Genomic DNA, 57671 nt, shown 5'->3' on the forward strand with positions numbered 1-57671 from the left:
CAGGAGTTGGAGGAATAAATGCATGCGTAATTGCCAAACCTGCTAATAGAGGAATAGCATACAACAATAATGATTTTTTAGTTTTACGCTGTAAAGAATAAATCAATGGTACTAAAATGATAAAAGCAACATCAAAAAAAACAGGAATTGCCACAAAAAAACCAGTAATTACCAATGCCCAAGAAGCATTTTTCTCTCCAAATTTATGCAATAGATAATTAGCCAAAGCTTCTGCACCTCCAGAATGTTCTAAAATTGCACCAAACATTGCTCCCAAACCAACCACAGTTGCCACAAACCCCAAAGTATTACCCATACCATCTTTTATGGTATTAATAATTTCTAAAGGATGCATTCCAGAAAAAACACCTACAGCTATACTAGCAATTAATAAGGCTATAAAAGCAGGGATTTTTAATTTTAAAATAAGTACCAATAATATTACAATACCAAAAAACACAGAGGCAAGCAACCAAAAACCTAACATAAATACCTCTATTTTTTAAGAGAAAACGATGTTTTTAAACCTTCTGCTGAATTGGGACCAACCCAAAGGTTAAATTTACCTTCTTCTGCTGCTTTCACTAATTTATGATTGACAAACTCTAAATCTTTAGCTGAAATTTGAAAAGAAATTTCTTTAGTTTCTCCACTTTTTAAGAATACCTGTTGATACCTTTTTAACTCTTTTACGGGTCTTGTAATACTACCTACTACGTCTTGTATATATAATTGTACTGTTTCTTTTCCGGCAGTTTTACCTGTATTTGTAATAGATACTTTTACCTCTAAATTTTCACTAAAGTTAATTGTCTCTTTAGAGATTGAAATATCAGCATATTTAAAAGTTGTGTAAGATAATCCATATCCAAAAGGAAAATGTGGAGTAAAACCAGCATCTAAATAATGAGAATCGTTACCTAAAGAACTTTGCCAAGCACCAATTGGTATTTTATCTATAGATACAAAATTAACACTATCTGCAGGTCTACCTGTGTTTTTATGATTATAAAAATAAGGCAACTGTCCTGCTGTTTTTGGCCAAGAAACAGGCAATCTTCCTTCTGGGGATTCTATCCCATTAATAATTTCATACAAAGCTTCACCACCCATTGTTCCTGGGTGCCAAGACATAAGTACAGCATCAGTTTTATCAATAATATTTGTAATTGTAATTGGCCTACCAGCCATAATTACTAAAACAATTGGTTTGCCTGTTTTGGCCAGTTCATTAATTAATGCTTCTTGTGCACCAGGCAAATCAATATTTGCTCTACTGTGTGCTTCTCCAGATAAAATGGCTTCTTCTCCTCCAAAAAATAAAATTACATCCGATTTTTTTGCAACATCAATTGCTTCTTTGAAACCTTTTTTAGATTTATCTCTACTATGCCCTAATCCTTTAGCAAACATAAAATTGGTACTTGCTTTTTGGTATGCGTGTAAAGGTGTATTTGTATGCTCTTTTTCTCCGTCAAAAGCCCAAGTACCTAATTGTTCATGAGGTGCATTTGCTAAAGGTCCAATAATTGCCACTTTTGTTTTTTCTGAAAGTGGTAAAATTGATTGTTTATTTTTTAATAAAACAGTACTTTCAATCGCTGCTTTTTTGGCTTCTTTTAAATGATTTTCTGCATAAAAATTCCCTTTGTGTTCTTTATTTCTATACGGATTTTCAAATAAACCTAACCTAAATTTTATTCTTAAAATATTACGTACAAATTCGTTTAATTCTTCTATGGTTACTTTATTTTCTTTGATTAATTCTTTTAGATGGTTCTCATAAGCAGTACTTGTCATTTCCATATCTAATCCTGCTTTAGCAGCTAATTCTCCTGCGTGTTTTTCATCACTTGCATAGCCATGATATACCATTTCTGTCACAGAATCCCAATCACTTACCACAAAACCATCAAACTGTAATTCACCTCTTAAAACGTCTTTTAATAAGAACTCATTTCCTGTTGCTGGTACTCCATTTATTTCATTAAAAGAGCTCATAACTGTAGCAGAACCAGCATCTATAGCAGATTTAAAAGGTGGTAAATACACATTTCTTAACAATTGCTCGCTCATATCTACTGTGTTATAATCTCTACCTCCAATTGCTGCTCCATAAGCAATGTAGTGTTTTGCAGAAGCTGCCATTGAATAAGGATTACTTAAATCATCACTTTGAAAACCTTTTACATAAGCTGCACCTAAAACGGTTGCTAAATACGGATCTTCTCCTGGAGATTCTGCAATTCTTCCCCACCTGCTGTCTCTGGCAATATCTAACATTGGCGCAAACGTCCATCTTATTCCATAAGCAGAAGCTTCAAAAGCGGCTATTTCAGAAGATTTTTCTACAATTTGAGCATCCCAAGTTGCTGCTAATCCCAATGGAATTGGAAACATTGTTTTAAAACCATGTATTACATCTCTACCAAAAATCAATGGAATTCCGTTCGGACTTTCTTCAACTGCAATTCTTTGTAATTCATCTACATAATCTAGATTCATAATATTTAAAAAAGCTCCCACATTTCCTTTTCTAACAGATTCTTTTAAATCTGTTGGCAAAGAAGTTGCTCTACTAGAAACGCCTCTTAAATTAGTTTGCCCTATTTTTTCTTCTAAAGTCATTTTTGCAAGTAAAGCTTCTATTTTAGCTTCATGCGTTGTGTCTTTTACAAAAGATGATTTTTTATTTTCTTTACAGCTTAGAATTGTTAACAATAACAGTAATAATAGGAATACTTTTTTCATAATATTATTTATTTTGTTGGTTTGTTTTCTATATAAAAATTACTTTTTACACCTTTAACTCCGGATTTTACTTTAAAAATAGCGCCTGCTAAAGGATATTTTTCTACTTCTTCTGCTGTCATATCTACACTTGCTGTGGTTATGTATAAAACATCTAAATCTTTACCACCAAAAGCACACGAAGTTACATTATGAGCTGGCACTTCGATTTTAGAAATTACTTTGCCTGTTTTAGGATTAAAGCGAATAACTGCATTTCCATTCCACATACCCACCCAAAGCATATTTTCTTCATCAATGGTCATTCCATCAGGAAAACCTAACGATTCTGGAATTTGAACCACTACTCTTTCGTTTGCAATTTTTCCGGTTTTGTTATCATAATCATAGGCTTTAATAGTAGAAGTTGGAGTATCTATATAATACATTGTTTTTTTATCTGATGTCCAAACAATTCCGTTAGAAATGGTTACACTATCTACCTTTTTTTGAAGATTATTTTCTGAGGTAATTGTGTACAAATTAGCTTTACCCGTTAATTGTTGCATATGCATAGAACCTACCCAAAACCTTCCTGCAGGATCACATTTACCATCATTTAATCTACTGCCTGGTAATTCTTTTTTCATGTCAGTAAACAAGGTACTTTCTCCAGATTCTAAATTCATTTTATGTACTCCATCTTCTAAAGCAACTAAAGCTTCTTTTTCTGTAAAAGGAACTACTGTTCCGATTCTAGATTTGGTTTCTAAAATTTTATTTTCTTTTGTTGATGGATTAAAAATATTTAATTGTTTGCCTTCTATATCTACCCAATACAATTCTTGGGTTTTATAATTCCAGATGGCACCTTCGCCTAAACTTGCATTTATCTTATAGGCTAATTTTGCTGTTTTAATAGGGATTTTTGCCTCTTCTTTTTTACTTTCTTTTTTATTTGAATTACAAGCCATTATCAGAATTAAAAAAGTAACAATTGATATTTTTTTAAGCATAAACTATTTTATTTTTTTTGATTTAGAAAACATCCAAGAAATTAATTCGGGTTCTTTAAATGCTTTTTTAAAAGTATCTCTATGACCTAAATTATACTCTGTATATTTTACATCAGCATTGATGTTTTTTAAAAGTTGATACATATTTCTAGAACCTTCTACAGGATTCCATTGATCTTTATTTCCATGAAAAATCCAAATAGGAATTTCTTTTATTTTCTGAATTTGATTTGGATCTGAATAACCTGCCATTGGTATTGCTGCTGCAAATAAATTGGGTTTTCTTGCTATAAAATCCCAAGTACCAAAACCGCCCATAGATAAACCTGTTATGTAAATTCTTGAAGTATCTATCGCTTTTTCCTTTATTAATTTTTCTATTAATTCTAAAGTTGCTTTACCTGAATCAGAAGGAATTGGATTTATTTGATAAGAACCATCTTTACCTAAACCTTTAAAAGGTGTTTCTGGTTTATTACCAATCCATTTTGCCCATTCTTCATTTTCTGTTTTATCAGAACATTGTGGAACTAAAACATAACAAGGATATTTTTCTTGAGATTTGGTTGTTAATAATGAGTTTTCATTCATTAAAAACCCTGCATTTCTGTAAATTCTTTCTCCGTTTTCTGTTCCTCTTTCTCCTCTACCATGTAAAAATATTACAAGCGGAATCTTTTTTTGTTGCTTAATATTGGGTTCAAAAAATCGATAAGGTAATTTTAAATTATTTGAAGCTGTAAAAGTGTTTTTCACCAATAAACTATCCACATTAGCTAAACTAAATTTTGGACCATTAGGTTTTGGTTTGCAAGCAAAACTAAGACAACTAAAAACAACAAATAGTAATATTTTACAATTCACACTAAAAAATAAAAAAGCAGTACAAAGTAACTTCATACTGCCTTAAACTTAAACAATTATAATTAAAACAAACTAAACTTAATTTTTTTCACAATGTTATTTGATGCATTACCTACATACAAATAATAGTTTCCATCTTCTATAGACCAATCAGATACTTCTGTATTATAATACCCTAATTCATCAGCAGCAATAGAAATACTTACGGTTTTTTGATCTCCTTTTTCTAAAAATACTTTTGTAAAACCTTTTAATTCTTTTATAGCTCTTTGCACTTTAGATTTATGTTTACCTACATATACTTGTACTACCTCTGCTCCTTCTCTATCTCCAAGATTAGCTACATTAAATGTTACTTTTATTGTATCGCTTTTATTGTATTTTTTTTGATCAATTTTAACATCAGAAATTGTAAAATCAGAATAAGACAAACCGTAACCAAAAGCATATTGAGGTGTTATTTTTTTAGTATCAAACCATCTATAGCCCACCAAAATATCTTCTTTATATTCTTGATCTACACCATTTCCTGGATAAGAAATTTCGCCAAAAGAATGCGCTGCATTGTCTTCTAGTTTTTTAGGAAAAGAGAAAGGTAATTTACCAGAAGGATTTACATCTCCGCTAACCACATCTGCAATGGCATGACCTGCCATACTACCCAAATACCAAGTTTGCAAAACCCCTTTAGTTTTAGGCAGCCAATTCATTTCTACAGCATTCCCTGTTAATAATAAAAAACCCACATTTTTATTCACTTCGTGTATTCCATCAATTAACTTTTCTTGTCCATAAGGCAAGGCAAAAACTTCTCTATCATCTCCCTCACTATCTTGATGATGACTTTTATTTAATCCGCCAACAAAAAGAACAACATCTGCTTTTTTAGCAGTTTCTATTGCTTTTACATACAAAGAATCTTGATTTAAAGTAGCTGGAAGAATTTCATCATATACAGAATCACCAGACTCATACCCCATTGTATGTATTATTGTTGCATTTTTATATCTTTCTTTAATCCCTTGTAAAGGAGAAATTTCGAAAAGTGGTTTTAATTGTGATGAACCACCACCTTGTGTCATATTTCTAGTTGCATTTTCTCCAATAACAGCAATTGTTATTCCTTTTTTATCTTGAATAGGGAAAAAGTTCTCTTCATTTTTTAGCAAAACAATTCCTTCTGTAGCAACTTCTCTAGCTACTTTATGATGTTCTTTTGTGTTTAATTTTCCTAATGCTCTATTCGGATTTAAATTTGTACGATAAATTAAACGTAAAATTCTACGAACCTTATCATCTACTAAATCTTCGCTTAATTCTCCATTTTTAATCGCTTTTAAAAACGGATTTGCCAAAAAGTAATGTTGATAATGATTACTTGTAGTAGTCCCTAATCCATCAGTTCCTGTACCCATTTCCATATCTACACCATATAATGCAGCTTCTTTAGTGGAATGAACAGAACTCCAATCGCTAATTACAACTCCATCATAATCCCAATCAGTTTTTAAAATTTTATGTAAAATTTTGTTATGTGTAGTATACTGCCCTCTAAACTTATTATAAGCTCCCATTAAAGCCCAAACATTTGCTTTTTGCACAGCTGCTTTAAATGCTGGCAAATAAATTTCATATAAAGCTCTGTCACTAACTTCTACGTTAATTTTATCTCGCCAATGTTCTTGATTGTTTAAGGCAAAATGTTTTACACAAGCTGCAATTCCGTTTTCTTGCACACCTTGTATATAAGGCACTACCATTGTTGATGCTAAAAACGGATCTTCTCCTAAATACTCAAAATTTCTACCATTAAATGGCGTTCTATAAATATTTACACCAGGCCCTAACAACACATCTTTTTCTCTATATCTAGCTTCTTCTCCTAAATTGTAACCATATTTATTTGCTAATTCTGGATTAAAAGTAGCTGCTAAACAAGTTAAAGCAGGAAAAGCGGTAATAGCATCATTTGTCCAACCTGCATTTTCCCAAGCATCCCAACTAATTTCTTCTCTAACACCATGTGGCCCATCAGACATCCAAACCTCAGGTATTCCTAACCTTTCCACTCCTTTTGTACTAAATTTAGATTGTGCGTGCGTCATTGCCACCTTTTCTTCTAGCGTTAAAATAGCTATAATACTATCTATTTTTGCTTCTATAAATGCTGTAGTTACTTCTCCTTTTTCTAATTGAATTTGTGGTATTTTATCTTGCGCTATTATATATGATATATTTAGGTATACAGTAAAAACAAAAACGCTTATGGTCTTTTTAAAAGGTACTCTCATGTTTCAAATTTAATTTGCTGTTATTTTTTTTTATAAAACTACTTTTTAAGGATAGATATGGATAAAACTATTTCTACTAAGATTAAAACATTTGTTGCATTTTTTTTATGATTATAGCAGTTTTACCAGAGAATAACACATTTGTGATACTGTCTGCTTTAGATTTTGTAGCAAAAGAATTTTGTAGTTTAAAGTTTTGTAATACTTTAGTATTTATGATTTTTACATATAAATATTTAAAAACAAGATAAAAAAATTGATTTATAAAACGAAAATCTTACTTATTATTAGTCTGCTATTTTTCTTTGGATGTACTAAAAATACAGATCAAAAAAATGAATTGGCTAATGAAACCAGTCCGTATTTATTACAACATGCCAACAACCCTGTACATTGGAAAGCTTGGAATAACAAAACCTTAGAACTTGCTAAAAAAGAAAATAAATTAATTGTTATTTCTATAGGATACTCTGCTTGCCATTGGTGCCATGTTATGGAAGAAGAAAGTTTTGAAAACGATTCTATAGCCAAAATAATGAATGAAAATTTTATTAATATTAAGGTAGATAGAGAAGAAAGACCAGATATTGATCAAATTTATATGAATGCAGTACAATTAATGACAGGTAGCGGAGGCTGGCCTCTAAATTGTATTGCTTTACCAGATGGAAGGCCCATTTTTGGCGGCACTTATTTTACCAAAGAACAATGGAAAGATGTGTTACAAAACATCTCTAAACTTTACAAAGACACCCCAGAAAAAGCAATTGACTATGCAACAAAATTAACTGAAGGCATAAAAAATTCTGAATTAATTACGCTTAAAAAAAATAATATCAATTTTAAAAAAACGGATATTCAACAAGCTGTATGGCAATGGCAACAAAATTTTGATACCATTTACGGAGGTTCAAAAGACAGCCCTAAGTTTCCTATGCCAAATTCATTGGATTATTTATTGAGATATGCCCATCAATTTAATGATAAAAAGGTTCAAAATCATATAAATAATACGCTTAAAAAATTAGCTTTTGGCGGTATTTACGATCAAATTAATGGTGGTTTTTCTAGATATGCTACAGATACAAAATGGCATATTCCTCATTTTGAAAAAATGCTTTACGATAACGCACAACTTGTTAGTCTTTACGCAAAAGCATATCAACAAAGTAAAAACCCACTTTATAAAAATGTTATTGAAGAAACTTTAAATTTTGTAAAACAAGAGTTAACAGACAAAAATGGCACGTTTTTTTCTTCTTTAGATGCCGATAGTAAAAACGAAAATAATCAACTAGAAGAAGGCGCATATTATTATTGGACTGAAAAAGAACTACAAAATTTAATCAAAAAAAATTATACTTTATTTAAAGACTATTATAATATAAATAATTTTGGCTTATGGGAAAAAGAGAGATATGTACTCATTAAAACTTCTTCGGATGAAGATTTTTCTAAAAAGCATAAAATAACTACGGATGAACTTACCAAAATCATTAAAAATTGGAAAGAAACACTAAAAGAAGCAAGAAATAAAAAAAGAAAGCCAAATTTAGATGATAAAGTTTTAACTTCTTGGAATGCCTTAATGATAAAAGGATACACAGATGCTTACAAAGCTTTAAAAAATGAGGATTATTTAAAATCGGCATTAAAAAACGCCAATTTTATTTTAACAAATCAGTTACAAAAAGACGGAAACCTATACAGAAATTATAAAAATGGAAAGAGCTCTATAAATGCCTTTTCTGAAGATTACGCTACTTTAATTGCTGCTTTTTTAAACCTTTACGAGGTTACTTTAGATGAAAAATGGTTAGTTCAATCAAAAAAAATAATGGATTTTACATTATCAAACTTTTTTAATAAAGAGAATGGTATGTTCTATTTTACATCTAATAAAAACAACAACCTAATTTCTAGAAAAGTTAAGGTAATCGACAATGTTATAGCTTCATCAAACTCCATTTTAGCAAATAGTTTATTTAAACTTAGCCTTTATTATGCAGATGCAAACTACAATAATATTGCTCAACAAATGATGAGTAACCTATATACCGATGTTTTAGAAAGTCCTTCAGGTTATAGCAATTGGTTACACCTAATGACCAATTACACCAACCCTTTTTACGAGATAGCAACTGTTGGACAAGAAGCATTATTAAAAAACAATGACTTGCTAGATTTATATATTCCAAACGTAATTATTGCAGGAGACACTGCCACAAATAATACCATTCCATTATTAAAAGACAAGTTTATTGAAGATGAAACTTACATCTATGTCTGTAATTTTGGAACTTGTAAATTGCCTCAAAAACAAATTAGCAAAGCCATTAAATTCATTAAAAAATAGCCTTTTATTAAAATTTCTTCATCCATCAATTTAAAACTTAACACACTTTAATTCAAAGATTTTTGATTGACAAAATAAAATGTTTAACTTATCTGTAAATAAGTTAAACATTTTGTATCTTTGTTGTAAATAAATAAATTATGGCTGCAGAAAATCAATTATCAAAAGAAAATATTATTTCCTCTTATATGGAATTTGTGTTAGAAAACAATCATCAACCAAAATCTGTATTTAGTTTTGCTAAAGAAAATGATTTTGAAGAGAGTGATTTCTACAAGTTTTACACTTCTTTTGAAGCAATAGAAGAAGCTATATTTTCAGAATTTTTTCATCATACAATTCAAGTTTTAGCAAAAAGTGAGGATTATGAAAATTTTGATGCTAGAAACAAACTATTAAGTTTTTACTTTACTTTTTTCGAAATGTTAACAGCTAACAGAAGTTATGTTGTTTATGCTCTTGAAAACAGTAAAAAGGATTTTAAAAAATTAAAATCACTTAAAAAATTACGTCAAGATTTCATTACATATATCAACAATTTGGGAATTGAAAAACTAGATTTAAAGCAAGAAAAACTAGAAAAAATTCAGGATAAAACCATTCAAGAATCTTCTTGGTTTCATTTATTAGTAACAATGAAATTTTGGTTAGATGACACCTCTGCATCCTTTGAAAAAACAGATCTTTTTATTGAAAAATCTATCAATGCTCGTTTTGACTTAATGGATATAAAACCACTAAAAAGCATCATCGATTTTGGAAAATTCATCCTAAAAGAAAAAGTTAACTTTAATTAAAAGCCTATGAAAACAATAGATTCTATACCAACTTCTAAAATACAAAGGGCTTCTAAATTGGTTACAACAGGAGCAAAAATTGGCGTGAATTACCTTAAATATTATGGTGATAAAATGACCAAAACAGAAGATGAAGCCAAAGCAAAATTAAACGAAAATAATGCGGAAGATATTTATGATGGTTTAAAACAATTAAAAGGTAGTGCCTTAAAAGTTGCTCAAATGTTGAGTATGGAAAAAAGCATTTTACCACAGGCTTATGTAGAAAAATTTTCGCTCTCTCAGTTTTCTGTTCCTCCCCTATCACCTGCTTTAGTTACCAAAACTTTTAAAAATTATTTTGGTAAAAATCCGAATGAAATTTATGATAAATTCAATTCAGTTTCTGTAAATGCTGCCAGTATTGGTCAAGTACACAAAGCTGAAAAAGATGGCAAAAAATTGGCTGTTAAAATTCAATATCCTGGAGTTGCAGAAAGTATTGCATCAGATTTGGCTTTGGTAAAACCAATTGCCATTAAAATGTTTAATATTAAAGGAAAAGATTCTGATAAATATTTTAAAGAAGTAGAAAATAAATTAGTTGAAGAAACAAATTACGTTTTAGAAGTTGAGCAAAGCAAAGCCATTGTTGCAGCTTGTGCTCACATTCCTAATTTAAAATTCCCTAATTATTATGCTGATTTATCTTCGGATAGAATTATAACTATGGATTGGATGAATGGTGTTCATTTATCTGAATTTTACACAGACAATCAAGAAGTTGCCAATAAATTAGGACAAGCTTTATGGGATTTTTATATGTTTCAAATCCATAAATTAAAGAAAGTGCACGCAGATCCACATCCTGGAAACTTTTTAATATCACCAGAAAACGAATTAATTGTAATTGATTTTGGCTGTATGAAAACGATTCCAAATAGTTTTTATGTGCCTTATTTTGAATTGGCAAAACAAGAAAATATTTCTAATCCTACATATTTTGAAGAAAAATTATTTGAGTTAGAAATTTTACGCGAAGATGATTCTAAAGAAGAATTAGATTTTTTTAGAGCAATGTTCCACGAAATGTTAAGCTTATTTACGCAACCTTTTCAACAAGAAAAATTCGATTTTTCTGATGAAGTTTTCTTTGGCAAAATATCAGACTTAGGTCAGAAATATGCAAAAAGTACAGAGCTTAAAAATATGAATGGCAACAGAGGTTCTAAACATTTTATTTACATCAACAGAACATTTTTTGGGTTGTATAATTTAATGCACGATTTAAAAGCAAAAAATGTAATAATCAATAATTTTAATAATTTATAATGGCGTTTTTTAATTTTGATGACATCAATTCTTTAGAAAAAATTTATAAGATAAACCTTATAAACAGTTGCTCTGGCTTTAAATCTGCAAATTTAATTGGTTCAATTTCTAAAGATGGCAATACAAACGTAGCTGTATTTAGCTCTGTAACGCATTTGGGCTCAAATCCACCAACTTTAGGTTTTATTTTAAGACCAACTACAGTTCCAAGAAATACACATCAAAATATAAAAGAGGTTGGTTATTTTACCATCAATCACATTTGGGAAGAAATTATTGAAGAAGCACATCATACTTCTGCAAAATATCCAAAAGAAATTTCTGAATTTGATATGACAAATTTAAAACCGGAATTTAAAGGCGAATTTAAAGCTCCTTTTGTAAAGAATGCGCCAGTACAAATGAATATGAAATTTGTAGAAGAAATTTATGTTCCTTCTAATGATATAATGTTGATTGTTGCGCAAATTCAGGAATTATATATCAATGATGAATTGTTAGAAGAAGATGGTTTAATCAATTTATCTAAAGGAAATATTGCTGCAATAAATGGCTTAGATACGTATACAATTCCGAAGTTTAAAAAGCAACTTTCTTATCAAAGACCAAAATTAACAAACAGCTTATGAAAATTCTCGTAACAGGTGCAACTGGTTATATAGGTAAACGTTTAATTCCGTTATTATTAAACGATAGCCATACCATTATATGCCCTGTTAGAGATAAAAAAAGAGCTGAAAATTATTACAAAGAACAAAAAAACATAGCGCTTTTTGAAGCTGATTTTTTAAATATAGAATCGTTAAAAAACATTCCTAAAGATATAGATGCTGCTTATTATTTAATTCATTCTATGTCTAATTCTGCAAAAGAATTTCACGTTTTAGAAGAAAAATGTGCCTTTAATTTTAAACGATTTGCAGAATCTACATCCATAAAACAAGTAATTTATTTAAGCGGAATTACAAATGACACAAAACTTTCTAAACACTTATTATCAAGAAAAAATGTTGAAAACACTTTAGCTTCTAAAAAATATGCTTTAACCACTTTTAAAGCCGGAATTATTGTGGGTTCTGGGAGTTCATCTTTCGAAATTATTAGAGACTTGGTAGAAAAACTGCCAGCAATGATTGCACCTAAATGGTTAAATACCAAAACGCAACCTTTAGCCATAAGAGATGTTTTATCATTCTTACACAAAGCTTTAGCTAAAAAAGAATTGTACAATACTTCTTACGATATTTTTGGCCCAGAAATTTTGACTTATAAAGAAATGCTCCTACAATTTGCAGCAGTTAGAAAACTAAAAAGATCGATTTTAACTGTACCTGTAATGACTGCAAAATTGTCTTCCTATTGGTTATATTTTGTAACCTCAACTTCATACAAATTAGCATCTTCTTTAGTAAACTCAATGGGTGTAGAAGTTATTGGCAAGAAGAGTAACATCAATCAAATTCTCGACATCAACCCAATGTCTTACAAAAAAGCTGTACAGTTGGCTTTCAATAAAATTGAACAAAATAGCATTATTTCTAGCTGGAAAGATTCTTACATAAGTAGTGGAAAACTTAAAAATTACGTTGATGAATTTATCAATGTTCCAAAATATGGATGTTTTAGAGATTTTAAGAAAAGAAATGTAAAAGACAAAGAGCGCGCTTTAAATAGAATTTGGGCAATTGGTGGAGAAACAGGCTGGTATTATGGCACTTTTCTTTGGAAAATTCGTGGTTTTTTCGATCAAATTTTTGGAGGCGCAGGTTTACGTAGAGGAAGAAGACATCCAACAGAATTAAATGCTGGTGATGCTTTAGATTTTTGGCGCGTAATTTATGCAGATAAAGAAAAAGGCAAACTATTACTCTACGCAGAAATGATTTTACCAGGTGAAGCTTGGTTAGAATTTAAAATCGAAAAAGGAATTTTATACCAAACTGCCACTTTTAGACCGCGTGGTTTAGCAGGAAGATTGTATTGGTACGCAGTAATGCCTTTTCATTGGTTTGTTTTTAACGGAATGATAAACAACATCAATAAATAATTTTGAAAAAAGAAAATCTTCCTTCTAAAGATTGCCCAGTTTGTAACAGACCTTTTAACTGGCGCAAAAAGTGGGAAAAGAATTGGGAAAACGTTAAATATTGCAGCGAAAAATGCAGGAGAAACAAAACACAAATGGCTTAATATGGTTTCGTAATAATTTACGAACAACTGATAATGTTTCTTTACAAAAAGCTATTAATCAAAATAAAAAAGTAATTGCTGTCTATTTTTTTGATCCAAAATATTTTAGTGTTGATTTCTTCGGATTTAAAAAAACTGAGAAATTTAGAGCGCAATTTTTAATTGAAACTATCAGCAATTTAAAACAAAGTTTAACCCAATTAAATATTACACTCCTTACCTATTTTGATGCTCCAGAAAATAAAATTTCTGCTTTGTGTGATGAATTTTCTGTGGATGCTATCTACACTCAAAAAGAATGGACTACAGAAGAAGTTGACACCAATAATACCATCAAAAAAAGCATAAAAAGTGATGTGAAACTTATTGAAGATTTCGATCAGTTTTTATATCATCCAGAAACAGTTTCTAACAATTCTACTAATATTCCTGATGTTTTTACGCAATTCAGAAAAAAGCTAGAAAAGTATGTTCGCATTCAAGAAGTTGTATGTGTTAATCCACTTTCTGAAACAAATAAAATTGAAAATACAACTGAAATTCCGAGTTTAAAAGATTTGGGTTTTTCTAATTTTGAAATGCATCCTAAAACTGCTTTTTCTTTTAAAGGTGGAGAAACTGAAGCTTTAAAAAGATTAAACTACTATTTGTTTGATAGCAAAAAAGTAAGCTTTTACAAAAAAAATAGAAATGGTTTAGTAGGTAAAGATTATTCTACAAAATTTTCTCCTTGGTTGGCAAATGGTAGTTTATCAGCAAAAACAATTTATCATCAAGTAAAAAAATACGAAACCAAATTTGGCAAAAATCAATCTACTTATTGGGTAATTTTTGAGTTGATTTGGCGAGATTATTTCAAATATATTTCTTTAAAATACAATACTAAAATTTTTAAAATTGGCGGAATTCTAGACAGAAATTATCATTGGAATACCGATAAAAACAGCATACAAAATTGGATAAATGGAGAAACCAAAGACGATTTTGTAAACGCAAATATGCTAGAACTGAAAAACACAGGCTGGATGAGCAACAGAGGCAGACAAAATGTGGCTTCTTATTTTGCTAAAGAATTACTACAAGATTGGCGAATTGGAGCAGCCTATTTTGAATCTATGTTATTAGATTATGATGTGCACAGCAATTATGGTAATTGGATGTATGTTGCTGGCGTTGGTAATGACCCAAGAGACAGAAAATTCAACACACAATTACAAGCAGAACGTTATGATGCCAGCTATAAATTTAGAAATTTATGGTTAGAAAAAACTTTGTTTTAAATGAATAATAAAGAAATACATATTATTTTTCCTCATCAATTATTTAAAACTTCTGAAGTTCTAGATGTAGCTGATCACATCATTTTAGTTGAAGAATATTTGTTTTTTAATCAGTATAAATTTCATCAACAAAAAATTAGTTTTCATAGAGCTACAATGAAAGCTTATGAAAATTTTTTAATTGAATCTGGTAAAAAAGTTCAATACATAGAAGCCATAAACGAATTATCTGATATTAGAAAATTACTACCAAATCTAGAAAAAAAGGGTGTTACAAAAGTTCATTTTATAGACCCTACAGATAATTGGTTGCAGAAACACATCCATCAAAAAAAAGGAAATTTAGAAATAGTTTGGTACAATAACCCTTTATTTATCAATACAAAAGAAGAATTAGCTAACTTTTTTAAACCATCAAAAAAGAAATATTTTCAAACTTCTTTTTACAAATCCGAAAGAAAAAAAAGAGATATTTTAATGGATGGAAAAAATCCTGCTGGTGGTAAATGGACGTTTGATGATGAAAACCGAAAAAAATATCCGAAAGGAAAAAATGCACCACATATTCAATTTCCTGCACAAAGCAAATATCATAAAGAAGCGATTGAATATGTAAACTTAAATTTTGCTAATAATTATGGAAAATTTAGTGATTTTGTGGTGTATCCTGTTGATTTTAAATCCGCAGAAAAATGGTTGACTGATTTTTTTGAAATCCGTTTTCACGAATTTGGCAATTATGAAGATGCTATTGTTAAAGAAGAACATTTTTTAAATCACAGTTTGTTATCACCTTTAATTAATGTAGGCTTATTAAATCCGTTAGAAGTTATAGAAAAAGCAATTGAATTTGCTCATAAAAATGATATTCCTATCAATTCTACTGAAGGTTTTGTGCGTCAAATTTTAGGTTGGCGCGAATTTATTAGAGGCGTTTACGAAGCAAAAGGAACTGAAGAACGCACTAAAAATTTCTGGAAATTTTCTAGAAAAATTCCTAAATCGTTTTACAATGGCACAACAGGAATTTTACCTGTAGACAATGTTATTAAAAAAGTAAACAAAACTGCTTACGCACATCACATAGAACGTTTAATGATTTTAGGAAACTTTATGGTTTTGTGTGAGTTTGATCCTGATGAAGTGTACCAATGGTTTATGGAACTTTTTATTGATGCTTATGATTGGGTTATGGTGCCCAATGTATATGGAATGAGTTTGTTTGCAGATGGTGGTTTAATGAGCACAAAACCGTATATAAGCAGCAGTAATTATCTTATGAAAATGAGTAATTACAAAAAAGGTAGTTGGCAAGCTACTTGGGATGGTTTGTTTTGGACGTTTATGGACAAACACAGAACATTCTTTTTAAGCAACCCAAGATTAGGAATGCTAATTAGGACTTTCGACAAAATGGCACAAGATAAAAAGGAAATACATTTTAATAATGCTGCCAAATTTTTTAAGCAATTAGACAATGAGTAACAGAGAAAAAATAAATATTGTTTGGTTAAAACGCGATTTACGTTTGCAAGATAATGAGGCAATTTACAATGCTTTACAGTCTAAAAAACGTGTTTTATGTATCTATGTTTTTGAGAATTCTTTAATTGATAATGCTCATTACAGTAAACGTCATTGGGATTTTATAAAACAATCCATCATAGATCTTAATGAAGATTTAGAACAGTACAACACAAAAATTCTTGCGGTAAATTCAGAAGTAATTACGGTTTTTAATCAATTACAAAGTTATTTTAAAATAGATACTGTTTTTTCGCATCAAGAAACAGGATTATTAATTACTTATAATAGAGATAAAGATTTTAAAAGATACTGCAGAAACAACAACATCAATTGGATAGAAAACAATAATAATGGTGTTTTAAGAGGATTATTAAACAGAGAAAATTGGTTTGAAAAATGGGATGAATATATGAATTCGCCTGAGTTAAAATATACTTTTGATACAGAAAATTTAATCACTGTTGATGAAATAAAAGACTTAGAAAAAAGTTTTATTGTAACCAATTTACAAACCGAAAAACATCCGTATTTTCAAAAAGGAGGCACAAAAATGGCTTGGAGGTATGCCAATGGTTTTTTTAAAGAAAGGCATAAAAACTATATGTACCATATTTCTAAACCAGCTTTATCTCGAGAAAGTTCTAGCAGGTTATCTCCTTATATAGCTTGGGGAAATGTTTCTATTCGTCAAATTTATCAAAAAGCACAAGATATTATTACTGATGAAAACAAAAGACATTTAGGTGCATTTATTTCTAGATTAAGATGGCAGGCACATTTTATTCAAAAGTTTGAAATGGAGCACACAATGGAAGAAGCAAGTGTAAATAAAGGCTATCATAAATTAAAGAAACATCTGTCTAAAGCCTATCAAAAAGCTTGGAAAGAAGGTCAAACTGGATTCCCTTTAGTAGATGCGAGTATGCGTTGTTTGGTAGAAACTGGTTACTTAAATTTTAGAATGCGCTCTATGTTGGTTTCATTTTTTACACATATTTTATGGCAACCTTGGCAAGATGCTACACATCATTTATCAAAACAATTTTTAGATTTTGAACCTGGTATACATTTTCCTCAATTACAAATGCAAGCTGCTGAAACAGGTATCAATAACATCAGAATTTACAATCCTATAAAAAATAGTTTAGAACACGATGCAGATGCCACTTTTATAAAAAAATGGGTACCAGAATTGGCAAATTTACCTTTGGCTTTTATTCACGAGCCTTATTTAATGACTCCTATGGATGAGCAATTCAATAATTTTAAATTGGGAGAAAATTACCCTTTTCCTATTGTTGATGGCAAAACTGCCAGAAAAAAAGCAAGCGATGTTCTTTTTGCTATGCGAACAAATCCAGAGGTAATTTCAGAAAATTATAGGATTCTAAAAAAGCACACTTTATCCGACAGAAAAAGAATGCTAAACACAGATTAACACAAAGTAATTGAACAAATTATAATGCTTTGTTAATTTTTGTTTAACTATTTGCTTATTTTATTAAACATTATTATATTTGATGTGTAAATGATTTATAATACCACACATACAAATAAAGAAGCTAAAGCGATGTTTAATGATTTATTAGGCAAGCCTTTCTCGTTTTTACAATCGATAAAAATGAAAGGAACTGGTTCTAAAAGAATGATGATAGATGAAGTTAGCCCAAGTTTCTTAAAATATATGAATTCGGTTGCTGATATTAATTATGGAAACATTGAACTAAGAGAAAAAGGGATTTTATTACACATAAATAAAGGCTTGCAAAATTTTAGTTGGGCAATTCCTTTTTATCAATTACACACGTATAAAACTTCTGGTTTTAGCATTCACGCTCAAGGTAATTTTGTTCGTTTTAAAAACAATAAATTATTGAAAGAAAACAAGAAGTTTCTCGACAAAATAATCAACCTAAAAATAGAAAACGACAAAGAGTACGATTTCTATGATGTTATAAATTAATTCTATTGATGATGAAGTTAGATGGAATAGCAATTGATAGAATAATAGAGATGGCTTGGGAAGACCGCACAACTTTTGATGCCATTAAATTTCAATTCGGATTAAAAGAACAAGAAGTTATTGATTTAATGCGAAAAGAAATGAGAACCTCCAGTTTTAAAATGTGGAGGAAAAGAGTGCAAGGAAGAAAAACAAAACACGAAAAATTAAGAACATTTGCAAAAGGGAGATTTAAATGTTCTAGACAAAAATCAATATCAAATAACTCTATAGCAAAAAGATAAAAACAGTGCTTTGCTTTTAAGATTAGGGTACTTAAAGACAGCACATTAAAAAGACAAAATGATGATTACAGAAGTAGTACTTAAAGAAAAACAAACAGACCAAAAATTAAATGGCTTTTCGTTCGAACAAATTGGAGACGACCATTTATATACTGGTTTAGAAACCCCAATAAAAAAAGATGCTTTCTTACTTTCTAATGATGAAAAGAAAGAAAAAATTGCAGATTTATTTTCTGAAATTATGGATGTAATGGGTCTAGATTTAACGGATGATTCTTTACAAGGAACCCCAAAGAGAGTTGCGAAAATGTATATTGATGAAATTTTCTCAGGATTAAACCCTGCCAATAAACCAAAAGTGGCATTGTTTGACAATAAATACCAGTACAATCAAATGTTGGTAGAAAAAAATATTACTTTTTATTCTAATTGCGAGCATCATTTTGTGCCCATTATTGGTAAAGCACACGTTGCTTATATTTCATCTGGTAAAGTTATTGGTTTATCAAAATTAAATAGAATTGTACAGTATTATGCCAAAAGACCACAAGTACAAGAACGATTAACAAATCAAATTGCAGAAGAATTAAAAAACATATTAGAAACAGAAGATGTTGCTGTTATTATAGACGCAAAACATCTATGTGTATCATCTAGAGGCATTAAAGATGATACTTCATCCACAGTAACCTCTTACTTTGGTGGTAAATTTAACAACCAAGATAAAATTCTTGAATTACAAAACACATTAAAATATTAAGTTATGGAACTTATTGAAAAAGCACTAGAATTCGAAAAAAGAAAAATGAGATTCCCAACTACAAGCGACAGAATCTTAGCAGCAAGAGAAGCAAAATCTTTAATCTTAAATTTAAACGAAGTTTATAAAAAGAGTAAAGACAAAAATATAATGGACATTATGAAACGTTTAACAGCCATTAAGCAAAGAATTGAAAAGCGTTTAAAAGGGAAACCACTTACTGCAGCATAATATTTTCAGATTTTCCTTGCAATTCTAACTTTTATAATTATATTGCCAAATTAGATAAAAGAGAGAAACCAAAGAATGAATTTATTAGAAAGAGCTGTAGAGTTTGAGAACAGAAAATTCTCATTTAAAACAACAAGTGATAGAATATTGGCCTCAAGAGAGGTTAAAGCTTTAATATTAGAGCTTAATGAAGTATACAAACAAGATAAAGATCCAGAAATAATGGATCAAATGAAGCGCTTAACCGCAGTTAAACAAAAAATTGAAAAGCGCTTAAAAGGAAGACCTTAGAGCAAATGAATAAAATTTTAATTATTGGAGGAAGCAAAGGAATTGGTAATTCAATTATCAATGCTTTGGTTAATGAAAACAAAATTATTAACATTAGCAGAACTGCGCCTTTGCAGCCTCACAGTAATTTAACACACCATCCGTGTGATATTCTTATAGATGATTTACCAAATATAGAAGAAATAGATAAGTTAATCTATTGTCCTGGTAGTATCAATTTAAAACCAATTTCTAGACTAAAATTAGAGGATTTCAGAAGCGATTTTGAAATTAACGTAATTGGTGCTGTAAGAGCAATTCAACATTATTTACCTTCTTTAAAAAAAGGAAACAATCCTTCTATACTCTTGTTTAGCACAGTTGCTGCAAAATTAGGAATGCCTTTTCACGCAAGCGTTGCTGCAGCAAAATCTGCTGTAGAAGGTTTAACCAAATCTTTAGGTGCAGAATTTGCACCAACAATTCGTGTTAATGCAATTGCACCTACTGTAACTGATACAGATTTGGCTGCTAAATTATTACGTAACGAACGTTTAATAGATAGCATTAAAGAGCGTCATCCTCTTAAAAAATTCTTGGCTCCAAATGAAGTTGCAGATCTAGCTACTTTTTTAATTTCTGATAAAGCAAAATCTATATCTGGTCAAATTTTTGAGTTAGACTGTGGTATTGTAAGTTTTAAAATATAACAACATTTATGACCGATATTTATAACATAGAGATGAATAGTCTCCAGAATAATCCTATACAATTATCAGATTTTAAAGGGAAATACATCTTATTTGTGAATGTGGCTTCTAAATGCGGATTTACACCTCAGTACAAAGATTTAGAAACATTGTCTCAAGAATTCAAAGACAAATTAGTTGTTATTGGAGTTCCTTGTAATCAATTTGGTAAACAAGAACCTGGAGAAGCTAATGAAATTGAAGAATTTTGTGAAGTAAATTACGGAGTTTCTTTCTTAATAACAGAAAAAGTTGATGTTAAAGGTATTAACCAACATCCTTTATACAGCTGGCTAACAAATAAAGATTTTAATGGTAAAAAAAGTTCTTCTGTAAAATGGAACTTCCAAAAATACTTGGTTTCTCCAGAAGGTAAATTAATTGATTATTATTTTTCAATTACAAAACCATTAAGTTCTAAAATTACAAAACACTTAAAATAGTAAGAATGTTTGGCTTATTTAAAAAGAAATCAGAAATAGAAAAGCTTCAAGAAAAATATAAAAAATTGATGGAAGAAGCCTTTAAATTACAATCAATAAATAGAAGCGATAGCGATCAAAAATATTTAGAAGCAGATCAACTTTTAAAGAAAATAGAAGTTTTACAAGCAAAATAAGTATGAAACAATTAAAACTTACTTTTTTATTTTTAGTGATTAATTTTGGAGGATTAGCAATTGGTAGTTGGTTAATGAATAATGGCCCAACTTCAGATTGGTACACGAATTTAAATCAAGCTCCTTGGACACCTCCAGGTTGGGCTTTTGGTGTAGCTTGGACTCTAATAATGATTTTTTTCTCTATTTATTTATCCAAACTATTTATTAAGGAAAATTCTTTGAAAATGAAAATTATTTTTCTTTTTCAATTTATTTTAAATGTAAGTTGGAACTACATTTTCTTTAATAAACATCTAGTACTGTTTGGCTTAATTACCATTATGTTATTAACGGCTCTACTATTTAATTATTTTTTTAAATTGAGTACTAAAGTTAGTAATTATAAATATTTACTTTTACCCTATATGATTTGGTTGTGCATTGCCAATTCTTTAAATCTTTACATTTTAATTCATAATTAAATGATAAAAAGTAGTATGAATAACGTACAAAATATTGAAAATAATATAGCTGATTTAAGAACAAAACTTAAAGAACATAAACTCTATAAAAACTTAAATTCTTTAGATGATATTAAGATTTTTATGGAAAACCACGTGTATGCTGTTTGGGACTTTATGTCGCTTTTAAAAAGTTTACAAAACCATTTAACTAATGTCGATATTCCTTGGACACCACCAAAAAATCCGACTTTATCTCGTTTTATAAACGAAATTGTTCGAGAAGAAGAAAGTGATGTAAATGAAAATGGAGTACCTAAAAGTCATTTTGAGATGTACATTGATGCCATGCAGCAAATTGGTGCAAAAACGGATAAAATAGATACTTTTATAAACTTAATTTCTGAGGGTAATCCATTAACTTATACATTTAGTGAAACACAGTTAAATCAAAAAGTGGTAGATTTTTTAAAATTCACATTTTCTATTATTGATACTAAAGAACCACATTTAATAGCTGCAGCTTTTACTTTTGGTAGAGAAGATATTATACCAGATATGTTTATAGAAATTCTACAAAATGCTGATGCAGAAAATAAATTATACTACAAATTAAAGTATTATTTAAAAAGGCATATTGAACTTGATGGAGATGAACACGGACCACTTTCTTTAAAAATGGTTGCAGAACTTTGTGGTAATGATAATGAAAAATGGAAAAATGCAACTATTGTTGCTAGAAAAGCTTTATTAAAAAGAATTGAACTTTGGGACGGAATTAACGATTTAATTAAAAATCAAGAATCGAATAATACCAAACCCATTTTAAAATAAACAACATTGAAAATCTATACCTTACATAAGAAACAAAACTTACCAATTTCTTTAGAAAAAGCTTGGGAATTTTTATCAAGCCCAAAAAATCTAAAAACAATTACGCCAAATTATATGAGTTTTGATATTATTTCTGATATAGATAAACCTATGTATTCTGGACAAATTATTCAATATATTGTTACTCCAATTCTTGGAATAAAAACAAAATGGGTTACCGAAATTACACACGTAAAAGAACTAAAATATTTTGTAGATGAGCAACGTTTTGGACCTTATGCTTTATGGCATCACAAACATTTTATCAATAAAATTGATGGTGGTGTAGAAATGGAAGATATTATAGATTACAAAGTACCTATGGGCATTTTAGGGCAAATGGTGCAACCTTTTTTAGTAAAACCAAAATTGGAAGAAATATTTGCATATCGTCAAAAAAAATTAGTTGAACTTTTTGGGGAATACAAACAATAATTTCTGTAAAAAATTTAAAATGAAATCAGCAATTACTATCTTTTGGTTTAGAAGAGATTTACGTTTAAATGATAACTGCGGATTATATCACGCATTAAAATCAAGTAAAAACGTTTTACCTATTTTTATTTTTGATGATGATATTTTATCAAAATTACCAAAAGATGATGCTCGTGTAACTTTTATTCATCAAGAGTTAGAAAACATCAATAATCATTTAAAAAAAGTTGGAAGTTCTTTGGCTGTTTTTAAAGGAAAACCAAAAGAAATTTATCAAAAATTATCCGCAAAATATAATATTGATAGTGTTTTTACAAACCACGATTATGAACCTTATGCTAAAACTAGAGATTTAGAAATTAAAGACTTTTTAGCATCAAAAAAAATTGATTTTAAAACTTACAAAGACCAAGTAATTTTTGAAAGAAACGAGATTGTAAAACAAGATGGAACAGCGTACAAAGTTTACACTCCTTATTCTAAAAAATGGTTAGAAGCGCTTCAATTTAAAGGACTTCAATTTTATCCGTCAGAAGAAAATTTAGGCAATTTTATCAAAAATGAAAATCATTCTTTTTTAAGTTTATCAGATATTGGTTTTACAAAATCTAACATCAAAGTAGCTTCTTTCAAAGTCTCATCAAAATTAATTGATGATTATGAAGAAACTAGAAATTTCCCAGCAAAAGATGCTACATCAAAATTAGGTACACATTTACGTTTTGGTACTGTTAGTATCAGAAAAATGGTAGAAAAGGGGCAAAAAAGTAATAATATTACTTTCTTAAAAGAATTAATTTGGCGCGAATTTTTTATGCAAATTCTATGGCATTTTCCACATACTGTAAACGCTAGTTTTAAACCAAAATACGATAGAATTATTTGGCGAAATAATGAGACAGAATTTAATGCTTGGTGCAAAGGAAAAACTGGTTATCCATTGGTTGATGCTGGTATGCGTGAGTTGAACAAAACTGGTTTTATGCACAATAGAGTGCGCATGTTAGTAGGTAGTTTTTTATGCAAACATTTGCTAATTGATTGGAAATGGGGCGAAGCTTATTTTGCAGAAAAATTACACGATTACGAAATGGCAAGTAACATTGGTAATTGGCAATGGGTTGCTGGTTCTGGTGTAGATGCTTCTCCTTATTTTAGAATTTTTAACCCAACAACACAAATTAAAAAGTTTGATAAAGACTTACAATACATTAAAAAATGGGTGCCAGAATTTGAAGAATTAACATACGCTAAAGAAATTGTAGAACATAAAGCAGCTAGAGAACGTTGCTTAAAAGTGTATAAAGAAGCTGTTTCTTAATGAACTGAAATGCTTAAAATTGTCATTTTTTTAAATAAATAAAACTAACAATTATTTAAACTTTTATATTTCATTTTTTTATAACTTTAAGCAATCACTAAAAACTTAAAATTATGAATACATTAGAAGTAGCAAAAAAATGGCAGCAAATGTGCCAAGAAGGTAAAAATTTAGAATGCATAGAAGAACTTTATGCAGATAATATTGTTAGTAAAGAAATGCCTGGTGTACCTTATGGTGAAGTACTTACAGGCAAAAAAGAGGTTTTAGAGAAAAGCAAACAGTGGTTAGATGATGTTATTGAATTTCATAGTGGAGAAATTTCTGATCCTGTTGTTGCTGATAACTATTTTACCAGTAAAATGAGCTTTGATGTGACATTTAAAAGCAGAGGTAGACAACAAATGGAAGAAGTTTGCGTTTTTAGTGTAGAAGATGGCAAAATTGTTACGGAGCAATTTTTCTATTCGATGTAAAAATTATTATTCTTGACTTAAAAAGCTTCAATTTCTTGAAGCTTTTTTTTATACTTTTTATTAAAATTTTAAACTAAATTACAGTAGTTATCAACTAACAACAACCAGAACTAGGGCTACAACAAGAACTTTGTATTTCTGCTAACTTTACTTTAGGTTTAGCTTCAGGAATTCCGCAAGCATCTAATGCCAAACAAGCTGTAATTTTTGAGGTTAATAAAAAGTTTTTACCATCAAAATCTAAATTGTATTTGCCAATAGTTTCTTTGCCTTGGTATTCTACTTCAATTTCTAAATCATCAAACTTAAAAATACGTTCAGACAATTCAATAATTTTAACTAATTTCTCTGGATGCAATCTGTGATCATAATCATTTTCTTCCCAAAGTTGAAAATTAATAACAGTTTCGGTTCTTACTTTACCTCCACAATCTATAAAATCTTTTGTTATTCTACCCACTTCTGTTACGTGAAAATGTGCAGGAACTAACTCTCCATTTGGTAATTGAAAACCAATAGTTTTTAAGTTTTTTAGGTGATGTTTAATTTCTGATAATTTCATAATTTATTTTTTTAATTTTTTAACAACAACTTTCAGTTGGATTTTTACTTAAAAATTTACTCAATTTATTATTTATTTCTTTCCAATTTTCATCATCTATACAATAACAAACACTTGTACCTTCTATGGTTCCTTTTAAAATTCCTACTTTTTTTAATTCTTTTAAATGCTGAGAAATAGTGGGTTGTGCTAAACCAATTTCTTTTACTAAATCTCCACAAACACAAGATTTTAATTTGATGATATAATCTAAAATTGCAATTCTTGCTGGGTGTCCTAATACCTTTGCAATGGCTGCAATTTCATTTTGTTCGTCTGTAAATATTTCTGATTTAGTTAAGCCCATACTACTACATTTATTTATTGCAATATTACGATTAAGTAGATAAATAAAAAAATAAATCCTATTTTTTATTTAAATCAAACATATATCCCACAGAAATATTAAAAAAACTTGTTGTATTTAATTCTGTCTCGTTGGTAAATGCTTTCGGTAAATTTAAATTATACCCCAACTCAAAATCCCAAGAATTGGTAGAAATTGATAAAGGAATTGAAATTTGAGTGTTTAATAAATTAAAAACATCTTGTGTGTAAGTAAATGTTCTAAAACCAGAAGGAGTTAACCTTCTAACATCGAAACTAACAGTCTGATTTGCAATAATAAAACTAATATTTGGTCTAAGTCTTAAAGCAAAATTTGGTTTTCTTTTTAAATTGATATTGCCAAAAGTGTTAGAAACAAGTTGATAAGATTTATCTGTGCCAAATATATAAGAAGCTGCTAAAGTGCTACCTATTGTGCGTTTTGTGTTTCTGATTCCTAAACTAACATCAAAAGAATTTGTAAAAACATTGTAACCATCAGCATAAAAAAATCGAGTATAACCTAAATTATAGCTAACATTTTTAGTTTTACCTAGGGTATTAAAATAGCCTAAAGAAAGGCTGGTAAAATCCCAACTTGGGGCAAAATTTTGATAATAAATTCCGGAAATACTGGCATTAAAACCAGAAGAATGATAATAAGAAATTTGCGGAATTATATGAAACTGATCTGTGCCAGAATCTCTACCAGAAAAATAAGTATTGCTGTTGTAAGAAAGAGATGTGTATAAAAAATTATAAGAAAAATCACTCTCTAATAATTCGTCTAAAAATTGTTGATCATTAAAAAAAAGTTCATCAATTAAACCATCTAAATCGTCTAGATTATCTAAATTTTTATCTTGTGCATAAGAACAAAAAGAGGTTGCCATTGAAAACAATAGCAACCCATATACTTGTAAAGTTGTTTTTAATCCTTGATATAAATGCACCATAAATACCTAAAAGTTATTATATCCCCCGATTTCTAACTTTTTTATCTTTTTCGTTATTTATTCTTGGTCCATCTTTCAATTCTCCTCTATCTTTAGAATTTCTGATTTTATCAATTCGTTCTTTTAGCATTTTTCTTTGCTCGCTAGTTAAAGTCTTTCTAAAACTTTCTCTAGTTTTTCTTAAACGAACCTGCTGACTCTGAACCATATTTTTTTGATCTGCAGAAAAAGTAGCTACTAAACGTTGTTTCATTTCTGTTTTAGAAATAGTTTTATCTTTTAAAATAGCCAATTGTTCTGTGGTTAAAGATGCTTTAAAAGCCTCGCGATTTGTTTTCATTACTTCTCTTTCTTTCTGCAACAAATCAATTTGCTTTTGTGTAAGCTCTTTTTTAATCAAATTATAATTAGAATCTTGAGCAAAAAGTGTTGTATTAAATAGCATCAAACCTAAAAAGCTAACTGTTAATATGATGTTTTTTAATTTCATTTTTTTATTTTACACTACAAAAAATCTAAAGTACAAATTTACAAATTAAATTGAACAACTGTCTTTAGCAGCTTCATAAGCTGTTTCATCTGCAATTGTTTCTATTGTACCATCTCTATATTCAATATCTAATGGAAAAATTTTGGCTGGTTTTACAGTTGAATCTGGATTTGCTTTTTTCCATTCTCTTAATAATTTATAATCAGCTCTTTCTGTAACTTCGATTACTGTTCCATCTTCCATAGTAAAACTTACTGGCAATACCAATTTAAAACATTTTCTTCTGTCTTTACCTTTTTTACAAGAAGATCTTACAGAGGCTAACTCATCACTATCTAATAACGTTTGCACAGTATCATCTTCTAAAGTAACATCTACTGGGTATACCAATTCTGGTCTTTCAGTAGCATCTGGATTTGCTGCATACCAATCTTTCTTTAAACTCCAATCGTCTGCACTATTTAAAGTGATAGAAGAATCATCTGGCATTATTAAATCAATAGGATAAACAAACTCAAAACATTTACTTCTATGTTTTCCTCTTTTAGAACTTGTACTATTTAATTGACGGCCTTGTAAAGAAAAGAAAACATCAGTTTTTGTTTCTTCAAAAGAAAGATTATCAGAAACCAAAGCAACTTGATAACCTAATTCAGTAGCTAATTGTACAGTTTCTACAAAACTATCTGCTAAATCTCCATTTAATACTGATGACGTTGCTGAAGGTAAACTTGCTTCTTCTATTGTTGTTTTATCTGCACTTTCTATTTTTTCGATTAATTCTTCATCATCACTAACTACTACACTTTCAGTATCTGAACAAGATGTAAATAATAATGCTGATAAAATAAAAGCAGTTATTGTAAAAAACAAAATGCTAGATTTTAAAATGCTTTCTTTAGAAATTGTGGTCTTCATAATTTTAGTTTTTAATTAATTTTTGTTTCTAATTATTTAGAACTACAATTTTTAAAATAGTTTGAAAATTTTTTATTTTTTTTACAAGATGATGGTTTCCAATAATTCATAATCTATATAATTATCTAATAATGAATCTTCTACAATAAGTGAATTTAAAATTAAATTATCCATTTTTTGTTCAGTAAGTTCTGCTTTTACCACAATTTCATTAAATAATGTTGCATCTGTAAAAGCATCTATTTCTGAATCTTCAATTAATAAAGAGTTGATTAAAACATCATCAGAAAAAGTTAGTTCTTCTAAATTTGTTTCAATTATTACATTTGCATTGTTACTATTTTGCAACCAAACTGTAAGACTTAATATAAAAACTAAAGTTGCTGCAGCAATGTATTTAAACTGAGGTTGTAGATAAAAAACCATTTGTTTTTTTGGCTCCTCTTCTAGTCTAGCTTCTTCTTTAATTTTATCTAAAATTGAGATTTTAGATTGTGCAAAATAATCTTTAGGAATAGTTGTACCTAAATATTCTTTATGATGTTTAGAAATATCACCTTGTAAACCTTCTTTTAAAAAGTTTGGTTTGTTATTATTTTCTGTTGATTTTTCCATAATATATAATTCTTAGACCTTGCTAATTTTATTTAGTTGATTATTACAAAAATATTTTTTGTTCAATAATTTTAACGGCTGCATAATAGATAGATTTTAGTGTACTTTCAGACACGTCTAAAACCTCAGAAATTTGCCTGAAACTTAAATCATCAAAATATTTCATTTGAAAAACACGTTTTTGTTTCTCTTTAAATCCGTCTATAATTGTATTTAATTTTTTCTGAATTTCATCACCATCAAAATATTCATCTTCAAACAAAACTTGTAAAGTAGTTTCTGAAACTGTTTCTAAATTTTGATGACTTCTTTTTTTATTTTTATCTAAAAAACGGATAGATTCATTATAGGCAATTCTGTACATCCAAGTATGTAAACTACTCTTTTCTTGAAAATTAGCTATACTTTTATAAATTCTGATAAAAGTATTCTGCAAAACATCATCTGCGTTTTCATGGGTACCCACAATTTTTCTGATATGCCAATACAAACGTTCTTGATAGACGTTAAGCAACTCACTAAAAGCTGTATCTTTTAGTGCAGGATTCTTCAACTTTTTTACAAGCTCAGCGTCTTTACTCAAGTTATTTTTGGTTGATTACTATTCTTTAGACCTAAGATAAATGAAATAGTTTGATTTTAAAGGTCAGAAAAAAACAAACTGATTAAATCTGATAAATTTTTCAAATAGTTTTATCAATATAAATTGATCTGTTTACTTGAGAAATTTTAGAAACCTTAGTATTTTTACATTAGAAAATTATAACAAATGAAAATCATTATATCTCCAGCAAAATCTTTAGATTTCGAAAGTAAAGTACCAACAAGTTTACATACACAACCTCGTTTTTTAGAGCAATCTGAAAAACTGAATAAGAAACTTAAAACACTTTCTAAAAAGAAGCTTTCTGACTTAATGAAAATTTCTGATGATTTAGCGAGTTTAAACTACGAACGTAATCAAACTTGGGAAACGCCTTTCAATCCTGAAAATTCGAAACAAGCCATTTATGCATTTACTGGCGCAGTTTTTCAAGGTATTGATGTAAATTCTATACCCGAAGAAAAATTGCCACTTTTGCAAGATAGATTACGAATTTTATCGGGTTTATATGGCTTATTAAAACCTTTAGATTTGATTCAGCCTTACAGATTAGAAATGGGTACAAAATTAAAAGTAGGCAGAAGAGATAATTTATATAAATTTTGGGACGATACTTTAGCTAAATCTTTAAATGATGAATTAGAAGATAATGAAATTTTAATTAATTTAGCAAGTGCAGAATATTTTAAAGCTTTGCCTAAAAAGGTTTTAAAAGTACCAATGATTACACCTGTTTTTAAAGATTTTAAAAACGGACAATATAAAACCATAATGACCTACGCTAAAATTGCTCGTGGTTTAATGGTTCGTTATATTATAGAAAATAACGTAAAAACCATAGACGATTTAAAAGGTTTTAATGTTGATAAATACCGTTTTTCTGAAGAAATGTCTACGGATACAGAATTGGTTTTTACTAGATAATAATGAAAAAATTGGTTTTTAAATCATTAAAGATTTTACTTTTTTTTGGTCTGTTTTGTTTAATTAGTATATTCATTTCTAATGCAATTATAGAAAAAAATGCAACTGAAAAAGTTTTTTCAGAAACTAAATATATGCCTGCAAATAAAGTAGGATTAATTTTAGGAACAGCTAAAGAACTGAGTAATGGTAGAATAAATCTATATTACAAATACAGGTTAGAAGCTGCAATTCAACTATTTAATTCTGGTAAAATTAAATTTATTGTAATTAGTGGTGATAATGGTTCTAAAAGTTATGATGAACCCACAGATTTTAAAAATGACTTATTAAAAGCAGGAATACCTGAAAATAAAATATTTTTAGATTATGCAGGTTTTAGAACTTTAGATTCTGTTGTTAGAATAAAAGAAATATTTGGTCAAAATTCAGTAACTATTATATCGCAAAGATTCCATAATGAAAGAGCTATTTATTTAGCTGAGCACTACGATATTAAAGCAATTGGATTCAATGCAAAAGATGTTAATGGAAAATCAGGAATTAAAGTTGAAATAAGAGAATATCTTGCAAGAGTTAAAGTTTTTGTTGATATTATTTTTAATATAAAACCCAAATTTTTAGGAGATCAAATAGAAATCAAATAAGAGACTGCTTCTTAAACTAACAGTAGTGTTTTTTATAATGTAAACTGTTACTGCTCACTGAATACTGCAAACTGAACACTAACAATCTGCTAAACCAACATTTATAGCCAAACCACCTTCTGAAGTTTCTTTATAATTCTTGTGCATATCTTTTGCTGTTTCCCACATAGTATCAATTACTTTATCTAATGGCACTTTTACTTCTTTTGGATTGGTTTCTAAAGCCATTTCTGCAGCGTTAATTGCTTTTATGGCTCCCATAGAATTACGCTCTATACAAGGTACTTGTACCAAACCTCCTATAGGATCGCAGGTTAATCCTAAATGATGTTCCATTGCGATTTCTGCAGCTACTAAAGATTGAGCTGGTGTACCACCTAATAATTCTGTTAAAGCTGCTGCAGCCATTGCAGAAGATACACCTATTTCTGCTTGGCAACCACCCATTGCTGCAGATATTGTAGCATTTTTCTTAAAGATACTACCAATTTCACCAGCTGTTAATAAGAATTGTTTTATTTCTTTAAAACCTGCTTCGTGATTTTCTATCACCAAATAATACATTAAAACAGCTGGTATAACCCCTGCACTTCCATTGGTTGGTGCAGTTACTACCCTACCTAAAGATGCATTAACTTCATTTACAGAAAGCGCAAAACAGCTTACCCATTTTAAAATTTCTCTAAATTTTACTTCAGAACTTCTTATGGCAGTAATCCATTCTTTAGGATTTGTATATGCTGCATCTTTTATCAATTTTTCTTGAATATCAAAAGCCCTACGTTTTACATTTAAACCTCCAGGAAGTATGCCTTTTGTATGGCAACCAATGTACATACATTCTAACATTGTATCCCAAATTCTGTGCAATTCAAAATCAATTTTTTCTTCTGTATTGATTTCTAATTCATTTTTAAAAACAATATCAGAAATTAATAAATTCTCTTTTTCACAATACTCTTCTAATTGCTTAGCTCTATTTATAGGAAAAGGGAAATTTTGTTTGTTAATTTCTATTTCATCCTCTAAATTATTATCCTCTTGAATAATAAAACCACCTCCAATAGAATAATACGTTTCTGTTAATACTTCTATTCCATCAGAAAAACCTCTAAAAGTGACCCCATTAGAATGAAAAGGCAAAAAATCTCGATTAAAAACGATAGAATTTTTATAAAAAGGGATTTTTTTACCACCTTTAAAATAGATTTCTTCTTGAGTATTAATACGATCTACAATAATAGCAATATCTTCTATGGGTATATATTCAGGATCAGCTTCGCTTAAACCCAATAGAATAGCTAAATCAGTTGCGTGCCCTTTACCTGTTAAAGATAAAGAACCATATAAATCTACTTTTACAGCATCAATTTTATCAAACAAACTAGTTGTTCTTAATTTATGAACCCATTCTTGGGCAGCTCTCCAAGGACCTAATGTATGCGAACTTGATGGACCAACACCAATTTTAAGCATATCAAACACACTAATAAATTGCGACATTCGTAAAAACGATTTAATTTTAGGGTGTAAAAATAAAAAATCCAACTCAATGAGTTGGATTTTTTATAATAATTATAAAGCTCTATTTTAGCTATAGATAGATTCTTTACCAAATTCAACAGCTAACATATAGTATACAACAGCTCTGTATTTACTTCTTTCCGATTTTCCAATAGCTTCAATTACTTTTGCAATGGCTTCATCTAAAGCAGGTGTATCTTCTAAACCTAACTTTTTCATTAAAAAATTCTTTTTTACAGTGGCTAATTCTTTAGCATCTGAACCAGATACAGTCTCAGCATCTCTTTTGTAGATAGATGGACCTAAACCTTTTGTTACAGCTTTTAATAAGTCTGCATCATACTTTAGCCCTTTTTCATCCATAAATTTAGAATACTGTGCTACTTTCTCGTCAAATTTACTCATCGTTATTTATTTAAGTTAATTATAGGATTCTTTAATTCCTTAAGAATTACTCAAATATATAAAAATAAATGATTTAAGTAAAGTAGAATTCGTTGAGTTGTAGGATTTACAAGTTGTGTCATATTGTCATAACTATGAATGTCTTTTAAAAAAAAACTGACAATTTCTATGTAAAAAGCGGTTGGCATAGCCTTTGACTAATACACATTGTAAAATTGAATTTAAAAAATTAATATAAAATAATTATTATGAGTAAAATAATTGGAATCGATTTAGGAACAACGAACTCTTGTGTTTCTGTAATGGAAGGAAATGAGCCAGTTGTAATTCCTAATGCTGAAGGAAAAAGAACGACACCATCTATTGTTGCCTTTGTAGAAGGAGGAGAACGTAAAATTGGTGATCCTGCAAAAAGACAAGCAGTTACAAACCCAACAAAAACAGTTTATTCTATTAAACGTTTTATGGGTAATAAATTCTCTGAATCTTCTCAAGAAGTAAAAAGAGTACCTTACAAAGTTGTAAAGGGTGATAATGATACGCCTAGAGTAGATATTGATGGTCGTTTATATACACCTCAAGAAATTTCTGCAATGGTGTTACAAAAAATGAAAAAAACTGCAGAAGACTATTTAGGTACTGATGTATCTGCTGCTGTAATTACTGTACCTGCTTACTTTAACGATGCACAAAGACAAGCTACAAAAGAAGCTGGTGAAATTGCTGGTTTAAAAGTAGAAAGAATTATAAATGAGCCAACTGCTGCTGCATTAGCTTATGGAATGGACAAAGCAAATGACGATAAGAAAATTGTTGTTTTTGATTTTGGTGGTGGTACACATGATGTTTCTATCTTAGAATTAGGAGATGGAGTTTTTGAAGTATTAGCTACTGATGGAGATACGCATTTAGGTGGTGATGATGTTGATGAGAAAATCATTAACTGGTTAGCTAGCGAATTTGAAGCTGAAGAAAGTATAGATTTACGTAAAGACCCAATGGCTTTACAACGTTTAAAAGAAGCTGCAGAAAAAGCGAAGATAGAATTATCTAGTTCTTCTTCTACAGAAATTAACTTACCTTATGTTACAGCAACTGCTAGCGGACCAAAACACTTGGTAAGAACTTTATCTAGAGCTAAATTTGAGCAATTAATCGATGATTTAATCAAAAGAACAATTGAGCCTTGTAAAACTGCATTAAAAAATGCTGATTTATCAACTTCAGAAATTGATGAAATTATCTTAGTTGGTGGTTCTACAAGAATACCTGCAATTCAAGAAGCTGTAGAAAAATTCTTTGGTAAAGCACCAAGTAAAGGTGTAAATCCTGATGAAGTTGTTTCTTTAGGAGCTGCAATTCAAGGTGGAGTTTTAACTGGTGATGTAAAAGATGTATTGTTATTAGACGTTACACCTTTATCATTAGGTATTGAAACTATGGGTAATGTTTTTACAAAATTAATTGATGCAAACACAACAATCCCAACAAAAAAATCTCAAGTATTTTCAACTGCTGTAGATAATCAACCTTCTGTAGAAATTCACGTTTTACAAGGAGAAAGAGCAATGGCTGCAGATAATAATACAATTGGTCGTTTCCATTTAGATGGTTTACCACCAGCACAAAGAGGAGTTCCTCAAATTGAAGTAACTTTTGATATTGATGCCAATGGTATTATTAAAGTTTCTGCTTTAGATAAAGGAACAAACAAGTCTCACGAGATTAGAATCGAAGCTTCTTCTGGTTTATCTGAAGAAGAAATCGAAAAAATGAAGCAAGATGCAGAAGCAAATGCTGATGCTGATAAAGCGGCTAAAGAAACTGCAGAAAAAGTAAATGGAGCTGACTCTATGATTTTTCAAACAGAAAAGCAATTAAAAGAATTTGGTGATAAATTATCTGCGGATAAAAAAGACCCAATTGAAGCTGCTTTAGTAGAATTAAAAGCTGCTCACGAATCTAAAGACTTAGCACAAATTGATGCTGCTATGGAAAAGATTAATGAAGCTTGGAAAGTTGCCTCAGAAGAAATGTATGCTGCAGAACAAGCTGCAGGAGGAGGTAATCCTGGTGCAGAAGCTCAAGGACAACCAGAAGCTGGTGCAGACCAAGGAGATAATGTAGAAGATGTAGATTTCGAAGAAGTAAAATAAGCAGAGCAACAAAGTTTCTATAGAAATTTGTGTGAATCGCTAATCCTAAACAAGTTTTAGGATCTTGAATATCACTTATCTCATTAAAAAGAGAATATTAAAAAACCCATTGCAAATATTTGCAATGGGTTTTTCTATTATTAATTACTTTTGGTTCTGTTGTTTTTAAAACATTATGAAAAAACTTACACTATTTCTAATTTTCAGTTTTATATTTCTTTCAATAAAACTTGAAGCTCAACATCCTGTTTTTTATCATTTAACAGAAAAAGACGGATTACCAGATATTGAGTTTTATGATATTTTAGAAGATAGCCAAGGTTTTATTTGGTTAGCTGCAGATAAAGGCCTTTTTCGTTACGATGGTAAAGTATTTAAAAACTACACACATCCAGAAAAAAGAGGACTTTCTGTATTTGGCTTAAAAAAAGATAATAAAGGTAGAATTTGGTGTAACAATATATCTGGTCAGATTTTCTTTGTCGAAAATGATAAATTAAATCTTTTTCTAGATTTAGGAAGTGAAACAAACGGAATATTAGCTTCTTTTACGTTATATCAAAATAAAATATTGATAAATACTATGAATGGTATTTATACATACCTAAGAGATAACCCTAATGTAGAAAAGGAATTTCAAAAAGGTTTTTTAATAAAAAATAAAAAAAAGACAGATACTTTATACACCTTTATAGATAATAAAATAATTGTATCCACAAAAGACAAAGAACCAAAAATTAAATACAATTTAGAGGCTTACAAAGAGTTAGGTTACAACAGATGGTCTATTGATTCTTATCAAAATAAAGATTTGATATATGCTCATAATCCAAGTATGGCTAAAGTAAAACCTAAATTATTTTATCAAACTAAAAAAGAATTAAAAGAAATAAAATTACCAAAAATATTTGATAATAATGAAATCATTAATATTTATGAGGTAAATAATCAAATTTGGTTTTGCACTTATATCGGCGTTTTTACGTATACCTTAAATAACGAAAAATTAAAACATATAAAAACCTATTTTACAGATAAAGATGTTGGAGGGTTGTTAAAAGATAGAGATGATAATTATTGGTTTATAACTTTAAGAAACGGAATATATATAATGCCCAATTTATATATAGAAAAATACGATATTCCAGAAGATAAAGCCAATATAAGTGCAATGTCTAAATTAGACAAAGACAAATTATTTTTAGGTTCTGTTACAGGTGATTTAGCTATACTAAATACAAAAAATGATAATTTAGATTTCCTAAAAAAAAGGTTTACAGAAAAAATATATGCCATAGATCAAAACAAAGAAAATGTATTTTTAAGCTTTAATAATTTCTCATATGTTTATGATAAGAAAAACAAGCAGTTTTCCAGAAATGATTTTTTAAAAAACGCTAAAGATTTAATTGTTTTAGATAATAACCATATCCTTAACGCATTACACAATACTGCCAGAATTACCAATATTTACACAAAAAAAAGAAAAGATTTAAGAAAAACTAGAGCCTACACTACTCATTATAGCCAAAAGAAAGAAATATTTGTAGGTTACGTAGATGGGGTAGAAAAGCATATTGAAAATAAAGATGGTGTAAAATTAAAGTTTAAAAACAAACCAATAATAGCTATAGATATAGATGAAACTAATAATGATATTATTTGGATATCTACATTAAAAGATGGAATAATTGGTATTAAAAATAATAAACCTATATTTAATTATACTGTTAAAAATGGCTTGCTTTCTAACCAAGCCGGTAAAATAAAAGGTGATGGTATTTTTCTTTGGGTTACCACAGACAAAGGATTACAATTATTAAATACTGAAACTGAAAAATTTAAAAACATTACGATAAAAGATGGTTTAAACTCGTTTAATATTTCAGAAATAATTCCGTTTAAAAATCAAATTTATTTTAGTTCTAATAAAGGCTTATTTAAAATTGATAAAGGAAAGGTTTTTATCACCAGAAAAATTTTAGATTTCTTTTTTACATCCATTTTTATCAATGATAAAAAAGTGGTAGAGAAAGAAAAATATGAGCTAAAATTCGAAGAAAAAAAAATAAAAATAAACTTTCAAACTAATGGGTTTTTAGGTGATAATGATATTATTTATTCCTATAAATTATTAGATGATTCTATTGATAATAATTGGAATAATATTGAAAAAGGAGTAAATCAAATTACATTTAACAATTTAGCACCTGGTAATTATATTATTAAAATTAAAGCAACCAGATTAAGTGCAGAAAAAGAATCTATTGTAAAAAACATAACACTAAATATAAAAGCCCCTTATTACAAACAAATCTGGTTTATGTTTTTAATGCCAATTTTATTATTTGGTATATTTTGGTTTATAATTTCAAAAAATCTTAGAAAAAAACAAAAAATACAAAAACAAACTTTAGAAAAAGAAAGAATGCAAAAAGAGCTTATCACCTCTAAATTAGAAACTTTACAATCACAAATGAATCCTCATTTTACGTTTAATGCATTAAATTCTATACAAAACTTAGTATTAAAAGGCCAAAAACAAGACGCTTATAATTACCTCACAAAATTTTCATCATTGTTAAGAGAAAATTTAATGTTAAGCTCAAAGAGTTTTGTTTATTTTGATGAAGAATTATCAATCATAAAAAAATATTTAGAATTAGAGAAATTAAGATTTAAAGAGGGATTTGCCTATAAAATAACTGGAGCAGAGCTCATAGATAATGTAAAAATACCAACTATGATTATTCAACCTTTTATAGAAAATGCCATAAATCACGGCTTGTTGCATAAAACAGATGGTATTGGAAAAATTGAAATTGAATTTTATTTAGAAGATACTTTAAAATGTATCATTATTGATAATGGTATAGGAATTGAAGCTGCAACTACAATAAACAACAAAAGAAATAATACTAAAAAATCTTTTTCTACAAAATCAATAAGTAGTAAACTAAAAATTTTGAAAGATTATTATAAAACAGATATTGGTTACACTTTTGAAAAATTGAAGAGCGGAACCAAAGTAATTTTAAAAATACCATACACTTTTTCTGATGACTAATATTAAAGCCATACTTGTTGATGATGAAATTAATGCGAGAGAAAACTTACGTTTTTTGTTAAATGATTTTTGTACCAACATAAATATTTTAGCAGAAGCCTCTAATGTAAATGATGCAGTTTTATTAATAAAAGCTCACAAACCAGATGTTGTTTTTTTAGACATACAAATGCCGCAGAAAAATGGTTTTCAGTTATTAGAAGAATTCGACGAAATTAACTTTCAAGTAATATTCGTTACTGCTTACGATAATTATGCTATTAGAGCATTTCAAGTTGCAGCATTAGATTATTTATTAAAACCAATAGATGTAGATTTACTTAAAGAAGCTATTGGTAAAGTAGAAAAAAACATAAACAACTACAACTCTATTCATCGTTATAAATTATTAGAAGAAAAGAATAAAAAATTAGCTATACCTTATAAAAATGATTATGTTATTGTAAAAGTAAACAACATTTTGTGTATCGAAGCAGATAGAATGTATTCTAAAATACATATGTTAGATGATAAAACTTTTTTAGTTACCAAAAAACTAAGTTATTATGAAAACCTGTTTTTGGATGACAATAGCTTTGTTAGATCTCATAGATCTTGGATAATTAACATCAATAAAATTAAAACATATTCAAAAAAAGATAGAGAAGCTATATTAATTAACAACGTTAAAATACCAATTAGTAGAGGCTATAAAGAAGATTTTGAAGACTCATTTTCAAATCGCATTCACTAAAAATTTAAGTATATTTCTTAAAAATTAAATTCGGAAAGTATTATTTACAGTTGGGAAAGTATTACATTTTTAACACTCATAAAACAATTATTTTTGTAAAAAAAATTGAATACATAGATTTTTTGAATATTCTATTGGGGGATAGCTTATTTAAAATGATAACCGAATTGTTACTTAACGATTCGGTTTTTTTGTTTAAAAAAGAAAACAAATCGATTTAAGAAGATATCAATTAATAACGCAATCATTAATTTAATTGCGTATTTTTTGATATATATTTGTTATCGAAAATGCAAAAAAATGAAAAAACTAATCCTATTATTTGTTACAGTAATAACAATTAAATTTTGTATAAAACCAAAAGATAATTCGTTTAAAATTGGTGTAATTTCTGATTGCCAATATTGTAATTGCGAAATAAAATGGGATAGATATTACAAAAAATCTCCACAAAGATTAAAAAAAGCAGTTGCTACGTTAAATAAAGACTCCTTAAGTTACACTATTCATTTAGGCGATTTTATTGATCAAAAAATGGCTAGTTTAGATAGCATACTACCAACTTGGAACAATTTAAAATCTAAATCTTATCACGTTTTAGGAAACCATGACTTTGATGTTGGTGAGGCAAACAAAAATAAAATTATTGCTAAACTAAATTTAAAAGAAAGGTACTATAGCTTCACCAAAAATGATTGGAGATTTATAGTTTTAGATGGCAATGATTTAAGTTTTTATGGTGCAATTTCTTCGGATAAGAAACAGCAAACAGACTCATTATTCAATCTTTTAAAAGACAAAAACTTGCCTTATCTAAAAAAATATAATGGTGCTTTAAGTAACACACAATTAAAGTGGATAAAATCTGAATTAGATTTGGCTGTTAAAGAAAACCAGAAAGTCGGCTTTTACTGCCACTTTCCTATTTACCCTATAGATCAGCATAATATCTGGAATAGAGAGCAATTTTTATCGCTAATAAAACCTTATAAAAACGTAAAGTTATATTTTAATGGCCATAATCATGCTGGTGCTTATGAAATAGTTGACAATGTACATTACCTTACTTTTAAAGGAATGGTAGATACAGAAAATACTTCTGCTTTTGCCAAAGTAAAATTCGACAAAGACACTGTTTTTGTTGAAGGTTTTGAGAGAGAACCGTCTAGGAAATTAGTGATTCAATAAATGCTTTCATCAAAAAAATACAATTCGACCAACTTTTTTAAACACACTTTCTGTGAATTTCAACAAATTGATGACTTTAAGTTTCCAGAAAATTCAAACTATAAAAGTAAATCAGATAGTCTTTATTATTATACCAAAGAAGGTGTTTACAGAAAATCGAATCATTGGGGAAGAGTTGCCAATTGCAGATGGAAATTAATTGCTGATAATAATTACAAAAATCAAAATATAGTAACTGCTTTTGCAAAATGGACAGGCTTTTATCCTATTAATTCATCAGAAAAATTCTTTTTTATTTCTGTTGATTTTAAGAAAAAAACAGCTAAAATTCAATCTGAAAAAGAAGCTACAAAACACTTTTTATTTACCTACTCAGAAGCACAAAAAAGAATAAAACAGATAAATAATTTACTGAAAGAGAATAAATGGGCAACTTATTTTGATTTACCAATCAAAGATTTACGTTTTAAAATAATATCTAAAATTATTTCTTCGGATAACACTGTAGAAGAAATTAAAAGAAAATTGAAATAATTCTAAGACTATAAAATTACCTTTTAGTCATTATTTAAAACCGCAACAATTCTTAAAGGACCACCAGAACCACCTTCAATTTTCATAGGCAAAGCCATAATATCAAAGTTTTTAGTTGGTAGTTTCTCTAAATTCATAAGATTTTCGAAAGCAGGAATATTTTCTGAAAGCAATAATACATGTGTTTTAAATAGCTTAGACTGCCCATAATCTATACTTGGTGTATCTAAACCAATAGATTTTATAGACCTATTTTCAATAAGCCATTTTGCAGCTTCAGGAGATAATCCTGGAAAATGTAAGTCTTTTACAGCTTCCTCTCCTCGCTCTTCAGTTCCTAAATATTTCTTTTTATCAGCATAATATTTAGAATGCCCTGTTTGTAATAAGATAATACTTCCATCAGGAATTTGCATTTTTTCTGAAGTTTCCCAGTCTAAAAAATCTTGAATCGTAATTAAATAATCTACATTATTAAGGGCTTTTTTAGAAACATCTACTTTTATAGCTTTACCCACTAAGTTTTCTAAAGGAATTTGATCTACAGTATGTTTATCTTTTGCAAAATGAATTGGAGCATCTATATGTGTACCTCCATGTTCTGCAGTTTCAAAATTATTTGCAGCATAAAAATAGCCATTATCTGTTTCTCCTTTTGCCACAACTTCTAACTCAAATTCTTTTGCTGTAACCCAATAGATACTTTCTCTAGAAAAAGAATGTGTTAAGTCTATTAATTTTTTATTTTTAAAAATATCAACGTTATTAAAATCTTTCTCTTTAGTAGCAGAACAAGAAAAAAATATCATTGCATTAAGAATTAAAAAGAAGATTTTTTTCATAATATTTTATTTAACATACTGGTTTAGACAAAAATAACACAAATTTTATATTATAACTACTATTCATCTAAACAGACTTTTAAGTTAAAGTATTTCTTTAAATTTGCTATTAAATTTATATCCATTTCTATTCCTAAAAATCAAATATGAATATTCCACAGTCAAGTTTTCCTAGAGTCGTAATTATTGGTGGTGGTTTTGCAGGTTTGGCTGCAGCAAAAGGTTTAGAAAAACAAGAATTACAAGTTGTTTTAATAGACAAACACAATTATCATACTTTTCAGCCTTTGTTATATCAAGTTGCAACTGGTGGTTTAGAGCCAGATTCTATTGCTTTTCCGTTAAGAAAACGTTTTAACGATGTTGAGAACTTTTATTTTAGATTGGCTAATGTTATTAAAATTAATCCTGATAAAAACGGAATTGAAACTTCTATTGGTAATATAGATTATGACGAATTAATTATTGCGACAGGTTCTACAACCAACTTTTTTGGAAACACGAACATTCAAAAGCATACAATGGAAATGAAATCTGTACCTCAATCTTTAAACATTAGAAGTTTAATTTTAGAAAATTTTGAGGAAGCTCTTTTAACATCAAACTTAGAAGAAAGAAAAGCTTTAATGAACTTTGTAATTGTTGGTGGTGGACCAACAGGTGTAGAATTGGCAGGTGCTTTAGCAGAAATGAAAAAAGGTATTTTACCTAAAGATTATCCTGATTTAGACATTAGGCAAATGCACATTAACTTAATACAAAGTTCTGGTGAAATCTTAAAAGGAATGAGCGCAAAAGCTTCTGAAAAAGCAGAAGATTTTTTAATTAAATTAGGCGTAAATGTTTGGAAAAACTTGCGTGTTTTAGATTATGATGGAAAAGTTGTAACCACGAATGGCGAAGATAACTTTAGAGCAGAAACCGTTATTTGGGCTGCTGGTGTTAAAGGAGAAATGGTAGATGGTTTACAAGCTGAATGTGTTATAGAGCGTGCTGCAAGAATTAAAGTTAACGAATTTAATCAAGTTGTAAATCATCCTAATATTTATGCAATTGGTGATATTGCTTGTATGGCATCTAAAGAAAATCCTTATGGGCATCCAATGATGGCACAACCTGCAATTCAACAAGGTAAATTATTAGCAAAAAACATTTTGGCTAAATTGGCTAACAAAAAACAGAACGCTTTTATCTATAATGATAAAGGTTCTATGGCTACAATTGGTAGAAATAAAGCTGTTGTAGATTTACCAAAATGGAAATTTCAAGGAGTTTTTGCTTGGTTTGTTTGGATGTTTGTACATCTATTTTCTTTAATTGGTTTTAGAAACAGAGCTATTGTATTTTTAAATTGGGTTTATAATTACATTCGTTTTGATAGAGAAACTCGATTAATTATTCGTCCTTTTAAAAAGAAACATAGTGCAAATTCATAATTACTTTAATCAACTTTATCCATTTTATTACAGAAATAGAAAGAATTTATTTATCATATTATTACTATTTTCTTTTATAAGTTTTTTATTTTCTTATTTGTTTCAACCTTTTGAAGTTAATATTGCAGAACATAAAATAAATTCTAATTTCATTTTATTAATCCATGCATTTATTCCTCTACCTATTGTATATATTTATTTTTGGTTTGTAAATAAAAACGTAAAAAACGAAACTTCATGGACAATTGGAAAAGAAATTTTTCATTTATCCATAGTTCTTTTATTAATTGGAATTTCAGATTTTTTAATAAGAGATTTTATTTACACAAATCCAGATAATTGGTCTTTTAAATATTTCTTTGAAGAAATTAGAAATACTTTTCTTGTTGGCGTGCTTTTACTTTTAATAATCTTACCTCTAAATCTTCAGCGTTTATTAAAAATATATCAGAAAAGAGCAACTAAATTAAATATAAAAAAAGTCTCTAATTCCCAAAATTTAGATTCAGTTTATATCAACTCTTCTATTAATTCAGAAAATTTTAATTTACATATACATTCATTTCTCTTTGCTAAAGTTGATGGTAATTACGCAGAAATCTACACTAAATCTAAAAATAATTTTAACAAAAAACTCATTCGTTTGTCATTAAAAGAACTAGAAGTGCAGTTAAAGGATTTTAACTTTATTTTTAAAACACATCGCTCTTATTTGGTAAACTTAAACCAGATTAAAACTGTTAACGGAAACGCACAAGGATACAAAATTAAATTACATAATTTTACTTCAGAAATACCTGTTTCTCGTTCAAAAATTAAAGAATTTGATTCTCTTTTAACCTAATTTTAGCTTGTATTTCATCACATTGCTTTGTTATTGATAACATTCAAAAAAAACAATTGACTCTTTGTTTTAGGTTTGCATTTGAATTTTAAAAATAATACTATTTTGAACACAGCAAGAAGATACGATATTGATTGGTTACGAGTAATTTCTATAGTAGCTGTTTACTTTCATCATCTTGGAATGCCTTTTAATGGTGATAACTTCCATATTATGAATAATGAATCTAGTAAGTTATTAGATGATATTATGGTTTATTTTGAACAATTTAGATTGCCTTTATTGTTTTTAGTTTCTGGAACAGGAACCGTTTTTGCTTTCTCAAAAAGAAATTGGCTACAGTTTTTAAAAGAAAGAAGTTATAGATTAATAATCCCTTTAATATTTGGAATACTTTTTATTGTGCCACCGCAAACTTTTTATGAAAAAAAGGATACATACAATTCGTTTTTTCAAGTATATCAAAATTTAGATTTTAGTGAAAATCACTTATGGTTTATAGGCAACTTGTTTATTATTTCTGTAGTTGTAATTCCGTTTATATTACTAATAAAATCAGGAAAAATTAGTTTTATTATACGTTTTATCGAAAAAATAACTGCTAAAAAATATGGTTTATTTTTAATCGTAGTTTTTCTAGTACTAATTAAAATTATCACTAAAAAAATAAATCCTAGTGACTCTAAAGATATTACAAATATTTCTTCAACAGCTTTTTACGGATTTTACTTTTTAGCAGGAATTATAATTGCTTCTTCTAAAGAAATTTGGAAGAATTTAAAAAAATATCGAAAAACTAATTTTTTCATCCTTATTTTTTCATCACTATTATTTTACACATATTATTACTTACCTAATAGATTTTTAACGCCATATTTATCAACAGAAAATCTTTGGGATATTTGGTATTTAGTTTGCTGCCTAGTAAGTTGGTCTGCCATAATTACGTTATTGGGTTTCGCACAAATTTGGTTTACTAAAAAAAGTAAAATACTTACAAAAAGTAACGAAGCTATTTATCCTTTTTATATTTTACATCAAACAGTTTTAATAGTCTTTGGATTTTATATAATTAAACTAAACATCAATATTCCATTTAAAATTTTACTCTTATTTGTTGCTTCTTTTCCTATTATTCTATTAATTTATAGATATTTAATATATCCTTATAAAATACCAAGAATGTTATTTGGTATGAAGCGTAAATAAATTAATGTTATTTTATATCTTAGATCCTAAAATAAACCTTGATGGAAGAAAAAACCATTAAATGTCCAAATTGCGGCACTTTAAACACTGGTAAAAAATACTGTACAAATTGCAACAAATCTCTTTCTCAAGAAATACTTTTACAAAAGAAATTAGAGAAAATAAAACAACAAGAAATTGATAAAGTAATTTACGAGAGAGAAAATCCGAATTTTACAGAGCGATTAAAGAAACATCCATTTTTTTTATATCGTATTTTTGGATGGATTTTGTATTCTGGATACGTTGTTGCATCTGCTATTGGTGCTGGTTTAGCTTGGTTTATTGCAATGGTTGCAGCTGGTTAAAATGAATAAAAAACTATCTATTTATTGTATTTCATCAATTCTTTTAGGTATAACTATTTACCTTTTTCAATATTTTAATATTTCTTTACCAAAAATCATTAATAATTATTTGAATGATTTTTTAATTATAGCCATTGTACTTTATATAAGTTTATTGTTTTTAAGATGGTCTAGAAACAACTCTAATTTTACATTAACACTATCCATAATTTTATATGTTTGTTTTATGTATAGTATACTTTTCGAATTTGTTTTCCCTAATTATTTAGCAAGATATACCAAAGATTACGTAGATATTATTTTATATTTTGCAAGCGGATATATTTTCTACAAACTACAAAATAAACTAGATTGAATACACAACATAAAATCTCAAACACCACTATTACCAGAATTTGTGATGCGATTGTGTATGTTGAAGAAAATTTAGATAAAAAACTATCTTTAGCAAAAGTTGCTCAAAAAGCCTTTTTTTCTCCTTACCATTTTCATAGATTATTTAGAGTTGTTACTAATGAAACTTTACAAAATTTCATAAATAGAAAACGAATAGAAAAAGCAGCTTCTTATTTATTACATCAAAAAGAAAAATCTGTAACAGAAGTTTCAGAACTTGTAGGTTATACTAATTTATCATCATTTTCTAAATCTTTTAAAAAATTCTACGGAATTTCGCCAACCAATTTCAAAGAAATTAGTCCAAATAAATTTAGCAAGATTAGCAAAATAGAAAGCAAGAAAGGACAAATTAAAATTAGTTTCGAGCAATATATTTGCAATATCAATAACGCATTAAATTGGTTAAAAATGAATACAAAACCGGCAATAAAAACAACGCCAAGATTAGATTTAGCATACATTTCTCATAAAGGTAAAATTGAAGCAATTGGCAGTGTCTATAATAAATTAGTAAAATGGGCCACTCCAAAAGGTTTAATAAGTGAGCAAACTAAAATGGTTACCATTTATCACGACAGCCCAAAAATTACAGATCCAAATAATATACGAATGAGTGCTTGTATTGTTTTAAATGATCCTATTGATTTAGATGATTCTGTAAATTTAAGAATACTAAGTCCAACAAAATGCATCGTTTCTCGATTCGAAATCACACCTTTTCAATTTCAACAAGCTTGGGAATCTTCCTTTGTTTGGATGACCGAAAATGGCTACAAAAAAGCCGATAATGATCCTTTTGAAATTTACCATAATAATGCTGCAGAACATCCAGAAAACAAGTTTATTGTAGATTTTTGTATTCCTATTTTATAAAATACAACTCATCAACCAAAACTTACAACTCAGTATTTCTTTTTATTTTTTTATCTAGCATCGTTACATCTTTGTATCATCAAAAATTAATAATGATGAAACGAATTTTATTTTTACTATTTACTATAACTCAATTTTCTTTACTAGCCCAAACCACAATTTCTGGTAAAGTTACAGATTCTAAAAAACAACCAATTTTAGGAGCAAGTGTATATTTAGAAGGCACTTACGATGGAACATCAACCAACGAAAAAGGCGAATTTTTATTTACATCAGAAGAAACAGGAACCCAAACATTAGTCATTTCTTTTGTTTCTTTCGAAACTTTTGTTAAAATAGATGATGTTTCTGCATTCAAAAATTTACAAGTAAAACTAAGAGATGATGTTAATTCATTAGATGCAGTAACTATAAACGCGGGTACTTTTAAAGCCGGAGAAAAAGCAAAAGTAACTGTTTTAAAACCTTTAGATATTGTTACAACTGCAAGTGCAGTTGGCGATGTTTTAGGCGCCTTACAAACCTTACCAGGAACCTCTTCTGCAGCAGAAGATGGTCGTCTTTTTGTAAGAGGTGGTAATGCAGAAGAAACGCAAATTTTTATAGATGGTGTTCGTGTTTTTACACCTTACAGTCCATCACCAAACAACGCTCCAACTCGTGGTCGTTATTCACCCTTTTTATTCAAAGGAATTACATTTTCTACTGGCGGTTATTCTGCTGAATATGGGCAAGCTTTATCTGGAGTTTTAGATTTAACAACTATAGACAAACCAGATCAAGAGAAAACAGATATTTCTTTAATGACTGTTGGTGTTGGAGTTGGTAATACACAAATTTGGGGTAAAAATTCATTAAGTGTAAATGCTTCTTATATTAATTTAGATCCTTATACAGCAGCTTTTCCAGATAGAAATCAATGGTTAAAACCTTACCAAGCTGCAAGTGGAGAAGCCGTTTACAGACATAGTTTTAAAGACGATTCTATGTTAAAAATTTATGGAGCATTTAGTTATACTGATTTAGATGTAATTCAAGATGATATTAATTTCGAAGACGGATTTCGTTTTGGTTTGCAAAACAGAAACCTCTACATAAACAGTACCTACAAAAACAAATTTGGCAACAATTGGAAAATAGAAAGTGGTGTAAGTTTTACCAATGATAATTCTACCGTAAAAATTATTGATGATGTTGTAAACAACACTGAAAATTCGGCACATTTTAAAGCAAAAATTAAAAAACAATTTTCTAGCAGATTTAGAATAGCTTTTGGTTCTGAATATTTTATCACAGATTTTAATGAAGATTATACACCAATCAACCATCAAAAATTTGCTTATGGTTTCAATAATAATCTATTTGCATCTTTTGCAGAAACAGACATCTTTTTCTCTAAAAATTTAGCAGCAAAAATAGGAGTTAGAGCAGAAAACTCAGATTTATTAAACCAATTTACAATTTCACCTAGAGCTTCTTTATCCTATAAATCTGGTAAAAATTCGCAATTATCGTTGGCTTATGGTCAGTTTTACCAAAATCCGAATAACAGTTATTTAAAATTTAATCAAGATTTTAAAGCTGAAAATACCACACATTTAATTGCCAATTATCAGCATACAAAAAAGAACCAAATCTTTAGAATTGAGGCCTATTACAAAGACTATAAAGATTTAGTAAAATACGATTCAGAAATAGCTAATTTCGATTCTAATTTCTCAAATAACGGTTCAGCTTATGCAAAAGGTATAGATATTTTCTGGAGACAAAATCAAAAAATTAAAAACACAGATTATTGGGTTTCTTACTCATTTTTAGACACAGAAAGGGATTACAGAAACTACACAACCTCAGCAACACCAAATTTTGCCTCTGCTCATAATTTATCTATTGTGGGTAAACATTGGATCGAAAAATTAAAAAGTCAGGTTGGTATTACCTATAATTTTGCTTCTGGTAGAACGTACACAAACCCAAATGAACCCGGTTTTTTAAACAATAAAACTAAAAGTTACAATTCTGTAAGTTTAAACTGGGCCTATTTAATAGACCAACAAAAGATTTTATATTTCTCTGTAAACAACGCTTTAGGTACCAAAAATGTGTTTGGATACAACTATAAAAACACACCAAATGTTAACGGAAATTTCGACAGACAAGCAGTTGTACCTAATGCCGATCGCTTCTTTTTTGTAGGCTTTTTCTGGACTATAAGTACAGACAAAAAATCGAATCAATTAAATAATCTATAATTTTTTTGTAGCTATTACCTGCTTTCAGCACTCGCTTTTTTTCTGAAAAAGAAAAAAGAGCTCAAACAAATGCTTCAATCAGGGCTAAACTTATTTGCAAACCAATAGCTTAAAAACTAATTATTATAAATTTTAAATAATGAAAACATTTACCACAATCTTATTTCTATTTCTTATTCAATATACTAACGCACAATTCGAAGATCGATTTTATTACCCAAGTAAAAAGTTGAAAAAAATTGAAATTCCGCATACAGAAGAATTTATATCCGTAGAAAAAGACAGTTTACACACTATTTTTTTTCAACCTAAAAAATCAGCAAAAGCAACCATTTTATTTTTTCACGGAGCAGGGGGTAATATTTCTAGTTATCAATTTATGATAGCGCCTTTGGTTAAAAATGGCTATCAAGTTTATGCTGTAGATTTTAGAGGTTATGGTAAATCTACAGGAAATGCAACTCATATTAATGTAGCAACAGATAGTGAAATCGTGTTTTCGAAAATGAAAGAACACAAAGCCATAAAAAACAAAAAACTCATTGTTTATGGTGCTTCTCTAGGTTGCCAAATTGCAACTCACCTTACAAATAAGCATCAAAAAGAAATAGATGCTTTAATTTTAGATGGTGGTTTTTCATCTTTTGCAGATATTGCTAAAGAGAATGCACCAGAACAAGTACATAATTATATAGACAATGTATTAGGTAAAATGTATCCTTCTAAAGAAGAAATAAAATCAATAATAAATATTCCAAAATTAATTATTCATAGTACAGAAGATACATCTATAGCTATACAACATTCTAAAATTGTTTTTAAAAATGCTACAGAACCAAAAGTTTTTTTCACTTCTAAAAAAGATCATTTACTAGCTATAACTTACGAAACTGAAGCTGTTTTATCAAAAATTAATAGTTTATTTACAATTCAGGAATAAAAAATTACAATTGGGTATGTTTCTTGTTTTAAAACCCTAGAAACATCAGATATTTGAATCATCAAACAAAAACAATAAAAAAATAACAATATGAAAAAAATACTTTTAATAGCAACTTTTATCATCAGCGGAATTTTATCAGTTAATGCACAAGATCAAGAAACTTTTAATTTAAAAATAGAAATAGAAGGTATAAAAACCAATAAAGGTAAAATCTATATTGCTATCTATGATAATGAGGCTTCTTTTCTTAAAAGTTCTAAAGGAGTTATTGCAGAAATTAACGATTTAAAATCTACTGCAATTATTAAAAATTTGAAAAAAGGTGAATATGCAATTTCTTTATTTCAGGATGTAAACGAAAATAAAAAAATGGACACTAAAATATTCGGAATTCCGAAAGAACCTTATGGTTTTTCTAATGATGCTACTGGTTTTATGGGACCTCCAAAATATAATGATGCCAAATTTAATTTAGATGCAAACAAGACAATAACTATAAATATAAACTAATGTTACTTAAAAAAACATCTTATTATTTAATTGCCTTTTGTGGAATTTTAATAGGTTTATATCCTTCTGCATATTTTATAGTATCTGATAGAAAATTCGGATTACTTGCAAGTAAATCTACAGAGCTTCTTGCAGATAATTTATGGAACACAATGTTTTATATTCATATTGTTTTAGGAGGTATAGCTTTATTTATAGGATGGCTTCAATTCAATAAAAAATTTAGAAACAAGTATTTAAAACGTCATAAAAACATAGGAAAAATATATATCTTTTCTGTATTACTAAGTTCAATATCAGGACTTTATATTGGTTACTTTGCTACAGGTGGTATTATTGCTAAATCTGGTTTTATGACGATGGCAATTGCTTGGTTTTTAACAACACTATTTGCTTTTACCTCAGTAAAAAAAGGGGATATTAAAAAACATCAAAAACTTATGACTTATAGTTATGCAATTTGTTTTGCAGCTGTAACATTAAGAATTTATTTACCAATATTCACTCCACTTTTTGGCGGCTTTTTACCAGCATACAAACTAATTGCTTGGTTGTGTTGGCTGCCAAATATTCTAGTCGCTTACTTTATTAACAAACAACAATTTAAAACAATAAATTAAACATTAACATTATGAAAAAAGTATTATTTATTATCGCAATTTTCATTGCGACAGGGATTTCTGCGCAAACAAAATATCAAACAGGAATGCAAAAAGCATTTGGTTTATGGCAACAAAATAAATTAACTGAAGCATCGCAATTATTTGAACGTATTTCTAAAGCTGAACCAGACAACTGGTTACCTGCTTATTATGCTGCAACCGTTGAAATTATTGGAAGTTTTGGCATGAAAGATGAAGCTGCTTTAACAGCCAAACTAACAAAAGCTCAAGAATTTGTAGATGTTGCAAAAGCGATCTCAGCAAATAATCCTGAAATTATAATTACACAAGCATTCTTAAATTTAGGATATATTGCTTTTGATGGTCAAAAATATGGGATGACTTTAGGAGGAAAAAACAGTATGTTATATGCTAAAGCACTAGAAATTTCACCTGAAAACCCAAGGGTTATTTTAGCTAATGCAGAATGGAATATGGGTTCAGCTAAATTCTTTGGAAAATCTACGAAACCTTATTGTGCAGAAATTGAAAGAGCAATAGAGTTAGGAAAAAAAGAAAAAATTGAGCAAGAATTTTATCCAAAATTTCAAGTAAAAAGAGCGGAAGAAGTTTTAAAGCAATGCCAAGGATAGTTTAGTTTTCAGTTTTCAGTATTCAGTATTCAGTCGCAGTTGGCAGTAATTTAAGAACTGCTACTGAATACTGAATACTGAAAACTGAGAACTAACTAAGAATTTTATTCACTAAATCTTGTTTCGCTTTTTCATCATCACCAAAAAGCCATTGCAAGACATTTTCTTCCCAAATTTGTCCTTTTTCTACTTCAGTAATTATATTTTTTTCGATGGCTAAATCTAAAATTTTACCAGGATAAGAAGATTGTTTATCACTCTCCATTTCTCCTAAAGGATAAGGATCATCTAAGCCCATTAAAACTTGCTTGGTTCCTTGCCTTTGTAACATCAATTTTAACGAATCTGTATCATGTACTAAAGTATCAAAAAAGATATTTTTATGTCCCACAGCTTTTCTTGGATGATATTTGCCTTCAAACAAATCTGGTCTTCCATCAAAACCTTGAATTCTTCTACCTAAATTCATTTGCGCTAACTGACCTCCATGAGCAAAACAGGTTCTAATATTTTTAAAACGCTCTTGCATTCCGTTTAACGTGTAAAAATGATAAGCATCTCCACATTGAGCTAACATCCAAATTAAATGAAAACGCCAATTGGTGTTTTCTAATTTTATCATTTTATCTCCATCATAAGGATGAATTTCAATCGCCAATTTATATTGATCTGCCAATTCAAAAATGCGGTCATTTTCTTTATCAAAAACACACCTCCATTGCCCAATGGAATCCATAAAATGCGTTGGCAAACACAATACTTTTAACTCTAATTCTTCTACACAACGTTTAATTTCATCTAAAGCACCATAAATAAAACCAGGATGCACTACAAAACCACATGTAAATTTACTTGGATGATTTTTTTGAATCTTTGCATTAAAATCATTTTGAAAACGCAACGCTTTTTTCATTTCTTCTAAACGCAAACCATTACCATACAATTGAGAAAGATTAAGCACAACAGCGTGATCTAACTTATTTCTTTCCATCCATTTTAGTTTTTCATCTAAAAAGAAACTAGAATCTGTTACTGGTCTTTTCCAACCTTTTTGTAACATATGTTTGCGTTCATCATCTACCCAAAAAATTTCTTTTTCCTTCATAAACTGAGGAATTTCTTCTGGATAAGGCAATAAATGCGAATGTCCGTTAATGCGTAATTTTCTGTTTTTCATAATTTAAATGATTGTAAGCTACAAGCCTTAACAATATTTTATTAAGAGATTACTTTGTTATTCTTGTTCGTAGAAACAAACGTAATTTATTTAATTTTTCGAGGTTTTTGCATAACAGTTCCGCAATTACTACATGTACATTTTTCTTTATCAGAATAAAACTTATCGAAAATAATTGGCATATCTGTTTCTATATTATCGAGTTTAAATTCTTCTCTATACAATTGATTTCCACATTTTTCGCAATACCATTCTAAGGCATCTAACATACTTTCTGAACGTGGATATTCGATGACCAAACCTACCGTATTTTCTTTTCTTTGTGGCGAATGTGGTACTTTACCTGGCAGTAAATAAATATCGCCTTCATTAATTTCTACATCAATTTGTTTGCCTTTATCATCTATGATTTTTAAAATCATATCGCCTTCTAATTGATAGAAAAATTCTGGTGTTTCGTTATAATGATAATCTTTTCTGTTGTTTGGCCCACCAACAACCATAACAATATATTCTCCATTATCCCAAACTTGTTTGTTACCTACAGGTGGTTTTAATAAATGACGATGTTCATCAATCCATTTTTTAAAATTTATGGGTTGTACTAGTTTGCTCATTTCTTTTAATATTTAGATGTTTAGATTTAAGAACCAAGACTCTAGAATCTAACCTTAAAATTACTGATTTATATACTTCTATAAATTATCTTATTGTTAGCCTTTTATAACTGATTTTACCAAACAAGTTTAGCCCAGATTGAACGATTTGTTTGAGCTCTTTTTTGTTTTTCACAAAAAAAGCGAGTAGTGAAAGCTGGAAATAGCTTCTAAAGCTACTACAAACTTTTTGTTCTTCCACCATCTACAGGTACGTTAATTCCGTTAATATAACTTGCTTTTTCACTTGCCAAAAACACAATAGCATTTGCAATTTCTTCTGGTTTTGCAAAACGTTTGGCCGGTGAAGCATTCATCATAATTTCTGCAACTTTTTCTATAGGTAAACCTATTTTTTTAGCTTTATTTTTAATAATTTCATTTAACCTTTCTGTGTTGGTTGCACCTGGTAAAACGTTATTTACAGTTATGCCAAATTCGCCCAATTCATTAGCCATAGTTTTAGACCAACTTGCAACTGCACCACGAATGGTGTTGCTTACACCTAAACCATCTAAGGGCTGCTTTACAGAGGTTGATATTACATTAATAACTCTACCAAAACACTTAGTTTTCATAAAAGGAGCAACCGTTTGTACTAAAATATGGTTGCATTTTAAATGTTGGGTAAATGCTCTTTCGAACTCGCCAATTTCTGCATTAAAAATTGGGCCTCCTGCAGGACCACCTGTATTATTTACTAAAATATGAAACTGTAAACTTGATGTTTCTAATACTCTTTTTAACTCTTCTGGTTTCGAAAAATCTGCTACTAAATAATTGTGTTTTTGGTCTGAATTTGGTAGTTCTGCTAAAACTGATTGTAATTTTTCTTCGTTTCTGGCTAACAATGTGATATTTGCACCTTCTGCTGCCAATAAAATTGCTGTTGCTTTACCTATACCTTGTGTGCTTCCACAAACTAATGCGTTTTTATTTTTTAGTTGTAAATTCATAATTATAACTGATGAAAGAATATAGAAAAAAGATCCTAGATATTCAATCTTTTTCTTTTCTCTTGATTCTTGATTCTTATTTACTATCCAAAATCATTTGTTTAATCTTAACTGCTTTTTCAAAATGATCTAATTGATGGGTTTCAATCCACCAAGTGGCAACTTGCATTAATAATTTTGGGTTATCGTTTTTATTCTTGAAAAATGCGTAAAAAGACAAACCAACGTTGTCTCCTTTTTTAGCTATTTTATCATCACAAACTTGAATGATTTTTTCATTTATTTCTTTATTCATATTGTATGCAAATATTTTTTGGTTCTGTAAAAAAACGTAAAGCTTCAAAACCACCTTCTCTTCCTACTCCACTATTTTTAACTCCACCAAATGCTGTTCTTAAATCACGTAACATCCAAGTATTTACCCAAACAATTCCGGTTTGTAATTGTTTAGAAAATTGCATTGTTCTGTTTAAATTGTTTGTCCAAACTGTTGCTGCTAATCCGTATTTGGTATCATTTGCTAAAGTTAAGGCTTCTTCATCAGTTTTAAAAGACATTATAGTTACAACTGGCCCAAAAATTTCTTCTTGATTCAGTTTACATTTATTATCAGAAACTTCAATAATTGTAGGTTGCAAATAATAGCCATTTTTGGAATTTTCTACTTCAACTTTGTTTCCTCCAAAAAGAATTTTACCACCTTCTTTTTCAGCAATATCAATAAAACTTTTTACTTTTTCTAAATGTTCTTTTGAAACTAAAGCACCTAAATCTGTATTTTCTTCCGATGGATGACCAACTTTTAATTCTGATACTTTTTTGATAAAATCTTTTTTAAATTTCTCATAGATAGTTTCTTCTATCAAAATTCGGCTACCACACAAACAAATCTGACCTTGATTTGAAAATGATGAACGCACTGTTGTTGCTAACATTTTTTGATAATCGCAATCTGCAAAAATGATGTTCGGATTTTTACCACCCAATTCTAAAGACAATTTCTTAAACATTGGTGCAGCAATTTTAGCTATATGAGCACCTGTTTTTGTACCACCTGTAAATGAAATTGCTTTTATTTTTGGATGTTCTATAATTGCTTGTCCTGTTGATGTTCCTAAACCGTGAACAATATTTAAAACTCCTTTTGGAAGGCCAGCTTCTGTACAAATTTCGCCTAATAAATATGCAGTTGCTGGTGTAATTTCGCTTGGTTTTGCAACTACACAATTTCCTGCAGCTATTGCCGGAGCGATTTTCCATGTAAATAAATATAGAGGTAAGTTCCAAGGAGAAATACAACCAACAATTCCTATCGATTGTCTTAAAGTAAAATTAATTGCATTTAATCCTACGCTTTCGTGGGCTTCTGATGAAAACTGAGTTATGGCATTTGCAAAAAACTTAAAGTTGCTTGCTGCTCTTGGTATATCTACTTTTTTTGCTAAACGGATTGGTTTTCCATTGTCTTTGGATTCAGCCTCAGCCAAAATATCTATTTTATCTAAAATTAAATCTGCAATCTTTGATAAAATTTTACTTCTTTTCTCTAAACTAGTATTAGACCATTTTGGAAAAGCTTCTGCTGCTGCTTTATATGCTTCTTCTACATCTTCTTTAGTAGAATTAGGTGTTTGTCCATAAACTTCACCAATTGCTGGGTTGTAATTATTTAACCAATTACCTTTAATTGGGTTTACAAATTTACCATTGATGTAGTTTTGTATTTTCAATTGAATATTAAAATTTAATTATAATTAAAGTATTTTTTTTCTAACCATTCCATAGGAATTTCTTGATTACAAAATTCTAAATGAATAACTCTTCTATCATTTTCTGAAATTGACTTTTGCGACGAATGCAACAATAAAGGTTTCATTAACATTATACCTCCTTTACCTACATCACAAACTACTTCTTCTAACTCTTTAGATTCAAAAAAACAATTATCTAATCTGATTATTCCTTTTTTATGTGATTTAGAAATTACTTTTAAAACTCCATTTGTTTTATCTGTTTTGTCTAAATGAATTCTAAAAGTTACTATATTTTTTAAAATATTTAAAGGTGGAATAACTCCTAATTGTCCTTTTTTATTTGTCCAACTATTAAAACCTTCTTCTTCTATTTTATTTTTTACACTAATGCTCAAATCTTGATGATAACTAACAAACCAATTCGATTTTGGTGGTTTGTTAAAGTAAATCGCTTTAGACAAAAAGTAACTTTCTTCACATATTGTTCTAAATAATTTCTTGAAATTATCGTTTTCAAAAATCAATTTTTCAATCTCTGGAAACCTATTTAATAATTGTCTTTCTGAAAAATTAAAATTATTATTTTCAACTATTCTGATAATTTTCCTCAAGACTTTTTCGCTAAAACAGTTTTCAATAATTGAAAATCCATTTTCATCTAAAGCTTTTTTATGTTGATAAAAATTTCTCATAAATTCGACACTTTTAATATTTAATAATAAAAAATTGTCTTGATGCCTGTTTCCAACTAATTCTATTTTTCTTTTTTATAAGCAGTTACCTTTATCTCCACAACCAAATCTGGGTGTGGTAATTGATGTACTGCAACTGTAGTTCTTGTTGGGCCTGTTTCCTTGTCAAAAAATTCTGCATAAGCTTTATTATAATCAGCAAAATCGTTCATATTTACTAAAAAACTAGAAACATCTACTACATCATTTATACTTGCACCAACAGTTTTTAAATTTTTATCGATGTTTTTTAAAACTTCTTTTGTTTGTAAATAAGCATCTAATTTTTTTGTACCCATTTCATCAATAATTACAACTCCAGCAATGGTATTATCTGCTTTTCTTGAACTTGTACCCGAAACAAAAATAAAATCTCCAACTACTTTTACGTGTGGATATGCGCCTCTTGGTGTTACTTTTTTTTCTGACATATTACTTTTTATAAATAAACCTCACAGGTATTAAAAGCTTGTGTGGTCTAAATTAATTATTCTAATATTAATTCCTTTAATTTCTCGTCAAATTCTAATTTTTTATGAGCTAAATGATATTCAAAGTTTTCTAAATCTCCAAATAATAAAAGTACTTCTTCTCTTTTTAATAGTGTACTTTTTTCTGATAGTAAGGCTAAATATGAAGAATGCTTATATTGATTTAATTCTGTTACAAACTGATGATAAATTGGATTTAAATTAATATAAATTATTAACTTTTTTAAGTATTCTTCATTTTCTACTTTAATTCTTTTAAATCTATCTCTAAATAAACTACCTGTTCTATTATACTTTTTATTAATCGATTTTGAATACGCATTAAAAAAGTTAGAAAATGATTTAGATATTAATTTTTGGTCATCAATATCTTTGATTTGGATTAAAAAATGAAAATGATTTTTCAATAAACAATAAGATAAAATCGATGCTATTGGATGAATATATTTCTTTGTCAATACTAAAAAATATGAATAATTTATGTCCTCACAAAAAATATTCTCGCCATTATTTCCTTGATT

Annotated in this window: 63 protein-coding genes (2 of these 63 running past the window's edge); 40 read left to right on the top strand and 23 right to left on the bottom strand. The window is 28.7% G+C overall.

All coding sequences use genetic code 11. From position 1 onward, the window contains the following. From BW723_RS00445 to BW723_RS00465, 5 genes are all read right to left on the bottom strand, one after another. Nucleotides 1-487, bottom strand: the beginning of a protein-coding gene (locus BW723_RS00445; RefSeq protein WP_068358604.1) for a GntP family permease. It extends 854 nt beyond the left edge of the window; 487 of the gene's 1341 nt are visible here — the first part of the coding sequence; the start codon lies at nucleotides 485-487; the stop codon falls past the left edge of the window. An 8-nt stretch (nucleotides 488-495) separates the two neighbouring features. Next, complete coding sequence (locus BW723_RS00450; protein ID WP_068358607.1) at nucleotides 496-2751, bottom strand: glycoside hydrolase family 3 N-terminal domain-containing protein; 2256 nt, start codon at nucleotides 2749-2751, stop codon at nucleotides 496-498. A gap of 8 nt (nucleotides 2752-2759) precedes the next feature. Continuing rightward, complete coding sequence (locus BW723_RS00455; protein WP_083139622.1) at nucleotides 2760-3746, bottom strand: SMP-30/gluconolactonase/LRE family protein; 987 nt, start codon at nucleotides 3744-3746, stop codon at nucleotides 2760-2762. Between the two features lie 3 nt (nucleotides 3747-3749). Then, nucleotides 3750-4517 carry a carboxylesterase family protein gene (locus BW723_RS00460; protein ID WP_162274025.1) on the bottom strand — a complete coding sequence of 256 codons (768 nt, stop codon included), beginning with the start codon at nucleotides 4515-4517 and terminating at the stop codon, nucleotides 3750-3752. A 155-nt stretch (nucleotides 4518-4672) separates the two neighbouring features. Beyond that, nucleotides 4673-6901 carry a beta-glucosidase gene (locus BW723_RS00465; RefSeq protein ID WP_068358615.1) on the bottom strand — a complete coding sequence of 743 codons (2229 nt, stop codon included), beginning with the start codon at nucleotides 6899-6901 and terminating at the stop codon, nucleotides 4673-4675. Nucleotides 6902-7157: 256 nt separating this feature from the next. Between BW723_RS00465 and BW723_RS00470 the strand changes: the two genes are divergently transcribed. The 22 genes from BW723_RS00470 (at nucleotide 7158) to BW723_RS00570 (ending at nucleotide 24786) form a co-directional block, all read left to right on the top strand. Then, entirely contained in the window at nucleotides 7158-9257 is a 2100-nt protein-coding gene (locus BW723_RS00470) for a thioredoxin domain-containing protein (protein ID WP_226789191.1), read from the top strand. Nucleotides 9258-9397: 140 nt separating this feature from the next. Beyond that, a complete protein-coding gene (locus BW723_RS00475; protein ID WP_068358619.1) occupies nucleotides 9398-10054 on the top strand; it encodes a TetR family transcriptional regulator C-terminal domain-containing protein in 657 nt (218 codons plus the stop codon). A gap of 6 nt (nucleotides 10055-10060) precedes the next feature. Continuing rightward, entirely contained in the window at nucleotides 10061-11365 is a 1305-nt protein-coding gene (locus tag BW723_RS00480) for an ABC1 kinase family protein (RefSeq protein ID WP_068358621.1), read from the top strand. Further along, nucleotides 11365-11994: a flavin reductase family protein gene (locus BW723_RS00485; protein ID WP_068358622.1), complete on the top strand. Its 630-nt coding sequence runs from the start codon at nucleotides 11365-11367 to the stop codon at nucleotides 11992-11994. The genes BW723_RS00480 and BW723_RS00485 overlap by 1 nt, the downstream gene beginning before the upstream one ends. Further along, nucleotides 11991-13412 (top strand): SDR family oxidoreductase, encoded by a 1422-nt coding sequence (locus tag BW723_RS00490; RefSeq protein ID WP_068358623.1) that lies wholly within the window; start codon nucleotides 11991-11993, stop codon nucleotides 13410-13412. Before BW723_RS00485 ends, BW723_RS00490 begins: the two co-directional genes overlap by 4 nt. A gap of 2 nt (nucleotides 13413-13414) precedes the next feature. Beyond that, nucleotides 13415-13555, top strand: a complete 141-nt coding sequence (locus BW723_RS00495; RefSeq protein WP_076686290.1) for a DUF2256 domain-containing protein — start codon at nucleotides 13415-13417, stop codon at nucleotides 13553-13555. Beyond that, nucleotides 13525-14835 (top strand): DASH family cryptochrome, encoded by a 1311-nt coding sequence (locus BW723_RS00500; RefSeq protein ID WP_068358626.1) that lies wholly within the window; start codon nucleotides 13525-13527, stop codon nucleotides 14833-14835. The genes BW723_RS00495 and BW723_RS00500 overlap by 31 nt, the downstream gene beginning before the upstream one ends. Then, on the top strand, nucleotides 14836-16320 hold the full coding sequence (locus BW723_RS00505) for a cryptochrome/photolyase family protein (RefSeq protein WP_068358628.1): 1485 nt from the start codon (nucleotides 14836-14838) through the stop codon (nucleotides 16318-16320). Further along, the gene (locus BW723_RS00510) at nucleotides 16313-17800 is read left to right on the top strand and encodes a cryptochrome/deoxyribodipyrimidine photo-lyase family protein (protein ID WP_068358630.1); all 1488 of its coding nucleotides are present in this window, start codon (nucleotides 16313-16315) and stop codon (nucleotides 17798-17800) included. The genes BW723_RS00505 and BW723_RS00510 overlap by 8 nt, the downstream gene beginning before the upstream one ends. A 90-nt stretch (nucleotides 17801-17890) precedes the next feature. Next, a complete protein-coding gene (locus tag BW723_RS00515; RefSeq protein WP_068358633.1) occupies nucleotides 17891-18325 on the top strand; it encodes a hypothetical protein in 435 nt (144 codons plus the stop codon). An 8-nt stretch (nucleotides 18326-18333) separates the two neighbouring features. Then, nucleotides 18334-18609, top strand: coding sequence for a TIGR03643 family protein (locus BW723_RS00520; protein ID WP_068358638.1), 276 nt, complete (start codon nucleotides 18334-18336; stop codon nucleotides 18607-18609). A gap of 61 nt (nucleotides 18610-18670) precedes the next feature. Beyond that, the gene (gene folE / locus BW723_RS00525) at nucleotides 18671-19369 is read left to right on the top strand and encodes a GTP cyclohydrolase I FolE (protein WP_068358641.1); all 699 of its coding nucleotides are present in this window, start codon (nucleotides 18671-18673) and stop codon (nucleotides 19367-19369) included. Between the two features lie 3 nt (nucleotides 19370-19372). After that, nucleotides 19373-19600 (top strand): hypothetical protein, encoded by a 228-nt coding sequence (locus BW723_RS00530; protein WP_068358643.1) that lies wholly within the window; start codon nucleotides 19373-19375, stop codon nucleotides 19598-19600. Nucleotides 19601-19675: 75 nt separating this feature from the next. Continuing rightward, nucleotides 19676-19891: a hypothetical protein gene (locus BW723_RS00535; protein WP_068358645.1), complete on the top strand. Its 216-nt coding sequence runs from the start codon at nucleotides 19676-19678 to the stop codon at nucleotides 19889-19891. Nucleotides 19892-19896: 5 nt separating this feature from the next. Beyond that, nucleotides 19897-20580 carry an SDR family NAD(P)-dependent oxidoreductase gene (locus BW723_RS00540; RefSeq protein WP_068358647.1) on the top strand — a complete coding sequence of 228 codons (684 nt, stop codon included), beginning with the start codon at nucleotides 19897-19899 and terminating at the stop codon, nucleotides 20578-20580. An 8-nt stretch (nucleotides 20581-20588) separates the two neighbouring features. After that, a complete protein-coding gene (locus BW723_RS00545) occupies nucleotides 20589-21062 on the top strand; it encodes a glutathione peroxidase (protein WP_068358648.1) in 474 nt (157 codons plus the stop codon). Nucleotides 21063-21067: 5 nt separating this feature from the next. Further along, nucleotides 21068-21238, top strand: a complete 171-nt coding sequence (locus BW723_RS17660; RefSeq protein ID WP_139059077.1) for a Lacal_2735 family protein — start codon at nucleotides 21068-21070, stop codon at nucleotides 21236-21238. A gap of 2 nt (nucleotides 21239-21240) precedes the next feature. Next, entirely contained in the window at nucleotides 21241-21702 is a 462-nt protein-coding gene (locus tag BW723_RS00550; protein WP_068358652.1) for a TspO/MBR family protein, read from the top strand. Nucleotides 21703-21717: 15 nt separating this feature from the next. Next, nucleotides 21718-22515, top strand: coding sequence for a DUF3050 domain-containing protein (locus tag BW723_RS00555; RefSeq protein WP_068358739.1), 798 nt, complete (start codon nucleotides 21718-21720; stop codon nucleotides 22513-22515). 6 nt (nucleotides 22516-22521) lie between these two features. Next, nucleotides 22522-22989, top strand: a complete 468-nt coding sequence (locus tag BW723_RS00560) for an SRPBCC family protein (protein ID WP_068358654.1) — start codon at nucleotides 22522-22524, stop codon at nucleotides 22987-22989. Nucleotides 22990-23008: 19 nt separating this feature from the next. Then, nucleotides 23009-24310: a cryptochrome/photolyase family protein gene (locus tag BW723_RS00565; RefSeq protein WP_068358742.1), complete on the top strand. Its 1302-nt coding sequence runs from the start codon at nucleotides 23009-23011 to the stop codon at nucleotides 24308-24310. 113 nt (nucleotides 24311-24423) lie between these two features. After that, complete coding sequence (locus BW723_RS00570) at nucleotides 24424-24786, top strand: nuclear transport factor 2 family protein (protein ID WP_068358657.1); 363 nt, start codon at nucleotides 24424-24426, stop codon at nucleotides 24784-24786. Between the two features lie 94 nt (nucleotides 24787-24880). Here the strand turns inward: BW723_RS00570 and BW723_RS00575 are convergent, their stop codons facing one another. The 7 genes from BW723_RS00575 to BW723_RS00605 all read right to left on the bottom strand — a co-directional run bounded on the left by BW723_RS00575 (nucleotide 24881) and on the right by BW723_RS00605 (nucleotide 29246). Next, on the bottom strand, nucleotides 24881-25348 hold the full coding sequence (locus BW723_RS00575) for a DUF6428 family protein (protein WP_068358659.1): 468 nt from the start codon (nucleotides 25346-25348) through the stop codon (nucleotides 24881-24883). Nucleotides 25349-25367: 19 nt separating this feature from the next. Continuing rightward, nucleotides 25368-25694 (bottom strand): ArsR/SmtB family transcription factor, encoded by a 327-nt coding sequence (locus BW723_RS00580; protein ID WP_068358662.1) that lies wholly within the window; start codon nucleotides 25692-25694, stop codon nucleotides 25368-25370. Nucleotides 25695-25752: 58 nt separating this feature from the next. Continuing rightward, nucleotides 25753-26607, bottom strand: coding sequence for a hypothetical protein (locus BW723_RS17600; RefSeq protein ID WP_162274026.1), 855 nt, complete (start codon nucleotides 26605-26607; stop codon nucleotides 25753-25755). A 79-nt stretch (nucleotides 26608-26686) separates the two neighbouring features. After that, entirely contained in the window at nucleotides 26687-27160 is a 474-nt protein-coding gene (locus BW723_RS00590; protein WP_068358670.1) for a hypothetical protein, read from the bottom strand. Between the two features lie 45 nt (nucleotides 27161-27205). Continuing rightward, nucleotides 27206-28078: a hypothetical protein gene (locus BW723_RS00595; RefSeq protein WP_068358673.1), complete on the bottom strand. Its 873-nt coding sequence runs from the start codon at nucleotides 28076-28078 to the stop codon at nucleotides 27206-27208. An 81-nt stretch (nucleotides 28079-28159) separates the two neighbouring features. Next, nucleotides 28160-28693, bottom strand: coding sequence for a hypothetical protein (locus tag BW723_RS00600; RefSeq protein ID WP_068358675.1), 534 nt, complete (start codon nucleotides 28691-28693; stop codon nucleotides 28160-28162). Nucleotides 28694-28736: 43 nt separating this feature from the next. After that, nucleotides 28737-29246, bottom strand: coding sequence for an RNA polymerase sigma factor (locus BW723_RS00605; protein WP_226789192.1), 510 nt, complete (start codon nucleotides 29244-29246; stop codon nucleotides 28737-28739). 216 nt (nucleotides 29247-29462) lie between these two features. Between BW723_RS00605 and yaaA the strand changes: the two genes are divergently transcribed. Together yaaA and BW723_RS00615 are read left to right on the top strand one after the other, a co-directional pair. Beyond that, nucleotides 29463-30221 (top strand): peroxide stress protein YaaA, encoded by a 759-nt coding sequence (yaaA, locus tag BW723_RS00610; RefSeq protein WP_068358680.1) that lies wholly within the window; start codon nucleotides 29463-29465, stop codon nucleotides 30219-30221. A 2-nt stretch (nucleotides 30222-30223) separates the two neighbouring features. Further along, on the top strand, nucleotides 30224-30868 hold the full coding sequence (locus BW723_RS00615; protein WP_068358683.1) for a SanA/YdcF family protein: 645 nt from the start codon (nucleotides 30224-30226) through the stop codon (nucleotides 30866-30868). 78 nt (nucleotides 30869-30946) lie between these two features. Here BW723_RS00615 and BW723_RS00620 read toward each other — a convergent pair whose 3' ends face one another. After that, nucleotides 30947-32371, bottom strand: a complete 1425-nt coding sequence (locus BW723_RS00620; RefSeq protein ID WP_068358686.1) for an L-serine ammonia-lyase — start codon at nucleotides 32369-32371, stop codon at nucleotides 30947-30949. 87 nt (nucleotides 32372-32458) lie between these two features. Further along, nucleotides 32459-32797, bottom strand: a complete 339-nt coding sequence (locus tag BW723_RS00625) for a DUF2853 family protein (RefSeq protein WP_068358689.1) — start codon at nucleotides 32795-32797, stop codon at nucleotides 32459-32461. Between the two features lie 248 nt (nucleotides 32798-33045). On the opposite strand from BW723_RS00625, the gene dnaK reads away from it, so the two are divergent. From dnaK to BW723_RS00650, 5 genes are all read left to right on the top strand, one after another. Next, entirely contained in the window at nucleotides 33046-34953 is a 1908-nt protein-coding gene (gene dnaK, locus BW723_RS00630) for a molecular chaperone DnaK (protein WP_068358692.1), read from the top strand. Between the two features lie 175 nt (nucleotides 34954-35128). Continuing rightward, nucleotides 35129-38020: a sensor histidine kinase gene (locus BW723_RS00635; RefSeq protein ID WP_068358696.1), complete on the top strand. Its 2892-nt coding sequence runs from the start codon at nucleotides 35129-35131 to the stop codon at nucleotides 38018-38020. Beyond that, nucleotides 38013-38753 (top strand): LytR/AlgR family response regulator transcription factor, encoded by a 741-nt coding sequence (locus BW723_RS00640; RefSeq protein ID WP_068358699.1) that lies wholly within the window; start codon nucleotides 38013-38015, stop codon nucleotides 38751-38753. Before BW723_RS00635 ends, BW723_RS00640 begins: the two co-directional genes overlap by 8 nt. Nucleotides 38754-39053: 300 nt before the next feature. Next, complete coding sequence (locus tag BW723_RS00645; RefSeq protein ID WP_068358702.1) at nucleotides 39054-39941, top strand: metallophosphoesterase; 888 nt, start codon at nucleotides 39054-39056, stop codon at nucleotides 39939-39941. Further along, entirely contained in the window at nucleotides 39942-40475 is a 534-nt protein-coding gene (locus BW723_RS00650) for a hypothetical protein (protein ID WP_068358705.1), read from the top strand. A gap of 23 nt (nucleotides 40476-40498) precedes the next feature. On the opposite strand, the gene BW723_RS00655 is transcribed toward BW723_RS00650, so the two are convergent. Next, nucleotides 40499-41317 (bottom strand): cyclase family protein, encoded by an 819-nt coding sequence (locus tag BW723_RS00655; RefSeq protein ID WP_083139630.1) that lies wholly within the window; start codon nucleotides 41315-41317, stop codon nucleotides 40499-40501. Nucleotides 41318-41463: 146 nt separating this feature from the next. Between BW723_RS00655 and BW723_RS00660 the strand changes: the two genes are divergently transcribed. The 11 genes from BW723_RS00660 to BW723_RS00710 all read left to right on the top strand — a co-directional run bounded on the left by BW723_RS00660 (nucleotide 41464) and on the right by BW723_RS00710 (nucleotide 51385). After that, nucleotides 41464-42753, top strand: coding sequence for an NAD(P)/FAD-dependent oxidoreductase (locus BW723_RS00660; protein WP_068358708.1), 1290 nt, complete (start codon nucleotides 41464-41466; stop codon nucleotides 42751-42753). After that, entirely contained in the window at nucleotides 42740-43597 is an 858-nt protein-coding gene (locus BW723_RS00665) for a LytR/AlgR family response regulator transcription factor (protein ID WP_162274027.1), read from the top strand. The genes BW723_RS00660 and BW723_RS00665 overlap by 14 nt, the downstream gene beginning before the upstream one ends. 105 nt (nucleotides 43598-43702) lie before the next feature. Next, the gene (locus BW723_RS00670; RefSeq protein ID WP_068358713.1) at nucleotides 43703-44806 is read left to right on the top strand and encodes an acyltransferase family protein; all 1104 of its coding nucleotides are present in this window, start codon (nucleotides 43703-43705) and stop codon (nucleotides 44804-44806) included. Nucleotides 44807-44847: 41 nt separating this feature from the next. Beyond that, nucleotides 44848-45153, top strand: a complete 306-nt coding sequence (locus BW723_RS00675; protein WP_068358716.1) for a hypothetical protein — start codon at nucleotides 44848-44850, stop codon at nucleotides 45151-45153. Between the two features lies 1 nt (nucleotide 45154). Then, complete coding sequence (locus tag BW723_RS00680; protein WP_068358718.1) at nucleotides 45155-45508, top strand: hypothetical protein; 354 nt, start codon at nucleotides 45155-45157, stop codon at nucleotides 45506-45508. Beyond that, nucleotides 45505-46425, top strand: a complete 921-nt coding sequence (locus BW723_RS00685; RefSeq protein WP_083139634.1) for an AraC family transcriptional regulator — start codon at nucleotides 45505-45507, stop codon at nucleotides 46423-46425. Before BW723_RS00680 ends, BW723_RS00685 begins: the two co-directional genes overlap by 4 nt. 95 nt (nucleotides 46426-46520) lie before the next feature. Continuing rightward, on the top strand, nucleotides 46521-48677 hold the full coding sequence (locus tag BW723_RS00690; RefSeq protein WP_068358720.1) for a TonB-dependent receptor: 2157 nt from the start codon (nucleotides 46521-46523) through the stop codon (nucleotides 48675-48677). A 139-nt stretch (nucleotides 48678-48816) separates the two neighbouring features. Beyond that, the gene (locus BW723_RS00695) at nucleotides 48817-49617 is read left to right on the top strand and encodes an alpha/beta hydrolase (protein ID WP_068358723.1); all 801 of its coding nucleotides are present in this window, start codon (nucleotides 48817-48819) and stop codon (nucleotides 49615-49617) included. A gap of 90 nt (nucleotides 49618-49707) precedes the next feature. Beyond that, nucleotides 49708-50130 (top strand): DUF2141 domain-containing protein, encoded by a 423-nt coding sequence (locus BW723_RS00700; RefSeq protein WP_083139637.1) that lies wholly within the window; start codon nucleotides 49708-49710, stop codon nucleotides 50128-50130. Then, a complete protein-coding gene (locus BW723_RS00705; protein WP_068358725.1) occupies nucleotides 50130-50750 on the top strand; it encodes a DUF2306 domain-containing protein in 621 nt (206 codons plus the stop codon). Before BW723_RS00700 ends, BW723_RS00705 begins: the two co-directional genes overlap by 1 nt. Before the next feature lie 11 nt (nucleotides 50751-50761). Further along, entirely contained in the window at nucleotides 50762-51385 is a 624-nt protein-coding gene (locus tag BW723_RS00710; RefSeq protein WP_068358728.1) for a tetratricopeptide repeat protein, read from the top strand. A 91-nt stretch (nucleotides 51386-51476) separates the two neighbouring features. On the opposite strand, the gene BW723_RS00715 is transcribed toward BW723_RS00710, so the two are convergent. From BW723_RS00715 to BW723_RS00750, 8 genes are all read right to left on the bottom strand, one after another. Beyond that, nucleotides 51477-52562, bottom strand: coding sequence for an amidohydrolase family protein (locus tag BW723_RS00715; protein WP_068363962.1), 1086 nt, complete (start codon nucleotides 52560-52562; stop codon nucleotides 51477-51479). An 86-nt stretch (nucleotides 52563-52648) separates the two neighbouring features. Next, nucleotides 52649-53179 carry a 3-hydroxyanthranilate 3,4-dioxygenase gene (locus BW723_RS00720; RefSeq protein WP_068363959.1) on the bottom strand — a complete coding sequence of 177 codons (531 nt, stop codon included), beginning with the start codon at nucleotides 53177-53179 and terminating at the stop codon, nucleotides 52649-52651. A gap of 218 nt (nucleotides 53180-53397) precedes the next feature. Then, complete coding sequence (locus tag BW723_RS00725) at nucleotides 53398-54174, bottom strand: SDR family oxidoreductase (RefSeq protein ID WP_068363956.1); 777 nt, start codon at nucleotides 54172-54174, stop codon at nucleotides 53398-53400. 76 nt (nucleotides 54175-54250) lie between these two features. Then, on the bottom strand, nucleotides 54251-54469 hold the full coding sequence (locus BW723_RS00730; protein ID WP_068363953.1) for a DUF6500 family protein: 219 nt from the start codon (nucleotides 54467-54469) through the stop codon (nucleotides 54251-54253). Continuing rightward, a complete protein-coding gene (locus BW723_RS00735) occupies nucleotides 54462-55904 on the bottom strand; it encodes an aldehyde dehydrogenase (RefSeq protein ID WP_068363950.1) in 1443 nt (480 codons plus the stop codon). The genes BW723_RS00730 and BW723_RS00735 overlap by 8 nt, the downstream gene beginning before the upstream one ends. A 14-nt stretch (nucleotides 55905-55918) precedes the next feature. Beyond that, nucleotides 55919-56620 carry a phytanoyl-CoA dioxygenase family protein gene (locus tag BW723_RS00740; protein ID WP_068363946.1) on the bottom strand — a complete coding sequence of 234 codons (702 nt, stop codon included), beginning with the start codon at nucleotides 56618-56620 and terminating at the stop codon, nucleotides 55919-55921. A gap of 62 nt (nucleotides 56621-56682) precedes the next feature. Beyond that, nucleotides 56683-57090: a RidA family protein gene (locus tag BW723_RS00745; protein WP_068363943.1), complete on the bottom strand. Its 408-nt coding sequence runs from the start codon at nucleotides 57088-57090 to the stop codon at nucleotides 56683-56685. Nucleotides 57091-57146: 56 nt separating this feature from the next. Next, nucleotides 57147-57671 carry the 3' portion of a transposase gene (locus BW723_RS00750; protein ID WP_068363940.1) on the bottom strand. 45 nt of this gene lie beyond the right edge of the window, so only the last 525 of its 570 coding nucleotides appear in the window; its start codon lies beyond the right edge, outside the window — the gene reads right to left on this strand; it ends in the stop codon at nucleotides 57147-57149.

It is taken from the genome of Polaribacter reichenbachii, assembly GCF_001975665.1.
Classification (GTDB): domain Bacteria; phylum Bacteroidota; class Bacteroidia; order Flavobacteriales; family Flavobacteriaceae; genus Polaribacter; species Polaribacter reichenbachii.

Excerpts from the sequence above, each read along its gene's own strand:
- BW723_RS00660 (WP_068358708.1), top strand. The coding sequence starts at position 41,464 with ATGAATATTCCACAGTCAAGTTTTCCTAGAGTCGTAATTATTGGTGGT.
- BW723_RS00490 (WP_068358623.1), top strand. The coding sequence starts at position 11,991 with ATGAAAATTCTCGTAACAGGTGCAACTGGTTATATAGGTAAACGTTTA.
- BW723_RS00480 (WP_068358621.1), top strand. The coding sequence starts at position 10,061 with ATGAAAACAATAGATTCTATACCAACTTCTAAAATACAAAGGGCTTCT.
- BW723_RS00695 (WP_068358723.1), top strand. The coding sequence starts at position 48,817 with ATGAAAACATTTACCACAATCTTATTTCTATTTCTTATTCAATATACT.
- BW723_RS00645 (WP_068358702.1), top strand. The coding sequence starts at position 39,054 with ATGAAAAAACTAATCCTATTATTTGTTACAGTAATAACAATTAAATTT.
- BW723_RS00450 (WP_068358607.1), bottom strand. The coding sequence starts at position 2,751 with ATGAAAAAAGTATTCCTATTATTACTGTTATTGTTAACAATTCTAAGC.
- BW723_RS00550 (WP_068358652.1), top strand. The coding sequence starts at position 21,241 with ATGAAACAATTAAAACTTACTTTTTTATTTTTAGTGATTAATTTTGGA.
- BW723_RS00635 (WP_068358696.1), top strand. The coding sequence starts at position 35,129 with ATGAAAAAACTTACACTATTTCTAATTTTCAGTTTTATATTTCTTTCA.
- BW723_RS17660 (WP_139059077.1), top strand. The coding sequence starts at position 21,068 with ATGTTTGGCTTATTTAAAAAGAAATCAGAAATAGAAAAGCTTCAAGAA.
- BW723_RS00500 (WP_068358626.1), top strand. The coding sequence starts at position 13,525 with ATGCAGGAGAAACAAAACACAAATGGCTTAATATGGTTTCGTAATAAT.
- BW723_RS00505 (WP_068358628.1), top strand. The coding sequence starts at position 14,836 with ATGAATAATAAAGAAATACATATTATTTTTCCTCATCAATTATTTAAA.
- BW723_RS00715 (WP_068363962.1), bottom strand. The coding sequence starts at position 52,562 with ATGAAAAACAGAAAATTACGCATTAACGGACATTCGCATTTATTGCCT.
- BW723_RS00540 (WP_068358647.1), top strand. The coding sequence starts at position 19,897 with ATGAATAAAATTTTAATTATTGGAGGAAGCAAAGGAATTGGTAATTCA.
- BW723_RS00570 (WP_068358657.1), top strand. The coding sequence starts at position 24,424 with ATGAATACATTAGAAGTAGCAAAAAAATGGCAGCAAATGTGCCAAGAA.
- BW723_RS00565 (WP_068358742.1), top strand. The coding sequence starts at position 23,009 with ATGAAATCAGCAATTACTATCTTTTGGTTTAGAAGAGATTTACGTTTA.
- BW723_RS00730 (WP_068363953.1), bottom strand. The coding sequence starts at position 54,469 with ATGAATAAAGAAATAAATGAAAAAATCATTCAAGTTTGTGATGATAAA.
- BW723_RS00690 (WP_068358720.1), top strand. The coding sequence starts at position 46,521 with ATGAAACGAATTTTATTTTTACTATTTACTATAACTCAATTTTCTTTA.
- BW723_RS00580 (WP_068358662.1), bottom strand. The coding sequence starts at position 25,694 with ATGGGCTTAACTAAATCAGAAATATTTACAGACGAACAAAATGAAATT.
- BW723_RS00745 (WP_068363943.1), bottom strand. The coding sequence starts at position 57,090 with ATGTCAGAAAAAAAAGTAACACCAAGAGGCGCATATCCACACGTAAAA.
- BW723_RS00600 (WP_068358675.1), bottom strand. The coding sequence starts at position 28,693 with ATGGAAAAATCAACAGAAAATAATAACAAACCAAACTTTTTAAAAGAA.
- BW723_RS00640 (WP_068358699.1), top strand. The coding sequence starts at position 38,013 with ATGACTAATATTAAAGCCATACTTGTTGATGATGAAATTAATGCGAGA.
- BW723_RS00620 (WP_068358686.1), bottom strand. The coding sequence starts at position 32,371 with ATGTCGCAATTTATTAGTGTGTTTGATATGCTTAAAATTGGTGTTGGT.
- BW723_RS00455 (WP_083139622.1), bottom strand. The coding sequence starts at position 3,746 with ATGCTTAAAAAAATATCAATTGTTACTTTTTTAATTCTGATAATGGCT.
- BW723_RS00465 (WP_068358615.1), bottom strand. The coding sequence starts at position 6,901 with ATGAGAGTACCTTTTAAAAAGACCATAAGCGTTTTTGTTTTTACTGTA.
- BW723_RS00590 (WP_068358670.1), bottom strand. The coding sequence starts at position 27,160 with ATGAAATTAAAAAACATCATATTAACAGTTAGCTTTTTAGGTTTGATG.
- BW723_RS00675 (WP_068358716.1), top strand. The coding sequence starts at position 44,848 with ATGGAAGAAAAAACCATTAAATGTCCAAATTGCGGCACTTTAAACACT.
- BW723_RS00725 (WP_068363956.1), bottom strand. The coding sequence starts at position 54,174 with ATGAATTTACAACTAAAAAATAAAAACGCATTAGTTTGTGGAAGCACA.
- BW723_RS00595 (WP_068358673.1), bottom strand. The coding sequence starts at position 28,078 with ATGAAGACCACAATTTCTAAAGAAAGCATTTTAAAATCTAGCATTTTG.
- BW723_RS00545 (WP_068358648.1), top strand. The coding sequence starts at position 20,589 with ATGACCGATATTTATAACATAGAGATGAATAGTCTCCAGAATAATCCT.
- BW723_RS00740 (WP_068363946.1), bottom strand. The coding sequence starts at position 56,620 with ATGAGAAATTTTTATCAACATAAAAAAGCTTTAGATGAAAATGGATTT.
- BW723_RS00680 (WP_068358718.1), top strand. The coding sequence starts at position 45,155 with ATGAATAAAAAACTATCTATTTATTGTATTTCATCAATTCTTTTAGGT.
- BW723_RS00515 (WP_068358633.1), top strand. The coding sequence starts at position 17,891 with ATGATTTATAATACCACACATACAAATAAAGAAGCTAAAGCGATGTTT.
- BW723_RS00510 (WP_068358630.1), top strand. The coding sequence starts at position 16,313 with ATGAGTAACAGAGAAAAAATAAATATTGTTTGGTTAAAACGCGATTTA.
- BW723_RS00655 (WP_083139630.1), bottom strand. The coding sequence starts at position 41,317 with ATGAAAAAAATCTTCTTTTTAATTCTTAATGCAATGATATTTTTTTCT.
- BW723_RS00700 (WP_083139637.1), top strand. The coding sequence starts at position 49,708 with ATGAAAAAAATACTTTTAATAGCAACTTTTATCATCAGCGGAATTTTA.
- BW723_RS00710 (WP_068358728.1), top strand. The coding sequence starts at position 50,762 with ATGAAAAAAGTATTATTTATTATCGCAATTTTCATTGCGACAGGGATT.
- BW723_RS00535 (WP_068358645.1), top strand. The coding sequence starts at position 19,676 with ATGAATTTATTAGAAAGAGCTGTAGAGTTTGAGAACAGAAAATTCTCA.
- BW723_RS00520 (WP_068358638.1), top strand. The coding sequence starts at position 18,334 with ATGATGAAGTTAGATGGAATAGCAATTGATAGAATAATAGAGATGGCT.
- BW723_RS00475 (WP_068358619.1), top strand. The coding sequence starts at position 9,398 with ATGGCTGCAGAAAATCAATTATCAAAAGAAAATATTATTTCCTCTTAT.
- folE (WP_068358641.1), top strand. The coding sequence starts at position 18,671 with ATGATTACAGAAGTAGTACTTAAAGAAAAACAAACAGACCAAAAATTA.
- BW723_RS00720 (WP_068363959.1), bottom strand. The coding sequence starts at position 53,179 with ATGAGCAAACTAGTACAACCCATAAATTTTAAAAAATGGATTGATGAA.
- BW723_RS00555 (WP_068358739.1), top strand. The coding sequence starts at position 21,718 with ATGAATAACGTACAAAATATTGAAAATAATATAGCTGATTTAAGAACA.
- BW723_RS00615 (WP_068358683.1), top strand. The coding sequence starts at position 30,224 with ATGAAAAAATTGGTTTTTAAATCATTAAAGATTTTACTTTTTTTTGGT.
- BW723_RS00650 (WP_068358705.1), top strand. The coding sequence starts at position 39,942 with ATGCTTTCATCAAAAAAATACAATTCGACCAACTTTTTTAAACACACT.
- yaaA (WP_068358680.1), top strand. The coding sequence starts at position 29,463 with ATGAAAATCATTATATCTCCAGCAAAATCTTTAGATTTCGAAAGTAAA.
- BW723_RS00625 (WP_068358689.1), bottom strand. The coding sequence starts at position 32,797 with ATGAGTAAATTTGACGAGAAAGTAGCACAGTATTCTAAATTTATGGAT.
- BW723_RS00705 (WP_068358725.1), top strand. The coding sequence starts at position 50,130 with ATGTTACTTAAAAAAACATCTTATTATTTAATTGCCTTTTGTGGAATT.
- BW723_RS17600 (WP_162274026.1), bottom strand. The coding sequence starts at position 26,607 with ATGGCAACCTCTTTTTGTTCTTATGCACAAGATAAAAATTTAGATAAT.
- dnaK (WP_068358692.1), top strand. The coding sequence starts at position 33,046 with ATGAGTAAAATAATTGGAATCGATTTAGGAACAACGAACTCTTGTGTT.
- BW723_RS00530 (WP_068358643.1), top strand. The coding sequence starts at position 19,373 with ATGGAACTTATTGAAAAAGCACTAGAATTCGAAAAAAGAAAAATGAGA.
- BW723_RS00485 (WP_068358622.1), top strand. The coding sequence starts at position 11,365 with ATGGCGTTTTTTAATTTTGATGACATCAATTCTTTAGAAAAAATTTAT.
- BW723_RS00575 (WP_068358659.1), bottom strand. The coding sequence starts at position 25,348 with ATGAAATTATCAGAAATTAAACATCACCTAAAAAACTTAAAAACTATT.